This window comes from Phytoactinopolyspora alkaliphila, assembly GCF_010550695.1.
Lineage (GTDB): Bacteria > Actinomycetota > Actinomycetes > Jiangellales > Jiangellaceae > Phytoactinopolyspora > Phytoactinopolyspora alkaliphila.
In genome coordinates this window covers 345114-402784 of sequence record NZ_JAAGOB010000001.1, presented here as the reverse complement: position 1 = coordinate 402784, position 57671 = coordinate 345114, and the positions used below count along the sequence as shown (strand labels likewise).

Below are 57671 nucleotides of genomic sequence, written 5' to 3'. Positions count from 1 at the left end.
CCTCGTCGCCGTCTTCAGTCCCGTCTTCGGTCCCGTCCTCGGTGCCGTCCTCGTCGCCGTCTTCAGTCCCGTCCTCGGTCCCGTCCTCGGTGCCGTCCTCGGTCCCGTCCTCGTCGCCGTCTTCAGTCCCGTCCTCGGTCCCGTCCTCGTCGCCGTCTTCGGTGCCGTCCTCGTCGCCGTCTTCAGTCCCGTCTTCGGTGCCGTCCTCGGTCCCGTCCTCGTCGCCGTCTTCAGTCCCGTCTTCGGTCCCGTCCTCGTCGCCGTCTGGAGGCTCGCAGTCGCCGTGGGTGATGGTGTTGGTGTCGAGGGTGACAGCAGCGGTCTGAGCCAGCGCCCGTCCCTCCAGGGTGGCATCGGTCTGCATCGTGATCGAGGCCATGGCCATGATCGTGCCGATGAACGTGGTATCGGTGCCGATAGTCGCCGAACTGCCGATCTGCCAAAACACGTTGCACGGCGACGCCCCGTTCACCAGGACCACACTGCTGTTCGATGCCGTGATCAGCGTGCTGTCGACCTGGAAGATGAACACTGCCTCAGGATCACCCTGGGCGTCGAGAGTCAACTGCCCAGTAACCTGTGCGGCCGAAATCCGGTAGACACCGGCTGTGAGAGTCGTGCCACCGAGCTCCGCCGGCAGATTGGTGAAAGGTGTCCGACCGGCCGCGTCATTGTAAGCGGTGGTCAGGTCGTCCTTCGCCTGCAAAGCCACCGCGTCGCCCAGATGCATCTCCCCTTCGACGGTTCCCGGCGGGAACCCCGGCGCAGTATTGCCCGGATGCACTCCGAGATTCTGCTCCATGTAAGTCGAACCGGTATTGGTGACGGTGGCACCGGCCAGAACCGAGAAGTCGCCGGCGGTGCCCAACCCCACCGGAGCTTCAGCCGCGCTCGCGACATTCTGGGTGAAGATCAATGGGAGCGCGATAAGACTCACAACTCCGAGCGCCGCCAATCCCGCCCGCGCCCCGAGCCGAGCCCGACGAGTCGATGTATCGGCCATAGAAATGGCCCCTTTCTTTGAGATTCCCCCATGGCTCACGTCTTGGCGAAGAACGCCGGGCGTAAAGCATGCTTAAATGAACTAAATCAGAGCCCTGCGCAAAGGCAACCCTTAGAGGCGTAAAAATCTGAGAAAGATGGAAGTTTCCTCCTGAGAATGCGCACAAACCTCGCATAATGGTGGTCCATCATTGTGACTGGAGGTGCCCCTTCGCTATGCAATTCTGCGCACCTCCACACCTCCGCGGTGAACGGGCGCCACGGTCAAGCCCTGTTAGCGGCGAACCCGATAACTCAGGTGCAGCACTCGGTTGCCGCGAATGACGACGTCAGGGTCCTCAAGCAGGTGCTGGCCTTCGACAGGCCCGAAGTACCGCTTCCCGGAGCCGAACACCACCGGCACAACATCCATCGCCACCTCGTCGACCAGGCCCAGATCGAGAGCCTGCCCGCCGGCGTCGCCAGCCGCCACCGCCACATTGCGGTCGCCCGCAAGCTCCTTCGCCTTCGCCACCGCCACTGCTACGTCGTCGACGAAGTGGTACGACGCTTCTGGGTGCCATCCGTCCGGCTTGGGCCGGTGCGACACCACGACAACGTGCTCGCCGGCCGGTGGCTTTCCCTCCCAGCCGTTCGTGATGTCGAACAGGCGCCGCCCGATCACCATCGAGCCGATGCCGTCCCATATGGCTCGGACGTAGTCAGCCGATACCTGAGACACCTTGAACGGGCCACCGTCGACCAGGTCGGCGTCGCCGTTGAAGTACCACTCGAACAGCGGACCGACGTCGTCATTGTCATCGGCGATAAATCCGTCCACTGATACCACGTTGTGCATCACGACAGCGCTCACGATGTTCTCTCCTCCGCCCAGCTATGCAGCGTTGTCTTCGCTGCTTCATCACAAGGGCAGACAAGCGGGACAGCGAAAACTCACCGCCCGGATGCCATCATCGGTGGGTTCGGGCGATTCCACGTAGGAGCATGTCGACGGCCTTGTCTGTGGTACGCGTATTGATCGGTCCTCCGGTGACGAGCTTACGGATGAAGATGGCCAGGTCGGCATGCGCGTCGCGTGGCCGGCCCCCTTGGCGACTCCCCCGTCCGACATGCCGGGCTTCCTTGGCCTCGGTGTTCGCTGCCCTCGGCCGCGAGTCATGTGTGGGATCTGTGGTGGGATCATTTCGTTGCCGGCTGGATCGCCTTCCCATCCTCTGACCGTGAGGTTCACCCCAATGCCCAACGACCGTCCATGGTGGCTCGACGCCGTCGGCTACGAGGTGTACGTCCCGTCGTTCCAGGACAGCGACGGGGACGGCTGGGGCGACTTGCCCGGTCTTCATCAGCGTCTGGACTACCTGCATGACCTCGGGGTTTCCGTGCTCTGGATCAGTGCATTCTTCCCGTCGCCGATGCGCGGCCACGGCAACGACGTCGCCGACTACCGCGACGTGGACGCGCGCTACGGCACCCTCGCAGACGTCGACGCACTTCTGGACGCGGCGCACACTCGCGGGATGCACGTCGTCGCCGACCTCGTCGTCACTCACACCAGCAACGAGCACCCGTGGTTCGCCAATGCCCGCGATGCACGCTATCGCGACTACTACATCTGGCACGATCCCGCGCCCGACGGCGGACCGCCCAACAACTGGCTCTCCCACACCGGCGGGCCAGCCTGGACACTCGACCGCGGCACCGGACAGTACTACCTGCACCTCAACACCCCCCATCAACCTGACCTGAACTGGGCAAACCCAGCCGTCGCCGAGGAGTTCGACCAGATTCTCCGGTTCTGGCTAGACCGCGGTCTTGACGGCTTCCGCATCGACGCCGCGCATTTCACCACCAAGCACGCCGACCTGCCCGGCGACCCTCTACTCGACGCCGACCAAGTGCCAGAGACTGCGGCCATCCATCGCCGGTGGCGCCGGATCGCCGATGCTTACGACGCGCTGCTGGTGGGCGAGATGGGCGTCCTCGAACTCGACCGTTTGACCACGTACATGCACGACGGCGGCCTTCACAGCGCGTTCTGGTTCGGGTTGGCGGAAGCCGACGGCGAACCGTCACTCGTCGCCGACATGCTACGAGCCGCGTCCACGGCATCCCCCCACCTGTCGTGGACGCAGAGCCGCCACGGTCGACCACGTGCCGTCAGCCGGTACACCGCCGCAATCACCACGAGTGACACCGGCGCGCCTGCCCGCGAGGACACAGCCGAGGGACGACGACGCGTTTTGGCGATCGCGACGCTGACCATGGGGCTGCCGGGCATCCCATCCCTTTACTACGGCGAAGAGCTCGGCCTCACCGACGCCGTCATCCCGGCGAGCAAGCATCACGATTCACTGGCACGCACCACCGGCGGTGCCATGAGCCGCGAGGGTGCACGCACACCCATGCCCTGGGAACCATCAGCAACGTTGGGCTTCACCACCGCGGAGCGCGCGCGGTTGCCTTTCGGTTCCCGCGATCCGTCCGACACGGTTGCCGCCCAACGCCTCGACCCGGCGTCGTGCTGGTCCGTCACCCGTCGCCTGCTGCACGCGCGACGACGCCTGGCCCAGCTGAGAGACCACAGCGTCGAATGGTTCGAGACGACCAACGAGATGATCGCCTATCGCTCCGGCCGGATCGCCGTCATTGCCAACCTCTCCGGCCACGCCCAACCGCCCCCGTTCGACACATCCGCCTGGACCTGCGTCTTCGACACCGACCAGCCACCCGTGCTCGACTCCCCCGCACCGCTCAGCCCGTTGCACAAGCTCAGCGCCGGTCAAGCTGTGATTCTCAGCAAGTAAAGAGTCGATTCGACTGATGAGCTTCTCGGAACCGCGCTGAAGGATTCCTCACTCGCATTCATCGAGCAATACGACGACGCGGTCCACCAGCCGGACCAGCATTGGCAAGACCGGGTAGAGCGAGCCGCACAAGGCAACTCGATGAGCACCTTCGTCCTCTCCCCCACTACCCACAGCTAGTCTGCAGCCTCGACCTCATCAGCAGCGCGAAAACGCTCCAAAAGGGCACGGTGTGCTCGCCTAATCGTAGGCGAGATATCGGCCGGGCTTGCCGGGTTCCTCAATCTCGAAACGCAGCTGAAGGTCGGTGTCTTGGATCATGCTGACCTGCTGAGTGAACTGTTCGTTGGTGACGATGAGATGGCCCCCGAGGTTCCAGTCCCGCCCAAACCACACGCGCAGTGCGTCAAGCAGCACACGATCCATCGCCGTCTCCAGCCGAGACTTGCGAACCCAGAAGTAGACCGCAGCTTTGTAATCATCCCAACGACGGTTCGCCACCGCAGTGATGCGCGCCTGGGCGAACATCGGCGAATCGGACGACATGACATAGACGCAGCCGAGACATTCCGTGCCAGCCGGATTCATCATCGTGTAGGTGAACGCCTGGCGGTTTGCGTGCCGGTGCTCGAGCTTCTCCAAGTCTTCCCGGTTGGCGGCCACGGTGAAGTCGTCTTCGGGCCAACTCGACTGCTCCCACGTTCGCAGGTAATCCTTGCTCTCCATCACCGCCGCGTAGTCCAGCTCGGCATCAGCGGCCACGATCGGCCGGAGAATGAAGTCCTCAGCAGTCAGGCCTTCGGGGACATCGAACTCCAGGTTCGCGAAAGGCACGTCGTCACTCCTGCGCGTCGGTCGACTGTCGGTAGAGATGAGGTCGCCACGAGCCGCACGGGGGCGGCTGGGGTTAGAGCGTATCCGCCGGTCCTCGATGATCCCACCGGTTTTTGACCGCTCAGAACGCCGGTCGAGAGTCGACCCTGCCGCCACCGTGGCTTGATCCCCATCCGTTCTATGGTCAGACCCGGACGTCGTGGGCTACCCACCAGGGACACCCTGTTCTGGGGCAGCGCTGGCGGCTCGAGCGCAAGACCTGGCGTTCCACGCTGCCGGCTACGGCGAGCTGCTGGATGCGATGCGCACAGTTGAGAGCTAGGTCTGTACCGCGCTAGCCACCTCGTTTGCCCTCAATCGCAGTTGAGCTGGTGGGCTCTTGGATGACACGTCTCCTGCACGAAGGCGAAGAGCATGGACACCACAACATCCGAGTCCTCACCTATCTCGGCAGCGCCGGCGACAGCAGCGGATCGATCCTCCCCGTTGACGCTTTCGGTGGTCCTCGTCGGAGTGGTTCTGGTCGCGATGTCGATCTCGGGCACCGCGGTCGGACTGCCGAGCATCGGACGCGACCTGGACACATCCGGGTCACCGTTGCACTGGGTCGTCGCCGGCTACAACCTCGCCTTCGCGGCCATGACGCTCGTCGCGGGCTCGACCGCTGATCGGGTCGGGCGACGTCGAGTGTTCATCGTCGCCGCACTGGTCTTCGCAGTCGGATTCCTCACGGCGGCGGTGAGCCCATCGATCGTGTTCCTCGATATCGCCCGGATCGTGTCCGGTGCCGGGGGTGCCGGAATCATGGCGGCCGGCGGTGCCCTGCTCGCCTCCTGCTACGACGGTGAGGCGCGCAACCGAGTGTTCGCCCTGATGGGCACGATGGCAGGGATTGGCATAGCGGTCGGCCCGACGATGTCAGGCGTCCTGATCAGCGCCACCGGGTGGCGGGGCAGCTTCGCGGTGTTCACGGTCGTCGGTCTTCTCATCGCACTCGGCGCGACCCGTGCCCGCGAGTCGCGCGCGATCGGCGCCGGTCGCACCGATTGGGTAGGGAGCCTGCTGTTCGTCGCTGCGCTCACCCTGCTGATGTTCGCTCTTCTGGAGGCCAGCGCGCTGGGCTGGACTCATCCGATCATCGTGATCGCCGCAGTCGCCGGCCTGATCGCCTTGGTTCTCTTCAGTGCCGCGCAACGCCGCAGCGCCTCCCCCGTGCTCGCGCCTTCTCTGGTCGCCAATCGCGGATTCACCGGGTGGTGCCTGGCGACACTGACCACATCGATCGGCTTCCTCGGCGTCCTGGTGTTCCTTCCCACCTACCTGCAGACCGCTGCCGGTCTATCGCCGGCAGTCACCGGCGCGACGATGCTGCTGCTGACCGCACCCGTGCTGGTCATGCCCATGATCGCCGTAACCCTGGTGAACAGGGGCGCACCGGCCCGCCTGTTGATCCTTATCGCCTTGGCGCTCGTCGTGGTTGGGAACCTGTGGCTGATGGCGCTCAGCGCCGAGCACACCGTCGCCATCGTCGCCGGCCCGCTGCTGATGATCGGTACCGGCATGGGCACCTCGTTCGGGATCACAGATGGGCAGGCCATGAGCCTCGTTCCTGCCGACTCCGTCGGCATGGCGGCCGGGTTCCTCAACACACTGCGAGGCGCGGCAGAAGCCCTCGTGATCGCCGCATTCAGCGCCACCCTGATCGGCCTCCTCGCCGCCAAGCTCGGCGACACGACCCACGCCGCGGCCGTAAGTGCAGGCGAGGTCAGCAGTGATGCAACCGCAGAACTGGCCGCGTTTACGTGGTCCTGGCACATGACCCAGCTCGGCGTCGGCGGGCTGTGCCTCGTGCTCTCGATCATCGTGGCTCGACTGATCTTCACCCGACGCTCGGCTGCCCTCCACGCCGGCTGACGTTCGTTCCAGAACTTGCATCGCCGCGCTTGACCTCGACCATAGTTGAGCTCGTATCGTCGCGGCGACCGTCAAGACGACACCACGCGTCCGTCTAAAGCTGATTCAACGAGGATGACATGCACGCCAGTCCGGACGACCACCTCACGATCGGAGAAGTCATCCGCCGGACCGGCGTGTCTGCCTCCGCATTGCACTTCTACGAGCGCAAAGGCCTGATCTACGCCGAGCGCAACGGCTGCGACCAGCGCATCTTCGCACGGCACATGATCCGGCGCATCTCGCTGATCATCATGGCCAAGCGACTCGGTATCCCACTCTCGGATGTCGCCAAGGTCTTCGCGACCCTTCCATTCGACCATGCTCCCACCCATGCGGACTGGCAACGAGTCTCCCGCGCCTGGAAGAAGGAGCTCGAGGAACGCCGGCGCGCGATCGAGAATCTTGAGAACGAGCTGACCGGGTGCATCGGCTGTGGGTGCCTGTCCATGAAGGCCTGCCTGTTGCTCAATCCCGACGACACGCTCCAGGGCCGCGGTCCCGGACCGGTACGGCTACAGGAGTTCAGCGACTCTCGCAGCCGGCGAACTCGAGGATGACGGTGTTCGTGAGGAAATGTTTCCCGCGGACGTATGCACAACTACTCCTCACGTGCTCCCCGGGGCGGTACAAACGTTTGCAAGAACCCGGTCTTAGCATGCTGCCGGTCCAACTGCCGCCTGTCAACCCTTAGACGCCGCTGAGCCTGTCGCAGTGCTTGTAGGTGCCATTGACACGCCCGGAATGCGTCGTGCATTCTGTGCAAACGCTCGCATAGCTGACGGGTTCTGGGTATATCCGACGACCGAAGGGCGGCTCCACATGGACGGTGGCGAGGAAACGAAGCATGGCCATACCCCGGCGACCTCCGCTTACCAACGTGTCACCACAGAAGGCACCAGTCTCGCTCGGTTGTCCCGGCGGCACCTCATTCTGGGCACCGGCGCCATCGCTGCCGGAATGGCCGTCGCGCCGGGCGGTCTCCTCGCGCCGGCCACCGCCCGGGCCGCGACGGATGACCAATACGACTCGCTGCGTGCCACCTGGGTCACGCTGCTCACTGGCGGTGACTTCGACGGCTCCGACCCGGACTTCGAAGCCGCCGTGGACCGCATCGACGACGACGTAGCGTCCTCCATCGAGCTGATCGACCGATCCGCAGACCGGCCCGGCGTCTTCGTGGATATGCCGTTCATCGAGGAGGACAGCTACGACGCGTCGGCGCGTATACCGCTCACGCTTGTCCGGCTCCAGCGGATGGCCGCCGCCTTCCGGACGCCGGGGTCACGCTTCGAAGGTGACTCCAACGTGCTCTCCGAGGTCCTGACCGGAATGGAGACGACCAACCAGCGGATCTTCTACGCCGGGCGGTCCGAGTTCGGCAACTGGTACCACTGGGAGATCAGCGGCCCGAACGCGCTGATGAACACCTGTGCACTGATGTACGAACACGTCCCCGCGGAGGCGTTGCGGCGCTATATCGACACCGTGGATCACTTCATCCCGGACCCGCATTATCAGTACATCGACGAGCGCAAGAAGCTGTCCACCGGATCCAATCGCATGTTGCTGTGCGAAGCAGTGGCGATCCGCGGCATCGTCGGGCGCGACGAGGAGCGCATCACTCGCGCGCGCGATGGACTCACCGACATCTTCGTCTACGTGAGCGACGGCGACGGCTTCTACCGCGACGGTTCGTACCTTTACCACACGCGCATTCCGTATACCGGCAGCTACGGCGTGACCTTCGTCGATCGCTTCGCCAATCAGCTGGTGCTGTACGCGGGCTCCCCGTGGGACATCGGCAACGCGGAGCGGGAATTCGCGTTCAGCACCGTCGATCTCATGCTGGCACCGGTGGTCTACGACAACCAGTTGCTCGACTGCATCCGGGGCCGGTCGATCTCTCGTGCCACGGGCGATCACGGCGGCGGCCACCACGTGTCGGAGATCGTCCTCCGGCTGGCGCAGGCGGCCGACGAGGAGACCGAGGCACGCTGGCGGGCCATGGTCAAGGGCTGGATCGAGCGCGACACCTACGACGACCCGCTCAGCGAAGCGTCGGTCCCGCGGCTGGCCCTGTTCAAGGATCTGCTGGATGACGAGTCCGCGCAGCCTGCACCGGACCCGGTGAACCACAAGCTGTTCGCCCAGATGGCCCGCGCCATCCACCGCCGGCCCGGCTGGGCCTACGCGATCGCGATGTGCAGCGCGCGGGTCGGCCGCTACGAGGTCGTCAACGGCGAGAACCTCAAAGCCTGGCACACCGCCGACGGCATGACGTACCTGTACAACGCAGACAACGGCCACTTCATGGACGGCTTCTGGCCGACGGTCGACCCGAACCGGCTGCCCGGCATCACCGTCGACACGCGACAGCTGAACGAGAGTGCCGGAAGCGGATCGCGGCCGGACACCCGGTGGGTGGGCGGTTCCGTACTCGGGAACGAGTTCGCCGCGGTTGGCATGGAGCTCAACGCTATGGAGTCGGCGCTGCGGGCGAAGAAGTCCTGGTTCTGCCTGGACGACCGCGTCGTCGCCCTCGGTGCGGGCATCACCGGCGGCGGTGGCCACTACGCCGAGGCCATCGCCGACGCCCACGTCAACGCGGGCAGCAAGGCCGACGACAACTTCGGCTCCGACAGGCAATTGCTCGTGAAGAAGGGCAGCCCGAACGAAACCAGCGAAGCCTACTTCGCCTTCAACCTGTCCGACCTGCCCGCTGAGGTCGTCTCGGCAAGTCTCCACGTCTACGCGCGAGTGCAGGACTCCGGCGGCAACGAAGCCGGCATCGACGCGCACGGCGTCGCTGAAGCCTGGGACGAATCCACACTGACGTGGAACACCAAGCCGGCCACCGGCCCGCGACTCGGCTCCGCCCACGTGGACGAGCACCACCGGTGGCGGGTCATCGACGTCACGTCGCACGTACTCGAACAGCTCAGCGCCGGCAACGACCGGGTCAGCCTCGCCCTCAAACACGGCGCGCCGGACAGCGCCGGGCTCAGTGTCTCGATCACCAGCCGGGAGTTCAGCTCGTACTCGTACGACCCGTATCTCTACCTGACTCTCGCCGAGCCGACCGAAACGGTCGAGACCATCGTCGAGAACCGCAACCTGCACGCAGACGGCACCAACGTGCTGACTGTCGACGGCGAGCAGCAACCCACCACCCTGGGATGGAACGCCACCTTCGACGGGGCCCGCTGGGCGCATCTGGAAGGGGTCGGCGGCTACCTGTTCCCGGGCGGAGCGACGCTGCACGCGCTACGCGAGGAACGGACCGGCAGCTGGCGCGACGTGAATGTGGTGGAGTCCCCCGATCCCATCACCCGTCGCTACATCACGCTGTGGCTCGACCACGGCGCCGCTCCCGATGCAGCGGCGTACGCATACGTCGTCCTCCCCGGGATCTCAGCGGAACGCACGGCAGAGATCGCAGCCGATCCGGGAATCGAGATCGTCGCCAATACAGGAGACGCACAGACCGTTCGGGTGCCGCGTGTGGGAATCGTGGCCACGAATTTCTGGAGTGCCGGTTCGGCTCACAACGTCACTGTCGACCAGCCCTGTTCGATCATGATCCGAGAGAGAGCCGGCACACTCACGGTCGCGGTCTCCGACCCCACCCACCTACAGGAGTCACTGTCCGTGGAACTGCGCCGCGCCGGCTATCGGAGCTGGACAGCCGATGAAACGGTTACCGTGGAGGACACAGATCGCGCGATCAGATTCCGCGTGGACACGAGCGGCGCGGACGGTTCCACACATCAGGTGACGTTCCACCGCTCCCGACTCTCATAACTGACGGCGCGACGGCTGCTGTCGCCTGGGCGCGCTGTTCCGCGTGCTCGTGCCGGTGATGACGCCGGGCATCATCGCGGCGTTCATCGTCAACTGGGGGTCGATGTCAGCGGCCGCCGTACTCACGGTCCTGCCCACGATGGTGCTGTTCGCACTGGCGAGCAAGTGGATCGTGCAGGGCCTGACCTCGGGTGCGGTGAAGGAGTAATACTCGGCACGGACGCGCCCCGGAGCAATCAGTATCCTTTATGTGCTTGTCGGTTGGCTTCGTCATCTAGGTGGTCAACCAGTCTGCCGAGTCGAGCGAGCGAGCGGCGACAACAGCCCATTAGACAAACGATCATCGGCTCGAACGACACGCCCAAGGGTTCAGTACTGGTTGCGTTTGGGCAGCCCAAGCTCGTCACGGAAGGCATTCTCGGTGAAGTCGAAGTCGTAGTCGGGATCGATCTCCTCCGCGGTGGTCCCGTCCCAGTCGGCGTCCCACGGCAGACCGACGTTCTGCCGCTCGATGAGAGGGGTCCCGTCGGAGTACCGGGCTCTGCCATCGGGGTCGGACGAGTCACGGAACTGCTTGTGCTCGCCGGTGCGGTACTGGTTGATGTGCCCGAGTTCGTGGAAGAAGAAGACGACGGGCGGGGTGATGTCGTAGTTCTCGGTGTAACCCATGTCGTAGCCGGGGGAAAGATGGTTGACGTCGAGCTCCACCCGGTAGTCGTCACCCGACCTGGATGCGCTGTTGTTGCCACCGGGGTGCTCGGCGATGGTGACCTTGTCCTTGCCGAAACCGAGGAAGCCCGAGTTGTCGTAGTGCTCGCCCTGGCGCTCTAGCATCTTCTGCCCCGTGGGGCTGGATGCCATCATGTGCAGATCGGCGAGCACCCGGTCCCTGAACTCCTGCGAGCCACCCACCTCGAACTCCAGCCAGCGAAGGTACTCCTCCTCGGACGGGATCTCGACGATGACGACGCTCTCGCCTCCAGGGGCGATATCGCCCGCTTCCATGTAGATCTCGTCCCGGCCGCCCTGGCCGTCGATGGTGTCCGTGCCGCCGCCCGCATAGATCGTGTCGTTGCCTTGGCCGCCGAAGATGCGGTCGTCGCCGAAGCCGCCGGATATGGTGTCCTGGCCGTCGCCGCCGAAGATGCGGTCGTCTCCAGACGCACCCTCCAGGTAGTCGCGTCCGGCGCCGCCGAGAATCACGTCGTCCCCGTCCATGCCGTAGATGACATCGTCACCGAGCCGGCCGGCGAGGACGTCGTTGCCGGCGCCGCCGTCGATGTAGTCGTCGCCACGGCCACCACTGACGAAGTCATTACCGATACCGGTCTCGATGCTGTCCAGTCCGTCGCCGCCGAACGCTTCCAGGTTTCCCTCGGAGCCTTGGGCGGAGATGGTGTCGTCACCGGCACCGGTGGCGAACCTGACGTGCACGGCAGTACCGGGTGGCACGAAAATCTCGTCATTGCCGCGGCCGGTGTTGATGACCACGTCCTCGCCTGCGGCGATCCGCTCCGTGGTCACATTTCCGGACGCATCGGTGATGGTCACCACGGTCTCGCCGGTATCCGGGTCGACGGTCACCTCCACGTGGTCCGCGCCGTCACCCGTGGTAATCACGGTTGTGCCGTCGAGGGAGGTCACCTGAACGCCATGGGTGTAGCCGGTGGGCACGTCCCAGCCTGGGTCCGTGCCGTCCGCAGCTTCGCCCCAGTCTCGCGTCAGTGCGAAGATATCCCTGCCCAGCTCTAAGAGCTTCTCGTCACGGCTTCTGACCAGCTCGATCGCATCGTCCACGATGCCCTGAGCGGTCTTGAACTCAGCATCGACATGGCTCAGGTCGTCATCGTCGTTCCACGGCGTGAATGTGACCATCCCATCGGTACGTACCGCGGATTTAGTGCCGGCCGCAGCCCGGGCGAAGCTGGTGTCGAGGTCCTCCTGTGCGTCGCGTACATCGGTCTTGAGCTGGCCGAACAGGTCCGCGATCTCGCCGTAGATGTCAGAAGCGTCACCAAGGACGGCAGCTACTCGTTCGGCGTGCTCGAAATAGCTGTCGGCCATGGCGCATTCCCAGTTGAGCCGCAGTTCGGCCTCACGGTTGCGCTGATTCGTCGCCTCTTCGCCAAAATCGGTAGCCAGGGTCTGCCATGCGTGCTTAGCGGTGTCGAGATAGCTGGTCTCGGCCTGCAGATCCCACACGTCAGGGAGCGTCACGGACATGGTGTGCCTCCGGTCATCGCGACCCGCCGGTGAGTGCGCCCGGGGGTAGGTCGGTACCCGCCGAACAGAGGAGCTGACGGTCAGGGGTGTGGTCGGCCATGGTCGGCGCGCCGCTTTCGCCGGGGTCCGGCGCCACCTGTACACAGAACGACCACGACGTCGCCTGAGTCGGCAGGGTGCTCGGCCCCGGCACATCGAAGACGTCGGCATCGGGCGCTATCCGGCGCAACGGGGTGAGGGCGAAGGCGCGGCCGGTGACGCTCTCACCGGGTTCCAGCCGCACGGCGGGCGCCCGATAGGCGGTACCGGTGTTGCTGTCGGTCCCGCTCCTGCGGCTGGTGGGGAAGATCTCTTTGGTGACGAGGACGGTCCCGGCCTCGTCACTGTAGACCCAGCTGGATTCCTCGGTGTCCGGAAGGGGGACATCGACCGTGGGTGTGATCTGCGCTGGCCGGCGTTCTACGACGAGCACGGCGACATCGGCGTTGTTGGTGACGGTGTACTCGGCGACCAGGCCGGACGTGTCCGGCGGATAGTCGGGTCCGGTGGGAGCACCGACACCGAGTTCCGCGTCGAGGACGACGTCGAGCTCGACGGGCGCCGTCGTATCGTCGCCGTCGGGATCCTCGCCGGACTCGCCTCCGCCGCAGCCCATAAGTGCGATCATGGCGACCACCGCCGAGAGCGCTCGACCCAGGTGCATCGCCGGTCCTCTCGCTGGCGCATAGTGGATGTCCCTTCGACGCGTCACGGCTCGGTACGGTTCATGACCTCGTCGATGTCACGGGAGGCGCGCTGGAGGTGCTCGCCGTCGGACTCGAGGACTGCGCAGAGGTTCTCCACCAGTCGGGCGCAGGAGTACACAGCGACATCGTAGCTTTCGTGGATCATCACTCCGACGGTCGCCTGGCCAAGAGACGCGCGGTCGAAGGTGCCTTGCTCGCCCACGGCAGCACCGGAGCCAGTGAGGTCGCGCGAGGAGGTGAGCATCCGGTTACCCACGTCGTTGAGCGTCTCTGGGTTGCCCTTTACCTTGCTCATGCCCTCATCACCTGTGCCTCGTGCAGCCGTTTCTTGATCGTCTGAGCTGATAGTACTGCTTGCGTCTCCCCACCCGGAGAGGTCGGTGCCCTTCGGGACGTACTGGCGGAGCATGTCAAAACGCGCGTCAGCAGTTATGCGAACTACACCGGGTCCGCGCTGACGCGGCTCACCGACATCGCCCGGCGCAAAAGGCGAGAACAGCCGTGGTCCGCAGACAGGTCTGCTCAATGAGCCCGCACTATTGGCGATGACCGAACAACTGCTTCGGCGTGTCGCCCGCTGTGCTGGCTGTTCACGCAACCTGGACCAGATGCGCCACGATCCCCGTGGTCGGCGACATGGCCACGACCCGTGCCCCTGGCGAGTATTCGCTGGTGTACCTGGTCTACAACACGATCTCGAATCTACTGACGCAGGCCGAGCAGGTTGCATGCTTTCAGGCCGCGGCGCGGCACCTCACTCCCGGTGGCCGTTTCGTCATCGAGCTGGGCGTCCCGCACCTGCGTATCCTGTCGCCTGGGCAGCAGGCCACCGTATGGCACTACGAATCCGGCTACATCGGCTTGGACACCTACGACGTCTTTCAGCAGTATCTCGTCTCGCATCACTTCACCTTCGGCGACGGCAAGCAGGCGAGGCTCTCTCGCAGTCCGCACCGCTACATCTGGCCCGCAGAGCTCGACCTGATGGGGCAGCTCGCCGGATTCGAGCTGGGGAGCAGGCATGCGGACTGGTCAGGCGGCGAGTTCACCGCTGACTCCCGCTCGACGTGTCGGTGTACCGGCACGGTTGACATCGAGGCGCCGATGCGTCCGCACCGTTGACATGCCTCGGCTCCGGCAATAACGTCATGCATTACTCGCAATATGCGTTCGTCGTAATTCGCCCACTCGGAGAGCGAGGCAGCAGTGATGAGTCGCACGCGGTACTTGACCGGCGTTTTGGCCATTTCGGCCCTGACCGTAAGTTCAGTCGCAGCCCTGCACGAGCCGGCACAAGCACAACCGGATGTGCCGCCTCCTCCAGAACTTCACGACGGCGATCTCCTCCTGGAGAATCACGGATTCGAAGACGGTCTCTCAGGATGGACCGCGACGAACGGTCGCGGCGAGGAGCCACCCGGGCCGTGTACTGACTCGCTCAGCATCTCGACGGACTGGTCCAGCCAGGGCGACCAGTCCCTCCAGGTCAGCGGAGAACCGCCGTGCGTGAACATGGGCGCGGCCAGCACACCGGTGCAGATCGAAGCCGGGGAAACCTACGCGGCGTTCGCGCACGTCCGGACCGAAACTCAGGCCTCGGTCGGGTTCCAGTGGGTGGATGATGACGGCGCAGTGATCGACACCTCCTACGGCTCCAGAAAACACGGCTCGGGGATCGTCGAAGTACGTGACGAGGCACCGGCCGGCGCCACGCATGTAGCCGTAGAGGTGGGCGCACGAGGGCCTGCGGAATTCGACGACGTGGTGATCACAGCACCGTTCACCGTCCTGCCGCCGCAGATCACCAGGCAGGCGTCTTACCTGGGTATGGCCGCAGGCGTCGACGAGAACGGGCGTCACGTCACGTATGCGATGGCTACGGGCTCGGAACACGATCCGGCGATCTTGACCGTCACCGACATCATCACCGGCGAAGTCGTGAGAAACGTTCGGCTCCCTGGCGCGACCGGAGCCTGGGGAATCCGGCAGAATCCCGTTACCAAGACGGTCTACATCGGCACCTACGGCGCGCCCGACCTGTGGCTCTACACCCCGGGCGATGACGAAGCCACCAACGCCGGCCGGCCGCCGATCCAGTCGTGGGGCTTCATGTACGACATGGACTTCGATGATGACGGCATCGCTTACGGCGGCGGATGGGGTGAACCGACGGACGGATTCGCTGGCGCGGCGTTGTACAAGTTCTCCGAGGACGATGGCTACCTCGGCACGCTCGGCCCGAACCCGCTGGTGACGGACGCGAATTACAGCCGTGCGGTGGCTTACGAAGAACAGACCAAGACAATCTTCACCGGAACCGGAACCAACGCACACCTCATCGGCTGCTCCACCGAAGGCGAACCCAGATGCAAGGATCTGACCGGCCTATTCAGCCCGGAGCTGCAGGAAGCCACGTGGGTCTACGGCATCACGGCCGGGGACGGCTACGTGATGGCCTGGACCGGCGACAGCAGCAGCCTCGGCAACGACTCGCTCGTCGTCCTCGATGTAAGCCGGGACTCCGACGGTGAACTGCAGGCCGAGGTGATCGCCGAGATCGAGGCCGTGATCTACAACGGCTCCTCGCCGGTGGTGGACGGCAAGATCTACTACTCGAAGGCCAATGAACCAGGGCAACCGCTCTATGCGTTCGACGTCCACACCGGCGAAGAGGTCAGCGTGCCGGACTCGGACACAGGGATCTTCTCCCGGCGCTGGGAGGCCGTGGAACTGGACGATCCCGACTGGCCGGGGACCACGCTGGTCGGCTGGAACTCCGGCGGAATCCTGGTGAAATACAACATCGAGACAGGGACGCTCGAGCGGACCGTCGTCGACGGAATCCCCCACGTGTCGACCCGCATCAACAACGTCGCCGCGGGGCCCGAAGGCACTATCTGGTCGGCGGGATACCTCATCGGGGGTCTGGGCGGATACACGCCGATGCGAGACGACGAGCAGGTGACTTACACGCTCGGTGGCCAGGCGGAAGCCATGATCAGCCATGACGGCCGTGTCTACCAGGGACGGTATCCGTACGGTCACATCGAATCGTTCATCGCGGACGAGGTCGCTTCAGGTCAGGCACCGCGCGTCGATTGCGAGATCGGTTTCCAGCAGAACCGGCCGTACGGGCTACTGGGGCACGGCGACCGTGTCTACTACGGTTCCCAGGCGGAGTACGGCCACGACCGGGGCGCCTTCGGCTGGCTCGACACCGAGACGGGCGAATGCACCACGCTCGACGTCGTGGGGCATCAATCGATCAACACCATTGCGGCCAGCGGCAGCAAGGTGTTCGGCGGCGGCAACATCTTCTTCGGCTACGACGGCACCCCCATCGACGACCAAGCCGAACTCCTGATCTTCGACGAGGAGACCGAAGAAGCGCGGACCATCCAGTGGCCCATCGAGGGCACCCGATCCGTGAACGCCGCGGCGACGGCTCCGGACGGTACCGTCTGGTTCTATGCGGAGGGCTGGTTGCTCGCCATCGCCCCGGACACCGAGGAGTGGGTGCACAGCGAGCATGTCTTCCCCGACTGGAAACCCGGTGACCGCATCGCCGGCAACTACGGGGAGATGACGCTCAACGTCGACGGGAGGATCTACGGGAACGTGGGCGGACGCGTCTTCGGCTTCGATCCAGCGGAGACGCTCGCCGAGGGTACCGCAGACGGCAACCTCGAGATCCTGATGCAGGGACGGGTCGGGCCAGGTATCACCAGTGATGCCTACGGGCACCTTTACCTGTCCTACACCTCCACCAAACTGCTGCGGATCGATCCTGGTCTCGCCTGACAGCTCACACTGACCGAACGTCGCACGGCACGGGAGTGCCGTTGCTCAAACCACGTCCGACGGGTCGGTGTTCGCGTCGCACAGCACCACGGCGACGCGTTCACCGGCCGCCGGTCGATACGCCCCCGTCAGCAGCGCGGCCAATGCGGCCGCTGTCCGCCGCCCTGGCGCAGAAACGCGCCCAACGCTCTCTCGAACGCGACGAAGCCGCGGCAGAACTCCAACATCTCACGGCTCGGACTCGCCTCAGTGAACAACAGATCGAGAAACTGATTCAGGAAGTGGGCGGCGCAGTCCAGGCCCTGGCTAGCGCCACGATGGAAGAGCGAGCGGAACTCTACGATGCGCTCGCCATTCGTCTCACATTCACACCAACCCCGCGCCAGGTCAAAGTGGATATTGACCCCGCGTGGGGGGTTTGGGCGTGTCCGAGGGGGGACTTGACCAGGTACCACACGCAGACGGTGCTCGGCCTAACCGCCTGACCCGCAGCTTTGTCGCGTCTCCGTTGGACGACACGCCGCGGGGACTGCTGCACGATCTGGTGACAGGTCGGTCAGGCTGCCTGAGTGACAGGTGTGGTCATGATGGTCTCGTACTCGATGGGGGTCAACCGGCCGAGGGCTGCCTGCCTGCGGCGTCGGTGATAGGTCCGCTCGATCCAAGTCACTATCGCGATCCGTAGCTCTTGGCGGGTGGCCCACGTGCGGCGGTCCAGGACGTTGTTCTGCAGCAGGGCGAAGAAGCTCTCCATGGCAGCGTTGTCGCCGGCCGCGCCGACCTTGCCCATCGAGCCGACCATGTCGTGACGGTGCAGGGCACGGACGAATCTGCTGGACCGGAACTGCGATCCTCGGTCGGTGTGGACCACGCAGCCGGCCACCTCACCGCGGCGGGCGACGGCGCTAGCCAGGGCGTCGACGGCGAGACGGGACTTCATTCGGTCGCTGATGGAGTAGCCCACGATCCGGTTGGAGTAGACGTCCTTGATCGAACACAGGTAGAGCTTGCCCTCACCGGTCTTGTGTTCGGTGATGTCGGCCAACCACAACGCGTTTGGAGCGCCGGCGGTGAAGTTCCGCTGGACCAAGTCGTCGTGGACCGGCGGACCGGGCTTCTTGCCGTTCTTCCCGCGCTTCTTCCCGAACGCACTCCACCAGCCATTGCTCGAGCAGACCCGCCACATCGTCCGGTCACACGCCGAGTAGCCGGCGTGCTTGGCTTCGTCGGCGAGATAGCGGTAGCCGAACTCCGGGTCGTCGCGGTGGGCATCGAACAGTGCGTTGGCCAGGTATGCCTCGGTGAGCTCGGCGTCAGTGACCGGGTTGTCCAGCCAGCGGTAGTAGGGCTGGCGAGCGAGGTCGAGCACCCGGCACGTCACCGTCACAGGGATTCCGTCGGCGGCCAGCTCACGGACGAGCGGGTACATCATTTTCCCGGCAGGTTCGCCTGCGACAGGTATGCCGCTGCACGACGCAGGACCTCGTTCTCCTGCTCCAGCAACCGGATCCGCTTCTTGGCTTCCCGCAACTCGGCGTTCTCCGCGGCCGTGGTGCCGGGCTTGAGCCCGTCCTCGACGTCGGCCTGACGCATCCAGTTGCGTAGACAGGACTCGGCGATACCGAAGTCGGCCGCGATCTGCTTGATCGTCTGCCCCGGCTCACGGCGGCGAGCAACGTTCACGACGTCGTCGCGAAACTCCTTGGGATGAGGCTTAGGCACGGTACACATCCTTCCAGTGACGCCTCCCAGCGCCACAGATCAGATGTCACCTATCCGTGCAGCAGACCCGGCGAGGACGTCGTCCAGCTTGATCAGGCGCCGACGGGTCCCTGGAGTCTCCGCAGGCAACTCACCGTCATCAATAAGCTTCACCACAGTCGGCCGACTCACACCGAGCAGATCAGCAGCCTGCTGAGTGGTAAGGAGCTAGCTCTGCGGCGCGACCGTGACCGCCTTACCCGCCTCCAGAGCTTCGAGAACCTGCAGCAACACCCGGTACACGGTGGCAGGCAACTCGACCTGATCACCTTCGGCAGGACCGGCCAAAAAAATACCGCGGCTCCGGACGAGCACCTCGGGACTCCTCATGGGCCTTGATGAAACTCAACACGTCAGCGACGTCGTCATCAGAGCCAGGCAGATAAGTCTGCTGCTCCAGCGGCTGTATAGTCATGACACCTGTCTCCCTCGAAAGAAGTGTAACGGGTTTCGTTTCTTGCGAGGACCTCCCTCGTCCGGATGGCCTGAGAAGCCGGAGCGTGCTACAGGTGCTACGCTATTGGTATGGAGCCAACCGTCAGCCACCGAGACCTCCGCAACAACAGCGGCGCGGTACTGCAAGCCGTCGCGACCGGCGAGTCGTACACAATCACGAACCGGGGCAAGCCCGTCGCGCGGTTGGTGCCGATCACAGAGACGGCTCCGGACCTCCCGCTCCATCGAGCGGCGACTGCTCACGGTGGATTCCGTTCGTTGACTAGGCATCGTGTCTCAACGCCCAGCGCTGACACCTTGGATGACCTCCGGGGCGAACGTTGAGCCGGTACTACCTCGACACGTCGGCAGCAGCGAAGTTCCTGGTCGAGGAGTCCCAGAGTGCCCCACTCTCAGAATGGGCTGACTCTCCTGACACCTACCTCGTGGCCACCCACCTGTTGGAGACCGAACTGCGACGGTTCGCCACGCGCCATAACCTGCCTCAGGCCGATGTGTCCGCGATCCTTACGCGCGTCGACATCCACGATCTGCCGCCCAGCCTGTACCGAGAAGCGGGCCTCCTGCCCGGTGAGACCCTCCGCTCGCTCGACGCTCTCCACCTCGCGGCATCGATCCGGCTCGACGTCGACGCGCTGGTCACCTACGACGTCCGTTTGGCCGAGGCAGCCGGGAACGCCGGGCTACACGTACACGCTCCAGGAGTCTGACCGAGTCCTCAGAGATCAAGAGTTCTCTGTTCACCCGTTCGGCCAGTTCTCAAACTGGCCGGCATAGGGACGGGGCCAGCAGCGATCTCTGCGCAGCCTGTGCTCCAGACGTCACATCTCGGCCGGATGTTTCCGGAATGATTGGCGGTGGCTCTTGTCCAGGCACGGGGCGCCGATACCGATGTAAACCTGGCTCGCAGGCGGACTCCTGCAGACGCGTTGATGCCGCGAACACGCTGGACCCCTTCGCCATGTGACCGGCTTTCCCGGCCTCGGACTACTACGGGTCCTCCGCCCCACCGCGACGACGTCGGTCGGCGACGGACCTTCCCGCCGGGCAGCAGGCTGCTGACCGGGGAGGGGACCGTCACGGTGGTTCCCACGTTCACCGTCGAACCGCTCGACGGGGTCGGTGCCCAACTATGCCCCTGCAGCATCGCCGTGGCTACGCCGCAGACATTCACCACGGCCTCCCGGCCGGCGACATCACCCAGCCAAGGAGTTCCCCGCACGACGACGACCGAAGACGTCTCATGCGGGTGCGCGCTGCTAACCGGCCCAGATCCACCAGGTTCGAGCCGGAGGCTCTCTTGAGGGGCGTTCAGCCGTTGGTTCCTCACGTACGCCTTCCCGTCTTGCTAGCCGGGCCCAGACCATCTGGCAGTACTGGCCTGTCCCGTCGTTGTCAGGGCTGCTTCCGCCCTCGCCCCCGTCCCGGGGATCAGGCTGCCCTCAGCTTCACCTCGCCGCTGCGGCAGCGCGGCGGTGCAGGTCTTCCACCTCCACTCGGTTCAACAGCGCCTCGTGGCGCTCGATGTCCACAAGCCACAACTGGTTCAGCGCGTCCGCGGTGAACACGTGCCGCACTCTGCCGTCTTCGTCGACCACCGCACACAGGTCGTCGTGGACAGGCGGGCCGGGCCTGCGTCCCTTGCCACGCTTGGGCTTGCCGAATGCGCTGAACCAGCCGTTGGCCGATGCGATCCGCCACGCGGTGCGGTCCGCCATCGGCTGGCCGGCGTCGCGGGCCTCGTCGGCGAGGAGCCGGTGTCCGAACTCGGGGTCGTCCTTGTGGGCGTCGAATAGCGCATTCGCGCGATACGCCTGCACCACCTCACTCGTGGTGATGGGGTCCTTGAGCCACCGGTAGTACGGCTGGCGGGCGAGCTTGAGCACCCGGCACGTCACCATCAAAGGAACACCTGCTTCGGCGAGCTCGGTCACGAGCGGGTAGAGCCTTTTCCCGGCAGCCTCGCCTGCGACAGATACGCCGCCACCCGCCGCAGCACCTCGTTCTCCTGCTCCAGTAGCCGGATCCGCTTGCGCGCCTCCCGCAGCTCCGCAGACTCAGTGCGGGTCTGCCCGGGCTTGACGCCCTCGTCGATATCGGCGCGACGCATCCACTTCTGCAACGTCATTGGGTGGACCCCGAAGTCTTTAGCGATCTGCTCGATCGTCACTCCGGGCTCGCGATTCCGTGCGACGCGCACAACGTCGTCACGGAACTCGCTCGGATAGGGCTTGGGCACAGCAACATCCTTCCAGGCCCACCCCTCGGGCAAGCCAGATCAGATGTCACCTACTCGTGCGGCGGTCCCGAGATCGGCGATGCCGGGACCGTGGCAAACGGCCACGCCAGCTGGTGCTAACCGAATTGCGGCTGGACCGGCGACCTTGGTAGTTTGCAGTCGTGGCTTGATCATTGGTACCGCCTGACCTGTCTACCGCGCCGATGCTGCCGATGCAGCCCGGACTGCCCGAGCGCCGGACGCACGACTACAAGCGTCACGGCACCTCGACCTTGTTCGCCGCACTGGAGATCGCCACCGGCAAGGTCACCGCAACATGCAAGCCGCGTCACCGACATCAGGAGTTCCTCGCGTTTCTCAAGCAGGTCGCCCGCGCCTACCCCGGCGTGGCGCTGCACCTGGGTGATGGACAACTACGCCGCGCACAATAAGGCCGAAGTCCGCGCCCTGGCTGGAGGCGAAACCGCGGATCCACGTCCACTTCACGCCACCTCCGGGTCGTGGCTCAATCTCGTAGAGGTCTGATTCGGCATCATCGAGCGCCAGGCCATCTATCGCAGCTCCTTCGGCTCGGTCAAGGACCTCAACGCCAAAATCCGCACCTTCATCGATGGCTGGAACGACCGATGCCACCCACTCGTGTGAACCAAGACCGCAGATGAGATCCTCAAGGAAGCTAACCCGCCGCTTTCGTGGCTGATGCGTGGGTGTCGCGTGTCGATAACGTAGAAAGGGCCCCTGATCTGCAATGATGTGACTTATCTAAGGTCCACATCGTGCGGAGTCGAGGAGCACTTTCCAGTTGAAGACAACCGGGTTCTATCCGCGTGCTCGTGTTGATGTATCCGGAACAGGGATCATGTCGTCTGCTGGTGGGCTGCTGCTGGTCGACGCGGTGCGTGCCGTCGGTCTGGATCGTGCGTTGTCGCAGTCCTGGCGCCGTGGCGGAAACCGCTCGCGGTCCATGATCCGGCCAAGATTGTCTGTGATCTCGCGGTCAGTCTCGCACTCGGTGGGGACTGTCTGGCTGACATCGCCAAGGTCCGCCGCCAGCCGGGCGTGTAATGGTCCGGTGGCGTCGGATCCGACGGTGTCCCGGCTGATCGACACCCTCGCTGCGGACGCCGGCCGGGCGTTTGCCGCGATCGATCCCGCCCGGGCGTAGGCTCGGGCCCGGGTATGGGAGCACGCCGGCGACGACGCGCCCGACCATGACATCCACGCGGCTGATCCATTGATCATCGATGTGGACGCCACCCTGGTCACCGCGCACAGTGACAAGCAAGGCGCGGCGGCGACGTTCAAACCTGAGTTTGCTCATTTGCTTTGGTGCGTGACGATGGCGTCGATGATGGCTTGCTGATCGTCGGTCAGCTCGGGTGGGAAGGTCTGGATCGCGACGTTGATCGCGATGGTCGCTGAGCGCAGCGGTCGCAGGGTGCGTAGTACTCGGCGGAGCGTGAGGCCGGTCCGTCACTGGATGGTTCGCGAGACGGCCAGGGCGGCGAACACGATGGTCAGGTGGGCTTCAATTGCGTCGCGGTTGCGGGCGAACATGGGTTACGCCGATGTTCAGGTCATGCCGACCTGGCCGGTATCCGTGCTGGTCGCGAGGGCGGGCAGGTCCGGCGGGTCGGCATAGTTGATTGGCGGGATATGTCGCGCGTCAGACTGACCAGCACACACATGCCCTCATCCCGACGAACCCGCGCACCAACCCGGACCATGGAACCGGCGCCCACCCGAGACGACACCCGGGCACCCTGTCACACCCGCCTGCCAAAATTCACCCCAACGCCGCAGCTATCGCGCCGTGACGAGCGCCAACGCCCGGCTCACGAAAGATCTGGGCTCACCGTCAGCCACCTTCAAACACGGATCACTAGGGATCTTTACTCTACTCAAATTAATCTTGGGAAGTTCGTGCGCTATCTCGGTCGCGTTTCCTCTCTCGCGGTCCCGGCTCATCGCACTGCGGCGGATCTCCTTCTACCCTACATACAGGCTGGCGCCAAAGAATGACAGGATATCACTCATTCTAGCGAACCTTCCTGCGCTCGTGGAGTTTATTCCGAGCGCCGTTTTCGGGGATGTCCCTCTGAAGATGGGAGAACCACTGTCCCCTCCCTGGGAAGAAATGCTTGTATCGGCACCGCGCTGAGTGCACTGGCATGCCGTCCCTGTCCAAGTCGTGTAGCTATCAGTGACAGTCCCGGTCGCAGTCGAGGCACTCCGACCCTTACTCATCCTCACTACCTCGCCTTGCCTGGGAATACCCACCGACGTCACCGGCCCCGACAGCCCGTAAATAACCCTGGATACTTGAGAACTCGGCATACTGACACGCATCGCGTCAATGCCCGAGCCGTATGCGGATCCTTGGAGGGATCCCACATGCCCGTACCCTCTGATACCACAAGGTCGAATTGTTGTAGCTGCAATGACCAGCTGATACGAATTGACGGACACCATTTCGGACGATGTGAAACCCCATGGTGCATCTCGAGCCGTCTGTCGATCCTCGGCGGATAACATTTCCAGCTTTCATGGGAGAAGTACAATACTCGCGAGATGTGCACGCGACCTCAATCGACGGTTCGCCACGCTCGACGCGGAATGGAACCTCTCTCTTGTCGATCGGCACAGCACCTGACTTAGCCATGGCTAGACTCATTTGCTCGACCCGAATGCCGACGACCAATTCAGACTGCGAGGTATCCACAGATACCGAATACACTTCAACGTCACCAATGTAGTCGGCGTAGTTCGCGAAGAGTTTATCGGCTGCAGTTTCGAGATCACGTTCCGTGAAGTCGGTTTGTCGAACTATAAAATCGTCCACAAGTCGCGGTTCGGCGCGTTCAAGAACAGTCTTCATTTCATCGACACTTCCAGTCGTCAGCACAACCGGAATACCGTGCAACGAGTGATCGAAATAGATTCCAGCAAAGCTTTTCTCCGCCCGCGCTGCGGGCTCAAACCGATCCTCCGTCAACGACTGCAGATCAACGCGCCGCTCAAATTCTGCGAACTCGTCTTGCGTCATAGGTAGGCCGTATTCAGCAGTCCCAACATCTGTGGTGCTTCCATGGAGCTCTCGTATGTAATCCGCATCTGAGCGAAATCCGAGAGCGTTTCTTGTCTCTATGGCATCGTCGAGGTCTAGCGTGGAATCCTCAATAGTGTCTAGATTGGCGGCATCAGCAATAGTACCACCGCTCAGCGCTACTGCGATGACCAGAAAAGGCGTAACCGCTGGTGCTACCGAACTTGAATGAATTCTGAATACAGTCCTTCGAAACCCCATGCCTACCCCAACCCGATGCTACAGCCCGAAGACGAACTAACATTACGCGATCCGCCCCTAAACACAAACCCCCTACTGGCTTAGTCGTCACGAGCTTAACAGCGCGTACTCCCAAGAGTGGAAATGTCAACGCTTGAAGATGATTGGCAACGATCCGCCCGTTGCCAGTCACACGTTTGTGGCAGCCGCTGTTTCGGATGCATGTGTCGTGTGGATGGCATCGATCCTATGCGGTCGGGGGACAGCCGGGCGCTCGAAAGGCACGAACACGTGGCAGCGAAAACGGTGGTGGTACTGGTGGCGTGCGGCGACACGCCGACGTCGTGTGGCCGCTCTACAGCAGGCTCACTGACACCATACGGACAACTACCGTGACGTGTCAGAGAAGCACGACCAGTACCCCTGCGCCCAAATGGGTCCCGTTGCCTTGGTCGCGGCGGCGATGGGTTCCTTCCCGGGCGCGACGCTCTATCGCTGTAGGCGTACCCGTCCGTAAGCGAAGCTGGGTTCTTCTATTGATGTACGATGACGTCAAGTTCGTCGGGATCGAACCCATGTGCTATCTTGAAACCAACTGCCTCGTCAAACTCCATAGACTCGCACGTACCTTCACTCGCGGCGCGAGGAGTTACCTCAATCACTGGCCGGTCATTGCTTGCGACGTCTACCGAGGGTAGGAGCCCGCAGTATGGGCCGGTGCGGTAGACGACTACGACGTCGAATCCTCGTATGCCTTCATGGCTCAGAACAGAATCGCCCGACGCGAGACGCTCCATCTGTTCGTGGGACAGCTCATCAGAGTCCGACGGATGAAAGGCTACTGCACGATCGATGATGCCGGAATCGCCGGAAACAGTAAGATCGATGCCGTCGGCAAAGTCCGCAGCGCCATAGCCGGGAGTGTGGGAATCGTCCGACGACGTGGGCACAGGGTCGTTAGCTCCCTCGTTCTCTTCGGCGCATCCAACTACGGTGAGAAGAAAGACGCTGACATATACGCTCGCGAGTCGCACGCGCATCAGTCATGGCCTCCTAGGCAGAACGGGACGACCGCACTGGGGAGCCCGGTTGCTGCTCGTAATGGATATTGTTCATTTCAGCCGCCCGATGCCACGATCTTCTCACATCGATGCTTCCGTGTCTCCATTCCACGCTGGGCCCCGGCAAAGTAGCTAGTGCCTCTCCCAGAAGGTTGCCGCTGTAATCGTGTCGACTTGATCCACCACATGGAGGCCGGAAGGCTGTCGCCGGAGGTGGTGCTGATGGCTCGACAGCCTGAGGTGTTCGTCCGCGAGTTGCAGCCCGAGGAAGCCCAACGACTGGTGAAGATCACTCGGACGACGAAGGACCGGATCCGGCTGCGCCGGGCGGGGATCGTGCAGGCGTCGTTTCAAGGACGCAGCACGACCGACACCGCAGCGATGTTTGCCGCGTCTCCGCAGTATGTGCGGGAGGTGATCCACGCGTTCAACGAGCACGGGTTCGCAGCACTGGACCCAAATGGAGCAGGGCCGTCCGCCTACGTTCGGCCCCGTGGTGCGAAAGCTCATTTGCCGGGTGGCCAAGACCCCGCCGCAACAACTCGACCGCCCGTTCACGACGTGGAGCTTGTCCAAGCTGCTGGAGTACTTGACCGAGGTCCACCAAGTCACGATCAGCACCGAGACGGTGCGATCGATCCTGCGCAAGGCAGGCATCAGAGACCTGCGGAGTGTCCGAGGGGGGACTTGAACCCCCACCCCCTTTACGGGGACTAGCACCTCAAGCTAGCGCGTCTGCCTATTCCGCCACCCGGACAGGTGTCGGCGCCTTTCATAGCGCCGCGGCGGGCCTAACTGTACCAAACACTGGAGGGCATCTGTCCAACCACCAGGCTCGGTCGATCACTCAGGGATTCGGACGCCGGCGACGTCGGCGACACCGGCAGCCTGCCTGAGTTCAAGATAGCGCGCACGGGCCTCGAAAACCTCACTCATCTCGGCTGTCACGCCCTCAAGGAACTCCTCCCGGTACGTCGCGTCGGTGAGGATGGAGATTGCGTAGTACAGACCGGTGATGGCTGCCATGCCGGCCGCTACGCGCAGCAACGCCTCCGTGATCAATATCTCGTTGCCCAGCAGCTCAAGCCGGTAGGACCACATCCCATCGGTGACGTCCCACGCGGCCCGGACTTCACCGCCGACGGCCAGCGCGCCGAACGCCACGAAGAACAGCCCGATGCCCACACTGACGACGAATACCTGCAGCGCCTGGCTGATCACCAGCGTCAGGCCCACATTGGCCCGTTGCCGGCGGCTCAGCGGCGGAGTGTCACCACGGACGTCGTCCTCCAGATGGCGCACCTGGCCGGGGATCCGCAGGATCAGGAAGAGTCCGCCGAGACCGACGAAGAGCCCGCCGACGAGCCACACGAAAGCGCGCGGCATCGTGGAGAAGACCTGCCACATCTCCGCGTTGAGGAACAGCACAAGTGAGAACACCAGCAGCAGAGGTAGCGCTCGGACCAGGCGCACCAGCGAGTCCGCCAGCTCGTCGGCCACTCGCGTCAGTGACCAGAACACCGTGGCCAGCAGGCCGTAGCCCACCACCAGGTAGACCAGGCCGAGGAGAAGCGCGTTCCCGGCGATCACGAGGAGAACCTGGCGGAGCTGACCACCGAAGATCAACGGCAGCAAGGCGGGAATGAACACGAACGCCGCGAGCTCCGGAGGCCCGATCCGTTGTGGCAGTGTCCAGAATTCACGGCCGAGAAGCCGATTGAACAAGCCGAACGCCATTATCAGCACCGCAAGTCCGCCGACGGCGGCGATCACATTGACCAGGACCGGCCAGTCCAGATCGATCGCGCCGAGCATCTCCGCGATGAACACCAGCGCCAGGAACGGCGCGGCACGGGTGAAGACGTCGCTGCTGGCGGAGTAGTCCTCGATGAACAACGGCAGCCCGCTGCGCCGGAACGTCCGTTCATAGTCCGCCAGCTCCATGGGTGCCGGTTCCCTCAGTCTCGCCACGAGCTGGACACTATCGGTACGCCGACGCCGGACGTGCGCACCCGGCCACGCGGCCGGGTGTCACCGGGTGGCCGAAATCCCCCACGTACCCTCGAACGCGCCGCCGGGTTCGAGGACGATGAGATGATCGCCGCTGTTGAACGCATCCGCGGGAGCCGTCATCGGCTCGACCGCCAGAGACCGCCGGACGCCCTCCTCAGGCCGGACGTTGTCCGCTGTGTATAAGAGCACGAACGGCCATGCCTCGTCCTGCCAGAGGGTGATCCGCCAGCCGTCCGGACGTTCGGCGACCGTGCGGGCGTGGCCCGAGTCGTCCCGGGCGAGGTCGGTGTACAGGCCGAGCTGGCTGCTGCCCACCTCACGCCCAACGCGGAAGTCGGTCTCCGCGTCCACGGGCCGGCGTTCGGTCAGCACGCTGTGCTCACCGTGCAGCGCAGTGGAACCTGGCACCGTCACGACGACGTCGTCGACCAGAGCGTCGCCGACATGCAGGTACGGGTGGGTGCCTGCCGCGAAAGGGGCGTCGTCGGCGCTCATGTTCATCACGGAGATCTCTGAGGTGAGCCCGGTGTCGTCGAGTGACCAGCGAGTCCACATGCGAAGTGTCCACGGATAGCCCGGGCGGGCCGGCAGCACGGCACCCAGTTCGACCGAAGTCTCGTCCCGTGCGAGCAGCTGGAACGGAAGCCACCGGACAAGGCCGTGAATGGCGGTCGGCGTTCCTGGGTCGACGGGCGTGCGGTACTCCTCGCCTTGGAAGGTGTACCGGCCTTCCCGGAGCCGGTTCGGCCACGGCATGAGCCACTGCCCGCGCGCGCTCGAGCACACCGTCCCGGCCGGGTAGCCCGCCACCACGTCCACACCCGCCACGGAGTAGGTACGCAACCCGCCTCCCGCCTCCACGACGACAGCTGTCTGGTCACCATGCCGGAGCGTGTGCTCGGCGGCACCGCCCACCTCATTGAGACTGATCACGGCGCTCACCCTACGCTGGGTGTCGATGAGTCCTCTCAGGCACCGCACCGACGGCGACGGCTGGATCGAGTGTTCTTGCGGGCACCGGCACTGGGGCCTGTTCGGCTCTGCCGGCCTCCTGCTCGTCGATCCCGCGCGCGGCGTCCTGTTGCAACATCGAGCCGAGTGGAGTCACCACGGCGGAACGTGGGGGGTGCCGGGAGGTGCGAGAGCGTCCGGTGAAGCGGCGCTCGATGCGGCCGTCCGCGAAGCCCACGAGGAGGCGGCCGTGCCGCCGGAGCTCGTGCGACCCAGCCACGCCTGGATCGAAGACCACGGCACCTGGTCCTACACGACTGTCGTGGCCGCCGCCTCCACGCCGTTCGACGCCTACGCCAGCGATCCGGAGAGCCTGGCGATCACCTGGATACCCGTCGACCAGGTAGACGCGCTCCCCCTGCACCCGTCCTTCGGTGCCCTGTGGCCCTCCATCCGGGATCAACTGCCACGTCGGCTGGTCCTGGTGGTCGACGGTGCCAACGTCGTCGGGTCGCGCCCCGACGGGTGGTGGCGAGACCGGGCCGGCGCGGCGGCCAGGCTACGGGATCAACTGGCACTGTCCCCTCCCCTGCCCGCCTCCGACCTCGGGCTGCCGGCCACGCTCTGGTGGCCGGACGTGCATCTGGTGGTCGAAGGCGCCGCCCGCGGCCTCGACGCGCCGGACGGCGGGGCGGACTCCGACGGAGATCGCGGTGTCCCCGTCTCGGTCTCCGTGAAACGCGCACCCGGACACGGGGACGACACGGTCGTCGAAGTCGCCGCGGCCGCCGTGACCGCTCGTCCGCAGGACCACGTCGTCGTCGTCACCGCCGACCGGGAGCTTCGCAGCCGAGCGGAACGGGCCGGCGCGGCGACCATCGGCCCGGGGACACTCACTCGACTCTTTCCGTGATCCACCCGCCACTGCGTCCTGCAGAGTGTGGCCCGTGGCGCTCAAGCTGCAGGACGCAACGCAGCACTCAAGCGGACTTCTTGCTCTTCGCCGACGTCTTCTTCGCCGCCGCCTTTTTCGCCGGCGCGTCCTTGGCCGACGCCTTCTTCGAGTCCTTGGCCTGCTCGACGCTGCGCCGCAGCGCCTCCATGAGGTCGACCACCTTGTCCTCGGTTGGCTCCTCGGCGGGCTGCGCCGGCTCGACGCCTGCACTGCGCGCGGCCACCAGTTCGAGCACCGCCTCGCGGTACTCGTCGGTGTACTCGTCCGGATCGAAGTCGCCGGCCAGTGTCTCGATGTAGGACTCGGCCATGGCCATCTCCTGTTTGCGCACCTGCACATCCTCGGAGAGGAAGCCGAACTCGGCACGGCGGATCTCGTCCGGCCACAGCATGGTCTGCACCACCAGCACGCCCTCGTGTGAGCGGAGCACGGCGAGGCGCTCCCGGTTGCGCAATGCCACCTTGACGACGCCTACCCGGCCAGACTCCTCGAGCGCGTCACGCAGCAGGACATACGGCTTGGTGTCTCCGGTGGGCTCGACGTAGTAGGCCCGTGACAGCGCCGTCGGGTCGATCTGTGAGAACGGCACGAAGCCGAGCACGTCCACGGCCCGGCTCGAAGCCACGGGGAGGTCCGCTAGGTCGTCGCTGGTCAGCACCACCATCTCGCCGTCGGGCAGCTCGTATCCCTTCGCGATGTCGGCGTAGGCGACCTCGTCGCCGTCCTTCTCGCAGAACCGGCGATAGCGGATCCGCCCGCCGTCGGTGGCATGCACCTGCCGGAAGCTGACGTCTTTCTCCTCCGTGGCGGACACCAGCCGTACCGGGATCGACACCAGCCCGAAGGAGATCGAGCCTCGCCATACCGTTTGCATCCGTCTCCCCGTTCTCATCGATCCGTACCGCTGATGATGCCGCGATTATTCTCGCCCTGCCAGTATGACCCGCGCCGTGCCCAGAACTCATCGGCGCGCCTTCCACTGATCTGCCCAGCCAGATGCCACTGTGGAGATGAAGAACTCCGGAAGGAGGATGCGCCAATGAGTACTGTGATCAGCTGGTGCATGGACTGTGGCCACGACACCGCACTCGACTCGGTCCCGCAGGCCATGCCTACCGAGTACATCTGCCGCGACTGCACCGCCGCCTATATCGTCGAACCGAGCCCAGTCGCGGACTCCGCCCAGCTGCACGCCGTCGCCTGATTGCCCGGCTTCTGCCTGCTTGACGATGACCAGTATGATCCCCTGGGCCTGTGTCGGGCGAAGGAGAAGGGCGGGCAATGATCCCCACAGATGTACTGCTCGCGTTCATCGCGACGACCTGCGGCTTCATGCTCATCCCAGGCCCTGCAATGCTCTACTCGACAACCGTCGGTGTTGAGCGCGGCAGGAACGCGGGTCTCTCAGCAGCAGGAGGGCTGGCCATCGGATGCCTACTGTTGGCTACAGGCGCAGCCATGGGTCTGACAGCCGTGCTTGCGGCATCGGAGACACTCTTCGTCGTGTTCAAGATCTGTGGTGTCGCTTACCTCGTCTACCTTGGCAGCCGTCGCCTGCTGACACCCATGACTGATCTCGCCACTAACGAACAACACGCGCAGCCACCATCAGACGGAGCGCGGCGGAAACCCGGGGCCGGTGTGTTCGGTGAGGTCGGACGCGGCACGCTGGTAAGCATTTCCAACCCAAAGGACGCGCTCTTCTTTTTTGCGTTTCTACCGCAGTTCACCAGTAGCGCTCATGGAAGCATCCAACTACAGATGCTTCTGCTTGGAGGCATATTCGCACTTATCGCGCTGGTGTTCGATGGCTGCTACGGCCTTCTCGGGGCGCGCCTTCGCCGCTTGTTCATGATGCGACCGGGCGTTTGGCGCAGCCAACGCTGGGTAGCAGGATTCGCTTACTTGTTCATGGCCGCATTGGCAGCGTTCTCTTCCAATCGCGCTCGTACCGCCTGACGGGCGCGCGGCTGGACGCGCCGAACACCTGCCAGGGGCGATTCCTGATACAGCCCCTATCTCGTCGCGTAGAACGTCACCGCAGTCGCTGCCGCGACGTTCAGCGAGTCAACGCCGGCCTCCATCGGGATCCTGACACGAAGGTCCACCTGCCTCGCCGTCCGAGGGTCCACTCCTGCCCCTTCGGTACCGAGCACGAGAGCAAGGGCCGGCAAGTCTCGCCCGACGAGCTCGTCGAGGGTGATCGAGTCCTCCGAGAGCGTGAGAGCGACCGTTGTGTAGCCGTGAGCCCGGAGCAGGTCGAGCGTCTCAGGCATCTTGCCAGTGCGTGTCCAGGGGACGTTAAAGACGTTCCCCATGCTCGTCTTGACCGCCCGGCGATAGAGCGGGTCGGCACACGCTGGCGTCACGAGGACCGCGTCAACACCCAGAGCCGCAGCATTCCGGAACGCGCTGCCCACGTTCGCGTGGTCCACCAAATTCTCGAGCACAGCGATCCGTGATCGCCGCGGCTTGCTCGCAGGCGGAGAGTCGCCGCGCATGCTGGGATACTCCACGTTGGTGTGATCCACGAGGTCCTCGAGAACGACGACGCGCCGGGCCGCGTCGACCACGTGTTCCACCGGCGGCAATGGCAGCCGATGCAGTGACGCGAGCGCACCCCGGTGCACATGGAAGCCGGTGATCTGTTCGATCAGCGGCTCGGGGGCGACGAAGCACGGCACGTCGTCGCCCACCGAGGCGAGCACGTCAGAGAGGGCATCGACCCAGCGGGGCGCCATCAGCAAAGATCGCACCGCGAACCCGGCGGCCACGGCGCGCCGGATCACTTTCTCGCCCTCGGCGAGGAACAGGCCGTGTCGGCTCTCCAGCGAAGTCCGCAACTGCACGTCGCGTAGCGATACGTAGTCGGCAAGCCGGGGGTCGCCCGCCTCGTGAACCTCATGCAGGCGCACTGTCGGCCTCCGCCGACTCCGCGACAACCAGCCGCCCGTCGTGCAGCTCCAGTACCCGGTCCGCAAGGTCAACCAGCGCCGGATCGTGCGTCGCCACGATCACGGTCAGGCCCTGCCGGTTCACCAGGCCGCGAATCAGTTCCATGATCGAACGTGCGGTGTTCGAGTCGAGCTGGCCCGTAGGCTCGTCGGCGATCAGCAGTTCCGGCTGACCCGCCAGTGCCCGTGCGATCGCTACTCGCTGCTGCTGCCCTCCGGAAAGCTCGTGCGGACGCTGGTTGGCATGTTCGGCAAGGCCGACCCGATCCAGAAGGTCGCTGACCCGTTCGCGTCGCCGCTTGGCGGCATACCCGAGCAGGCGCAACGGAACTTCGATGTTCTCCGCGGCGGACAGGATCGACACGAGCCCGAACGACTGAAAGATGTAGCCGATCTGCCGTCTGCGGATGCTCACCAGTTGGCTCTCAGACATCGCCGAGAGCTCGTTGCCGCCCAGGAACACGGCGCCGGACGTGGGCTTGTCCAAACCCCCGAGCACATTGAGCAGGGTGGTCTTGCCGGAGCCGGAAGGCCCCTTGACCGCCACCAGCTCGCCGGCCATGATATCGAAACTCACGTCCTGGCACGCGCGTACCTCGGTCGCGCCTGCCCCGTACGTCCGGTGCACGCGGCGCGCTTGCAGCAGCGGCTCAGCCGTCATCGCCGTTCCTCCTCGAGCCGTCGGGCCAGATCCCGACGTGGTCCTGTTCGAGCCGCAGCCGGACCCGCTCCCGCAGATCGAGAGCACGGACGAAGTCGTCCGGCAATTGCAGACGCCCTACCCGGTCCAGGACCGCGAACTCCTCGACATGATGCTGTTCGGCACCGTGCTCGTCGACCTCGGAACGGCGCACCACCTCAGTCGATGTGCGGCCGTCCCGGATCTGCACGGTACGGCGAACATGCTCCGAGACCAGCGGGTCATGGGTGACCACCACGACGGTGACACCCAGTTCGACGTTGACGTGCCGGATCGCCTCGAACACGTTGCCCGAGGTCTGCTCGTCCAGCTCACCGGTCGGCTCGTCCGCGAGAATCACCTCAGGCTCGTTGGCCAACGCGACCGCGATGGAGATCCGCTGCTGCTCGCCTCCGGAGAGCTCGGCCGGCCGGCGGTCTTTCGTGTGACTCACGCCCAGCACGTCGAGCAAGTGGTCAACACGCTCCGACCGGCCTGACCGGCGGGCGATCACCATTGGCAAGGCGACGTTCTCAGCCGCCGTCAGGTACGGCAGAAGATTCCGGGCCGTCTGCTGCCAGACAAAGCCCACCACGTGCCGCTGGTAGCGCGCCCTCTCTCGCCGGCGCATCGACAGCAGGTCGTGTCCCGCGACCCGTGCCGATCCCGCCGACGGCGTGTCCAATCCGGAGAGAATATTCAGCAGCGTCGACTTGCCTGAGCCTGAGGCACCCACGATGGCCACCAAGTCTGAACGATCCACCCGCAAGTTGAGACCTTGCAGCGCCTGAACCTCCACACCCTTGGCAGTGAAAATCCGGACGAGATCCTCACATTCGATGTGTGCGCGCTCACCGGTCACGGTCATGCTCCATCCTCCCCCACCCGTAGGACCTCACCCAGCCGGAGCCGGCCGCTGATAGTCGCCGCGACGCCGACGACTACGGCCACCAGCACGATGAACGCACCAACAGCGGCTGCCACCAGTCCGTAATCGAACTCGACCCCTGGCTGCTCCCTCCCGCCCGTGAACGGACGCAGGTCCACACCCGAGAGCACCAGACCCGGAACCGCCGCCCCGAGGCCGACGCCGAAGAGCAAAGCCAGGAGGGCTACCGGACCCATCTCCCAGGCCACCAGGCCTTGCGCCTGCCTGCCGGTGATGCCGAGGGTCCTCAGGACGGAGAGCAACCGGCCACGGGCCGGCGCGCCAAGGATCAGCGTCAGGGTGATCGATGCGGCCGCAAGCAGACCCGCGAACGCCACTGAGACCATGAACGCCACCCTTATATCACCCGCGAGACCACTATTTTGAAACCGCTCCACGTGCTCCGGCGGCGAGACGAGCGGCCCGTTGGTGTTCAGGGTGGCCGCGAGCGCCGCCTGGTCGACCTCACCGCTGGTCCGCATGAGGACGATCCTCGGCCGCTCCAGCGAGATGCCGGTATTCTCCCAGGCCGAGACGTCGACCAGCAGCCACGGCTCGCCCTGGGACAGGCCCGGGAGGCCGGACGCCCGTTGCACAACCGTCACCGGCACGCGCTCGTCGTGCCGGCCTGCTACCACCTCTCCGACTATGCCGACGGCCCCGACTCCTCCCGCCACTGCCGGGACCACACCGTCGCGGAGTTCGCTCAGGTCCGCCGGCAACGGCGGCGCGCCAGGCACGTCGGCCTGCACCGATGCCAGAGCGGACGTGTCGGCGGCGAGCACGCGCACCTTCGTGGTGGTGGTGCCGTGGAAGAGATCGGTGGTGCCCGCGTCCGTGACCGCCACGGCGTCGTCCACGCCGGCGAAGCCCAGAGCGCTCTCCACGGCGTCGTCCGCGAACCCCCGGGCGCTGGACGCGCGCACATCGGCGCCGACGTCGGCCCACGCCGCTGACTCCGCGCCCCGCTCAATGGTGGTCAGGAGCACGGAGGTGAACACGGCGATTGCCAAGCCGGCCACAAGGGCGAGCACCGGGACCGCGGCAACCCGCTCCCGGCCGGACCGGACCGATCCGACGAACGTCACCGTGCCTGCGGAAGGCTCGAGGCTGCGAGCGAGCACACGCAACGCCAACGGATAGACCCGCAGCACCACGATGCACGCGGCCACCATGACCAGAAGAGGTGTCGCTACGAGCAGGGGGTCGACGTCGGTGCCCGAATCGAGGCCCCGTCGCCTCAGCAGTATGACCGCCACCGCAGCGCAACCGACGACCAGCACGTCCGTCGTCCGGCGGACCCAGCCCCGCAGCCGGGCTGCCGCGGCAAAGCGCCGGGCAGTTGTTCCAGCAGGCCGTACCGCCCCCACGAACATTGCTATCGGCACCAGGCCCACGGCGATCGGCACCAGCCACCATCCCCTCCCGACCGGCTCGTCCACCAGTCTCGCCGCCGCGACCGTCGCTGCAACTGTCGGCACCAGGCCGAGCAGGACGCCTTCTACCGCCAGCACAGCGCGAAGCTGCCCGGCGGATGCACCACGAGCGGACATCGTGGCGATCATCCGACGTCGACGCCCGACAACCAGTTTCGACGCGAGCGCGAGGACCGCCAGCCCCACGGCGGCCGGACCGACGACCACCATCGCCGTCAAGGCGACAGCGGAGTCCCGCTCAGCGCGGACGTTCTCGAGGATGTCGATGCTGCCGGTGGCGAACCTGGACGCCGGAACGCTGACGTGATTCGCCTCCAGAAGCATGGGATGTGCTGCCGCGTTGAATGCGCGGAGCTCGGCGATCAGTGCCGGGACCTCGTTGGCGTGCAGTGTCGATGCGTCGATCGGGAACCAGACCCGGGTCACTTGCGTCGATCCGCCGCCCAGGATCCACCACACAGTCCCAATCGCCTCCGGGGAGATGAACCCGTGAGCGTCGGCCACCAGACCGGGATCGGTGAGCGCGACGAGCGGCTCGAGAGCCGAGGAGACATGCAGCCAGTAGCCGTCGTCCGGGTCCACAGCCTCGAATACGCCGGTGAGCTCCAAGTGCACCTCAGCCTGAGGCGTGTAGACCGTGCGTGCCTCCCCGATCTGCCACGCATAGCGTTGCGCCACGCCGGCCGAAAGCGCGATCTCGACTGTGACGTCGAGCTTCGTGACAGAGCCGTGTTCGTCAGGCTCGGCTTGTGCGGTGGTCTCAGGGAAGCCCGGTGCCGTGCCCTCCACGAACGACACCGATTCGGCGTAATCCGGATCCGCCAGAAGATGGGTGTTCATCTCGACGAACTCTGGATGAGGTTGCTCGGACGGTGTGGTCACCGGATCCAGTGCGGCGACCATCCGCGGTCCGCCCGTCACCCTGCGCAGTAGGCCCGGCATGTCCTGCTGGGCCTCCAGCACGGATTCCTGACTCGCCCCCCACACATCGTCGACGGTCAATGCCGGACGCTCCGAGTCGAATACGGCTTCGATCGCCTGCTCTCCGACGGGCGGCCCACCGGCCGCTACCATCACCAGGTCGCGCATCATCGCGGAACTCTGGGCCATGGCGTCGCGCGCGTTTTCGGTGAACAGCCGCTCTTCCACCCGGGGCCACAGCGCGAACATCCCTGCCACCAGTAAGGCGGTGAGAATAACCACCAGCCCGGCTCCGCGACTCGCGACTGCCTGCCGGATGAGGATCCGGGCAGCGCCGTGTCGTTTCGTCAGTTGCATTTTCATTCGGCCCGCTCCGGCGGACGCCGGGCCTCACTGGCCACTCCCGCACCGTGCCGAACCGCGACCACGGCAAGTATCACCGTGAGCGTCGTCAGGTATCCGAGTAGAGGCGCCCAGGCCACGTCGACCGCCATCTCCAGGCCGTCCGGCCACCGGGGCGTCGTGGCACCCGCCATCGGAGCGACCACCAAGCCCGCCACTATCCGGCCGGCCGCCGCACCCACCGCCATCGCGGCGAAGATCACGCACAGCTGTTCGGCCACCGTCGACCACCCTTGCGCTCGCGGGCTCATGCCGAGAGCTCGCAGCGCGGTGACATCAGCGTGGCGTTGTCTCCTCGCCACCGTCCACGCCGCAGCGCAGCCGAGCGCCATCAGCGCCGTCATCGCGAGCGCAGCAATCCCAAAGACACCGGCGCCGCTCATGCCGGTCCGGTACGGCATGAGGGTCTCGGACGCGTCCCGAGCTGTCACCAGGGCGTCCGTCCCGGCTACGGCTGCCACCGCCGTGGTCACCATGCCCGGCTCGCTGTCCGGGGCCAGGCCGATCCACACCTGCGACGCCGACGGCACGTGGTTAGTTTCCCGCAACAGGGCCGCCATCATCGATGGCAGGTCGACGACGGCCGCCATGGACGCGAGCGTGCCGGGCACCGCCGACGTCGTACCGGCCACTCGGGTGCCGACGTCGACGCCGGCGATGCGCAACGCGAGATCGGCGCCAGCGCTCAGGCCGAGAACCCGGCTGGCCTCCGCGGACAAGACGACAGGTATCGGCTCGTCCTGCCCCGCCGGCATCAGCCGGACGGTCGTCCGTTCCCTGGTCTCCACCGGTCCGGTGGAAACGCCGATGCCCGGGCTACCGCTTCGTGACAGCGCTGCTGGAACGGCCGAGTTGACCGGCAGCTCCGCACCCCAGTCCGCCACGTCCACTAGCGACATGACAGTAGCCGAACCATCGGCTCCGGTAGCTCGGATACCGGCGACCGCCACGTCGTATCCGTACGCGAAGCGCTGCATCCCAGAGGCCGGGGACAAGGTCAGATCCATCGCGGCAAGTGTCCATGGCCGCACGCCGGAGGGCATGGTGACGCGCACGACCTGGTGGATGCCAGCCTCGTCGTCGAACGGCACACCGACGGTTTCCGTCGCCACCGATGTCACCGCGCCGTCGCGGTCGATGAGCCACAGTCTCAGCTCCACCTGGCCCTCGCCGGGATCAGATGATTCATCCAGGTACTCGTCGGCCACGTCTGGTGCCCGCCGAACTGCCGCGTCCAGCGTGAGTTCGAGCACGTCGGCGTCCTCTGGCACCGTCAATCCAGGAGGATGGGATGTTCGCGCGCCCAGCGTCGAAGCGATCCAACTCGCGTCCGCGACATTCTCCGAGGCTGCACTGACCTCAGCGAAGCTCGCTGCGGGCGCCGATATGACCGTCAGACCCTCATCGCGCACCGCCACGTCACCCGCCCAGACCGGCGCAACGGCCGCGACACCGGCCAGATCGCGATACGGCTGCGCTGTCCATCGGCCCGCCGCGTCGTCGTCCAGACGTCCTCCCCGCGCCGGCACGTCGACACGGACATCCGCGCCCGCCTCGATGCCGCCCAGGTCGCGCTGCAGACGCTCCCATGTGGTGGTGTAGGCGATGCCGAGCGTTCCCGCTCCGGCCGCAACGGCCACCAGCAACACGGGGGCTATGTAGCTCTGCATTCGCCGGCTCACCTGCCACGCCGGCCACACCCAACCCAGCCCCCGCCCCAACGCCACCAGGCGCTCGACTATCCGGCTGATCAACGGCAACAGCGCCAGAGCCACCATGCCGCCCGCGACCAACGCCAGCGCGGGTGCGAGAACCACAAGCGGGTCGACGGCGGACTGTCCGCGCGCGTCGGTGATGATCGGGGAACGGTACCGGCGCAGCTGCCAGACGGCGACGGCCGCGGCCACTACCGCGAGCGCGCCGGTCCCCGCGCCGATCCACCGGCCGGAAGACCCGGCGGTTCGCGCTCCCACCGAGTCCCGGAGCGACCTCGCCGCCGTCCGTACGGCCAGACCGGTCATCACCGCAGCGACGCCGAACGCCACTGCGAGGGCTGCTACCGCGGCCAGGTTCCACGGCTGAGCCGACCACGTGTGCGGCTTCGGCTCGGAACCCAGCAAGATCAACACACCGATCGACACCGGCATCGCGACCACCGCGGCGGGCACGGAGACCATCAGCGCCTCGATCCCCGCCCAGCCGCCGATCTGACGAACGGTCGCGCCGCGTGCCCGCAGGAGCACTGTGCTCGACGAACGGCTGGTGATCAACAAGGCCGCCACCAGCCAGGTGGCCGTGAAGCTCATCGCCACCAGCAGTGCCGTCGCTGACGCCGACACCGCTCTGGCAGCCATGAGCTGGGTTTCGAACTCGTCGATGACGTCAGGCAGCTCTCCATCGACGGTGACGAAGGTCGAGGTGATCCTCTCGTCGGAGCCCAGTCTGGGCCGCACGGCCCGGAGTCCGGCTCCTAGCACAGCCACGTCCTCGATCGAGGTCGCCGCCGGATCGAGCACCATCCGCCAACGCGCTGTCGACCGGGTGACGACGGTGGGGAAATCCTGTTCCGCGATGAGCACCGGCCCGAGCACCGCGTCCTCGCTCCCGCTTCGCTCAAGCTCGTCGCGCCAGAAACCGGAGCTCGGGTCATCAGGCAACCAGGTGCCGACAACCTCCAGGCGCGCACCCGTGTCCTCGTCACCGATTGTGATCGCCGACCCCGGTTCAAGGTCCAGCTCGGCCGCCGCGGTCGCGTGCACGAGCGCCGCGATGGTCCCGTCCTGGCGTGACGAATCGGCGAACACGGCTCCGTCCACCACACGCACGTGCCGCTCCACGTCGTCGTAGGCGCTCAGCATCACGCGCGGCGGACGCTCGTGCTCCATGCCACGGGAGATCGGCGCCGGCTGTTGCGCGATGTAGCTGCGATAGACCTCGAAGCCGACGCCGGGGAGCAATGCCCTCAGCTGTTCCTTCACCGCGGTGTCCTGCACGGCCGCGTCCTGAGCCCGTTGAGCGGAGATCTGCAACATCGGCGCGGGAGTCTCGTCGGCCGTCAGAACCTCGCGTAGGCTCTCCGTCGCTTCCGAGCGTGTCTGGCCGAGCAACACAGTGACACTTACGGAGACAGTGAGAGTTACCACGAACACTAGGGCGAGCACGGGTCGTTGCGCGCGCCGGTATCGCCGGCTCAGCCATCCCGCCCGCACGGACACTCCCGATGTTCGTACCGTCAACCGTCGCGCGTGGCCGTGCTGAACGCACCCCTCGCCGTGGGACCCCAGTGGCGGAGCGACCTTCCCGGCCACGAGGCCGGGAAGGTCAGTCTCTCAACAAAGGCAGAAGGCGTGCCTCACGATACGGTAACAACGAGACCAATGGGCCAAGAAGTCACTCGTCCGGCGACGTCATTCGTTCGGCGGAGGAGGCACCGGCGGAGCCGCCGGAGCTGCGCCGGCACCGGCCTCGCCACCGGCCAGGCTGACGGACTCGGGACCGCTCTGGCTTCCCGCCCGGCCTCCGGCGGGCGACGGGCCACCCTGGGATGCCGCCTCGGCGGCCTCAAGAGCCTGGCGCACCTCGTCCTGGGCGCGCGAGACCGCGGCCTCGCCCTCGGCGGCCGCGACGTCGGCGGCGTCGGACACCTCGTCGGCGACCCCAGCGGACGGCACGCCCTCGGCGTCCTCACCGTCGTCGCTGCCGTTCGCGGCTCCTGGGCCGCCGGGCAGCGCGTTGCCGAACTTGCCAACGGCCGTGCCCAGCCCTTCCAGCGCCGCCCCGATCTCGCTGGGGACGATCCAGACCTTGTTGGCGTCGCCCTTCGCGATCTCGGGCAGCATCTGCAGGTACTGGTAAGACAGCAGTTTCTGGTCCGGGCGGCCCTTGTGGATGGCGTTGAAGACCGCTCCGATGGCCTTGGCCTCACCGTCGGCGCGCAAGATCTGGGCCTGCTTGTCCGCCTCGGCCCGCAGGATCTGCGAGGTCTTGTCACCTTCAGCGGACAGGATCGCGGCCTGCTTCTGTCCCTCGGCGGTGAGGATCTGCGACTGCCGGACACCCTCGGCGTTCAGGATCGCCGCGCGCTTGTCACGGTCGGCGCGCATCTGCTTCTCCATGGAGTCCTGGATGGACGGCGGCGGGTCGATCGCCTTGAGCTCCACTCGGTTGACCCGGATGCCCCACTTGCCCGTGGCCTCGTCCAGCACCCCGCGCAGCGCGCTGTTGATCTCTTCACGGCTGGTCAGCGTCCGCTCAAGGTCCATGCCGCCGATGACGTTTCGCAGCGTGGTGACGGCGAGCTGCTCGATACCCTGGATGTAGTTCGCGATCTCATAGGTGGCGGCCTTCGGATCGTTCACCTGGTAGTAGATGACGGTGTCGATGGAGACCACCAGGTTGTCCTGGGTGATCACCGGCTGCGGCGGGAACGAGACCACTTGCTCACGCAGGTCGATCAGCGGGAGGACCCGGTCGATGAACGGCACCACGATGGTGAGGCCCGGATTTAACGTGCGCTGATAGCGTCCCAGCCGCTCGACGATGCCGGCTCGCGCCTGCGGCACGATACGCACCGATTTGGCGAGCGCGACCAGGACGAAGACAGCCAGCAAGAAGATGACAAAGAGAAGAAACGCCTGTCCGGCTTCCATGGGTGACCTTTCATGTCTGCGTCGAAAGATGCCGTCCAGCGCGCAGCCACGCCGCGCGGGGTGTGGCCAAACCTACACGGGTTCGTCACCCGGGAACACCAGGGCCGTCGCGCCGTCGATCTCGGCGATGTCGACGGGCCGGCCCGCCTCGATGACGGTGCGTCCGTCGTAGCTGCGAGCCGTCCACACCTCACCCGCGAGCTTGATCCGGCCGCCGTCGCCGTCGACTCGCTCCAGCACCACGCCGCTCTGGCCGATCAGCGCCGCCGCGCCGGTCCGCACGCCCGACGGCACACGCATGTGCCGCTTGGCGATGGGCCGCACCACGCCGATGAGCGCCGCACTCACCGTGATCGCGATCAGCAGCTGCGCGACGAACGGCAGGCCGACGATCGACGCCACCGCTCCGCTGGCGGCACCGGCCGCCAGCATCAGAAAAACGAGGTCGAGAGTGGTGGTTTCAACGATCCCGAAGACGAAGGCCAGCCCGAGCCAGGCCGACCACTCGTTGTCCCCCAGCCAGTCCCAGAACCCCTGCATGATCCCCACCCTACGCGGTGTGGGCGGCCGTGTCCTGCCTCAGGCGCCCCGCGCGTTCCACCTGCCGTTCTGGTAGCTGACCTGTAGAGACAGCCCGAAGCAGGCGCTGAGGTTCTCAGCCGTCAGGGTCTCCCCGAGCGGACCGGCCGCCACCGCCTTGCCGGAGCGCAACAGCAACACGTGCGTGAACGACGCCGGGATCTCCTCCACATGATGGGTCACCAGCACCGTGGCCGGAGACGCCGGATCAGCGGCGATCTGACCGAGTGTGGCGACGAGGCTCTCCCGGCCGCCGAGGTCCAGTCCGGCCGTCGGTTCGTCGAGCAGCAGCAGCTCGGGGTCGCTCATCATCGCCCGGGCGATCTGGGTGCGCTTGCGTTCTCCCTCGGACAGCGTGCCGAACGTGCGCCCCGCGAGGTGTGAGATGCCGAGCCGGTACAGAAGCTCCAGTGCCCGCGAGTCGTCCAGGTCGTCGTACGCCTCCCGCCACCGGCCCAGGACGCCGTAGGCCGCCGTGCGCACAACGTCCAGAACCCACTCGTCGCCCCTGATCCGCTCGGCCAGGGCAGCGCTGGTCAGCCCGATTCGCGGGCGTAGCTCGAAGACGTCGACCGCTCCCAGCTGCTCGCCGAGCACCCAGACCTTGCCGCTGGTGGGGTGCATGTTGGTGGCCGCGATCTGCAGCAGTGTCGTCTTCCCGGCGCCGTTGGGCCCCAGCACCACCCACCTCTCGTCCTCCGCTACGTTCCAGGTGAGGCTGTCCAGGAGACGGCTACCCGATCGGACGAGCGTCACATCGGCGAACTCGAGCACATCGGACATGGCAGGGCGCGCTCCTTCAGCTCAATAGGGTCCGCCTCCGCACCTTACCCGGCGCTGCGCCAGGGCCGACCTTTAGGCTTGGGCCATGGTCACCATGCCGCGTTCTGCCCGTCTTGCCGCGTGGGCGAACGCGTGGCTGCGCTCCGAGTCCTCCATGGACGACGTCCTCACTCGGGTGTGCGGCGACGACGAGCCGCACGACGTCGCCGGGCTGCCCGGAGACGCCACCACGAGCAGCCTGGTCACCGCGTTGTCCAAGCTGCGGGACCGCGGCGCCGGTTCCTTCCGGGTAGTGCTGCCGGTGCCCGGCGATCCAGCCGGTCTGGGCGGTCCCAGACAGCTCACCGAAGCGGCGATCGACGCCGGCGAGGCTGTGCTCGCCCACGGCGCCGGCCTGGCGCTCGTGCCCGAGATCCAGGCGTTCGGTCCGCCGGGCGACGAAGGCCACCTGGTGACCTGGCGGTGCTACGAGGCCGAGATTCCTCCGCTCGGTGCCACCCTCGCGGAAGCCGAGCAACAGCTGGCCAGCACGCTGATCGACGCGGGATCGTCGCTCGCGGCGCTCGATGTGGCCTCGTGGCGCCCGGAGGTGGCCACGCTGCTCAACGACGTCCGCAAGTCGCAGATCGCCGAACCGTTGCCCCGCACATATCCGCCCCGGGCCCAGATGGTGGCCGCGCGCAGCATCCGGTTGCTCGCCGTTGCCGGCTTCGCTCTCGACGACGACGGCGGAGCGGTCAGCGCGGCCGCCGCCCAGTCTCGCCGCGACGTGCTCGCGCCCCTGGAACGAGCCGCCCGGCACGCCCTCGTGGCCGCGTGCAACTCACTCGACCAGTAAGGTGAGCGGCGTTATGGTCTTTTCGTCGTCACCCCAGGCTCCCACCCTGCTCGTCACCTTCACCGGCCGTGACCGCCCCGGCCTGACCGCGAAGATCTTCGCGGCTTTGACCGGGCATCCGGTCCACGTCCTCGACATCGAACAGGTGACAGCCCGTGGCAAGCTCGTGCTGGCGCTGGTGATCACCCAGCCTCCGGACGCTCACGTGCGCGCTGCCCTCGAAGAGGTCGCAGCCGCACTCGACCTTGACGCGGAAGTCAGCGCGGGACGGGGCGACGCGGCCGAGCCTTCCCAGCGCGCCCACGTCACCGTGCTCGGTTCCCCCTTGCGGCCGGACGCCATCGAGATGCTGTCCAGCCGGATCGCCCACGCCGGCGCGAACATCGACCGCATCATGCGGCTGGCGTCCTATCCCATCACCTCCATCGAACTCGAGGTGTCCGGCGCCGATCCGGAACGGCTCAAGGCTGAGCTCACCGCCGAGGCGCTCAGCATCGGCGTCGACGTCGCGGTTCAGCCGTCCGGGCTGATCCGCCGGTCCAAGCGACTGGTGGTCATGGACGTCGACTCCACCCTCGTGCAGGGCGAAGTCGTGGAGATGCTGGCCGTCCGGGCAGGCGTTCTGGAGCAGGTGGCCAAGGTCACCGACGCCGCCATGCGCGGCGAGATCGACTTCGCCGAGTCGCTGCGGGCTCGAGTAAGACTCCTCGCCGGGCTGCCCGAGTCGGTGCTGCCAGAAGTCCGGGACGAGGTGCGGCTGACCCCGGGAGCCAGGACGCTGGTACGGACACTCAAACGGCTCGGTTACCGCTGCGGCATCGTCAGTGGCGGGTTCAGCCAGATCACCGATGCTCTCGCGGCCGATCTCGGCTTGGACTTCGCCGCGGCCAACACGCTGGAGGTGGTCGACGGCCGGCTCACCGGAGAGCTGGTCGGTCCCATCCTGGACCGCGCGGGCAAGGCAGCGGCATTGCGGCGCTTCGCCGAGGCCGAGAACATCCCCCTGACACAGACCATCGCGATCGGCGACGGTGCCAACGACCTCGACATGATCGCCGCCGCAGGCCTCGGGGTGGCGTTCAACGCCAAGCCGGTGGTCCAGGATGCGGCGGACACCGCAGTCAACGTCCCGTATCTCGACGCCGTGCTGTACCTGCTGGGCATCAGCCGCAGCGACGTGGAAGCAGCCGACGCCGCCGACGGCCTCACCACGCCCGCTCCGCCGGTCACGCTTCCGGGATCGTGAACGTCACCAGCCGGGCCCGGCCCGGGTCAAGCTCGCTCCAGCCACAGTAGACGTCGAACACAGCGCACGCCGAGGTCCGGTAGTCCATGCGCATCTGGAAACGCTCGGGCACATCGGACGTCTCGTCGTCGATCAGGCTCGCCAAGGTCCCGATGCCCGGGTTGTGCGCGATCACCAGTAGCTGAGACACGTCGTCGGGCGTCTCGCGGACGAGGTCGAGAAGATCGCCGGCCCCCGCGGCGTATGCGTCGTCGCTCACGTGGAGCTCCGGCGGCGGCTCCAGCTCGGCGGCCACCCGGTCGAAGGTCGCGCGGGTGCGCTGGGCGCTGGAGACGAGCGCCCGCTGGGGCTTGAGGCCGCGATCGCGCAACCAGCGCCCGATGCTCGCGGCATCCCGCTCGCCGCGCTTGTTGAGTGGTCTCTCGTGGTCGGATACATCGTCGGGCCAGGCTGACTTGGCGTGCCGCAGCAACACGAGCGTTCTCGACATAGTGATCAAGACTAGGACCTCCGCGGCGGCTCGCCCATACCGCCCGGGAGTGGGTCGTCGTCGTGCGGCACATGCACCCGTCGTACGTTTCGTCCCGTTGAGGGCGTATGCGGTAGTGACTATGCGCCCGCCGTCTGATAAGCATTCCGAGTGGAGATCAAGCTCGCAGACGACCAGGCGCCGCCGCCCCCGCCCCGGCCCGGCACCGAGATCCTTCCGGTACGTGACATCGCACCCCGGGCGGATGCTGCCGGCCCGCCCATCGTCAGCTCCCGAGCCGACCTGAGACACCGGCTGAACACCGCGACGGCGGGGGCCGACGTCCCGCTCGCCGCCGTCGATATGGACGCCTGGGACGCCAACGCCACCGACCTGGTCCAGCGGGCCCACGGCAAGCCGATCCGGGTCGTCACCGCTGCCCTTCGCAACCGCTCCCTCATCCGTGATCTGCTCGGCCGGGACGGCTACGAGGGCGTGCTGACGTTCACGCTCGCCGAGGCCATCTGGCTGGCGGGCACGGGCATCTGCGACGATGCGGTCGTGGCGTATCCGAGCGCCGATCGCCGGGCGCTGGCCCGCCTCGTCGGGGACGAGCACCTCGCCGGGCGCATCACGCTGATGGTCGACGACATCGCGCAGCTCGATCTTGTCGACGCCGTGGCGGCACCCGAGGCCCGCGCCGAGCTACGGGTCTGTCTCGACCTCGATTGCTCGTGGCAGGGCTTGGGCGGCCGGCTCCGGTTCGGGCCGCGTCGCTCGTCGCTGCGCCAGCCCGCCGACGTGGCCAGGCTCGCCCGGGTCGTCGTCTCGCGGCCGGGATTCCGGCTCGTCGGGCTGCAGGCCTACGAGGCGCAGCTGGCCGACGCCCACAGCCAGCCGCGCCGGGGCCGCCTGCGGACCGCCGTACACCGGCGGCTGCGCGAGCGTTCGGCACGTGACGTCGCCCGTCGCCGCACCGCGGTGGTCGAAGCGGTGCGTGATGTCGCCGAGCTGGAGTTCGTCAGTGGTGGCGGCACCGGGTCGATCAGCCGGACCGCCGCCGACTCGCCGGTCACCGAGCTCGCCGCCGGATCCGGTCTGCTAGGCCCGGTACTGACGGACACCGCCGCCGACTTCACTCCACGGCCAGCGGCGTTCTTCGCCCTGCCGGTGGTCCGCCGTCCCGGGCCCCGGGTGGTGACCGTCGCGGGTGGCGGCTATGTCGCCAGCGGCCCCGCGCACGGCGACCGGCTGCCTACGCCGTGGCTGCCTGAAGGGCTGCGGCTGGACCGCGGCGAGGGCGTGGGCCAGACGCAGACGCCATTGATCGGTGCCACGGCGGACAGCCTGGCCTTGGGTGACCTGGTCTGGTTCCGGCACGCCAAGGCGGGTGAGCTTGCCGAACGCTTCGACCGGTACTACTTGGTGCGTGGCGAGCGGCTCGTCGACACCGCGGCCACATACCGGGGCGACGGCAAGGCCTTCCTCTGACCCGCGTTCACCCCATCGCAGCTCGCCCCAAATGATCATGTAAACCATGTTTTCTCGTGCTTCACCAGGCCTGCAGGCACGGTGTCGCACGAGAAGACATGGTTTACATGATCATTAGGGCGGGGCTCAGATGCGGCAGGCCAGGATATCGGTCACCAGGATGGCGCGGGCACCGATCTCCCACAGCTCGTCCATCACCCGCTGTGCTTGGTCTCGCGGCACCATGGCGCGCACCGCCACCCAGCCTTCGCGGTGCAGCGGCGAGACCGTGGGCGATTCCAGTCCCGGTGTGAGTGCGCTGGCCTCTTCGACCCGCTCGGCGCGGATGTCGTAGTCCATCATCACGTAACGCCGCGCGACGAGAACACCTTGCAGGCGCCTGAGCAGCTGCTCGGCTCCCGGCGCCGGCTGGCCGTCCTGACGGGTGATCAGCACAGCCTCGGAGATCAGAATCGGGTCGCCGACGATCTCCAATCCGGCTTGGCGCAGCGTCGTCCCGGTCTCCACCACGTCCGCGATCACATCCGCCACGCCCAGCTGCACCGCCGTCTCCACCGCGCCGTCAAGCTTGATCACCTCGGCGTCGATTCCACGTTCGGCCAGATAGGTCCGCAGCAGGCCCGAGTACGACGTCGCGACCCGCAACCCGTCGAAACCCTTGAGGTCGTCGGCGGTGCCGGGCGTCGCTGCGAAGCGGAAGGTGGAACGCGCGAAGCCGAGCGGCAGCAGTTCCCGCACCGGTGCTCCTGAGTCGAGGAGCATGTCCCGCCCGGTGATGCCGACATCCAGGGTTCCCGCGCCGACATAGACCGCGATGTCCCGCGGGCGCAGGAAGAAGAACTCGACATTGTTCTCAGGGTCTCGAAGCACCAGATCCCGCGCACCGTCGGAGCGCTGGCGGTAGCCGGCCTCACGCAGCATCTCGGCCGCGGGGTCGGCCAGCGCGCCCTTGTTCGGCACGGCGATGCGTAATATGTCATTCATCGTGGCTGTGACCTCTCAAAGCTTCGCGTAGACGTCGTCGAGGCTGATGCCGCGGGCGAGCATCAGCACCTGCACGTGATACAGCAGCTGGGAGATCTCTTCGGCGGCTCGCTCGGCGCTCTCGTGTTCAGCGGCCATCCATGCTTCGGCCGCCTCTTCCACCACTTTTTTGCCGACATGATGGACCCCGCGGTTCACCGCCTGGACCGTGCCCGAATCGGGCGCTTCGGACTCCACCTTCGCGGTCAGCTCGGCCCACAGGCCTTCGAAGCTCTTCACGTGGCCACATCGTACGGGACGGTCGAGTCGTCGCCGACCATCACCCGGCTGGTGAGACAAGCAGCGGAGGCGGCTCAGCCGAGGCCGGCGAGAGTCCGCGCCGTCGCCACGGCAGCCTCCGCCGCCTCCCGGCCCTTGTCCTCACGGGACCCTTCCAAGCCGGCCCGGTCCAGCGCCTGCTCCTCGTTGTCGCAAGTGAGCACGCCGAATCCCACCGGAACGCCGGTGTCCACCGACACCCGGGTGAGCCCGTCGGTGGCGGCCTGGCAGACATAGTCGAAATGCGGAGTGCCGCCGCGAATCACGACGCCCAGCGCGATCACGGCGTCGTATCCGGACTTCGCCAGCCGCGCCGCCGCCACCGGGAGCTCGAACGAGCCCGGGACCCGCAGGACGAGCGGCTCGTCCACCCCGGCCTCCTTGAGCGCCGCCAGCGAGCCGTTCACCAAGCCGTCCATCACGGTCTGGTGCCACTGGGCGGCCACCACGGCCACCCGCAGCCCTCGTCCGTCCACCTGGATCCGTGGTGCGCCTTCTCCACTCACGTGGTCATCCCTTCAGCGTCGTCGAGCCCGGGCAGCATGTGGCCCAGGCGGTCACGTTTGGTCCGCAGGTACCGCACGTTCTCCGGATGTGACATCACCGGCAACGGCACCTGCCGGGCCACGGTCACCCCGTAACCCTCGATCCCAGTCAGCTTCGCCGGGTTGTTGGTCATCAGCGCGATGGACTCGACCCCGAGGTCGGCGAGGATCTGTGCCCCGGTGCCGTAGTCGCGCGCATCGGCGGGCAGTCCGAGCTCGATGTTGGCGTCCACCGTGTCATGCCCGTTGTCCTGCAGCTCGTACGCCTGCAGCTTGTGCGCGAGCCCGATGCCCCGGCCCTCGTGGCCGCGCATGTAGACGATGACTCCACGACCCGCCTGGCTCACCGTGGCCATCGCCGCCTGCAGCTGCGGCCCGCAGTCACAGCGCAGCGAGCCGAACGCATCGCCAGTGAGACACTCCGAATGCAGCCGCGCGAGCACCGGCGCCTCGCCGGACAGGTCCCCCATCACCAGGGCAACGTGCTCGTTGTCGGCGACCAGGTCACGGTATCCGTGCGCGGTGAAGACGCCGTGCTCGGTGGGTAGCCGCGTGGTGGCAACGCGCTCGACCTGGCGACCGGTACGGCGGCGGTACCGGATCAGGTCGGCGATGGAGATCATCGCCAGTCCGTGCTCGTCGGCGAACTCGCGCAGCGCCGGCGCGCGCATCATCGATCCGTCGTCGTGGACGAGCTCGCAGAGAACCCCCGCCGGCGACAGTCCTGCCAGCTCGGCGAGGTCGACGGCCGCCTCGGTATGGCCGGGACGGCGCAGAACGCCGCCCTCCATCGCGCGCAGCGGGAAGATGTGCCCCGGGCGGGTCAGCTCGTACGCCTCGGTGGCGGAGTCGGCCAGCACCCGTACCGTATGCGCCCGATCCGCGGCCGAGATCCCGGTGGTGACCCCGTCCCGGGCATCCACGGAGATCGCGAAGGCGGTGCGCTTGCGGTCCTCGTTCACCGCGGTCATCGGTGGGAGCTTCAACCGGTCCAGTTCGGCACCGGGCATCGGCACGCAGATGACCCCGGACGTGTGCCGGATGGTGAAGCCCATCAGCTCGGGAGTGGCCCGCGACGCCGCGAAGATCAGGTCGCCCTCGTTCTCACGGTCCTCGTCATCGACGACGACGACGGCCCGCCCGGCGGCGATCTCCTTGATCGCCCGCTCGACGGTGTCCAGCTGGACGTTGGTCATACCCGCGCTCCCGTGAGTCGTTCGACGTATTTGGCCACGACATCGACCTCGAGGTTGACTTCGTCGCCGGCCTTGCGGCGGCCGAGCGTGGTGAGCTCGAGCGTCGTCGGGATCAGGCTCACCTCGAACCAGTCGTCGCCGACCTTGGAGACGGTAAGCGATACGCCGTCCACCGCGATCGATCCCTTCTCGACGACGTACCGGCTCACGGCCGGCGGCAGGCTGATCCGCACGACGTCCCACCGGTCGCCGGATTCACGACTCAGCACCACGCCCACGGCGTCGACGTGGCCCTGAACGATGTGGCCGCCCAGCCGGTCGGATACCTTGACCGCCCGCTCCAGGTTGACCGGGTCCTGGGGGTCGAGGTGCGCGAGCGCCGAGCGGTCGAGGGTCTCCCGCATGACGTCGACGGTGAACGTGCCGGCGTCGACCTCGACCACGGTCAGGCACACCCCATTGACCGCGATGGACGCGCCGTGCACGGCGTCGGAGGTGACCAGAGGCCCGCGCAGGGTCAGCTGGGCCGACTCCTCGGTGGCCTCCAGCTTCACGACCCTGCCGAGTTCCTCGACGATTCCGGTGAACATGGGCTCAGACCTTCTTTCTCGGTACAGCGGTGATGCGGATGTCGTCGCCGACTGTGGCGACGTCGGTGACGTCCAAGCGGATGGCAGCCGCGATGGCGCCGACGCCCGCTTCGCCGAGGGCATGCGGACCGGCGCCCAGAAGCGCCGGAGCGACGTAGCCGACTACCCGATCGACGAGGCCGGCCTGCCAGAAGGCGCCAGCCAGCACGGGCCCGCCTTCCAGCAGGACGTATCGGCGTCCCTGCTCGTAGAGGGCCGTGAGGAGCTTCGCCAGGTCCACCTTGCCGTCCGGGTCCGCGCCGACCTCGTCGGCGGTAGCGATCCACGTGGGTGCCGAAGCGTCGCGCACCCGCGCTCCGGCCGGGGTGCGCTCGGTGGAGTCGACGACGACGCGCAGGGGTTGCGTCTGGTACGGCAGAGTCTCGCCGTCGCTGCGTGCCGCCAGGTGAGGATCGTCGGCGACCACCGTGCCGGCGCCGACGACGACGGTGTCGACAGCGGCGCGCAGCCGGTGCACTTCGGCCCGGGATTCGGGGCCGGTGATCCATCGACTGGAACCGTCCCGGGCGGCGCTGCGCCCGTCGAGGGTGGCCGCGTACTTCCACGTGACGAACGGGCGGCCGGTGCGGAAAGGGGTCAGCCAGCGTGCGTTGACAGCCGCTGCGTCATCCGCCAGGAGCCCTGCCTCGACGTCGACGCCGTGAGCGCGCAACACGCCTGCGCCACCCGCCGCCACCGGGTTCGGGTCGGCCACGGCGTACACGACGCGGGCGATGCCGGCGTCGGCCAGCGCCGACGTGCAGGGCCCCGTGCGTCCCGCATGGCTGCACGGTTCCAAGGTGACCAGGGCCGTTCCGCCTCTCGCCCGGGAACCGGCGGCGCGGAGGGCGACGACCTCCGCGTGCGGGCCGCCGGGACGCTCGTGCCAGCCCTCACCGGCGACGGTCCCGTCCGGGCCGAGGATCACGCAGCCGACATCGGGATTGGGAGGCGTGGTGTCGAGGGCACGGGCCGAGAGCTCGACGGCGCGGCGCATTGCCACATGTTCGGCCTGGCTGGCCACCGGAGCGCCTCCTCGACTCGTCGTCACGAGCGCTCCGGGGCGTTGGTCGCCTAGGCGACTCGAGCGTCGCCGCTCACGACGGCGCGCTCATGGCGCGCCGGGATGCGGCGATACCCGTGTGTGCTGCCTCCCATCCGGACTTTCACCGTCGGTACCGGAATTCCACCGGTTCAACCGGCCACCTCGTCTTGACGGCAGCCGGGTCGCGGACTGTCACCGCCGGCTCGGAATTTCACCGACCCCGGAGCACACGTTGTTCTATTGGGAGTGTAACTCCACCGCGCCCGAACTTCTTCCCACCGTGGACGTGAGACATCGCATACGCGCTTCCGCACCGAGACGCGGGAGTGGACGTAATCAACTCCCGGGGTCCGCCGCCTCGCTAGCCAGGCGGCGCAGCTCTTCCACGGCGGCAGCGGCGTCGTCGGCGCCGTAGACAGCCGAACCGGCGACGAAGACGTCCGCACCGGCGTCTGCGCAGCGCTCGATCGTGTCTTTCGACACTCCCCCGTCGATCTGGATCCACACATCCAGACCGGACTTCGACACCATCTCCCGCGCGCGCCGGATCTTGGGCAGGCAGATGTCGAGGAACCGCTGTCCGCCGAAGCCCGGCTCCACCGTCATGACCAGCAACATGTCGATCTCGGCGAGCAGATCCTCGAACGGCTCTACCGGAGTGGCCGGCTTCAGACCCACCCCGGCACGCGCGCCTTGACCCCGGATCTCCCGGGCCAGCCGGATCGGCGCCGCTGCCGCCTCGGCGTGGAACGTGACGTTGTGCGCGCCGGCTTCCGCGTAGGCGGGCGCCCAGCGATCCGGATCCTCGATCATCAGGTGGCAGTCCACCGGCAGCTCGGTGCGCTGAAGGATGGCCTCCACCACCGGCAGCCCCAGGGTCAGGTTCGGCACGAAGTGGTTGTCCATGACGTCAACGTGCACCAGATCGGCACCGTGGATCCGCTGGATCTCCGACTCCAGGTTGGCGAAGTCGGCGGAAAGGATGCTCGGTGCGATCTGGATGCCCACGAGCACCCAGCGTAGAGGTTGCGCGTGGCAACCCGCAGCGCGGATCCGGTTCCGCTCAGCGGCGGCGCAGAAGAGCCAGGTACATCGCATCGGTCCCGTGCACGTGCGGCCAGAACTGGACGTCCGGGCCGTCGCCCAGATCCGGTACGCCGGACAGGTAGGGCCGGGCGTCGATCCGCTCGAGCTCGCCGCTCTTGCGTATCACGTCATCGACCACGGTCGCGGTCTCGGCCAGGTGCGGCGTGCAGGTGACGTAGGCGACCAGCCCGCCCGGACGCACCGACCGGACCGCGGCGCGCAGAAGCTCGGTCTGCAGGGGACGCAGCTCCGCGATGTCCGACGGCTGCCGACGCCAGCGGGCTTCGGGCCGCCGCCGCAGGGCGCCGAGCCCAGAACACGGCGCGTCGAGCAGTACCCGGTCGAAGTCGGCCTCCGGCCACGGCCCGTCCGTCGCGTCCGCGACGAGGACCTCGTGTTCGCCGGAATCACCCCGCAGCGCCTGTTCCACCAGCCGGGCACGATGCTCGTGCTGGTCCACCGCGAGCAGCCGGGCGTCGCGCTCCGTTGCCAGGCCCGCGAGGAGGGCCGCTTTGCCGCCCGGCCCGGCGCACATGTCGAGCCACCGCTCGTCCGGCCCGTCGAGTGGAGCATCGGCAAGCGCTAAGGCCACCAGCTGGCTGCCTTCGTCCTGCACCCCGGCGCGACCGGCGCGCACAGCGGCGATCCGTCCAGGATCACCCGACGGCAGAATGGCGCCGTATCGCGACCACCGGGCAGGCTGTGCACCGGCTTCGACGAGCTCCTCGACCTCACCGCGGCCGGGCCGGACCGCCAGCGCCACCGGCGCCGGCTCGTTGTCGGCGGCCAGGCATGCCTCCAGGGCGTCGTCGCCGCCGCCGGGCAGCGCGTCCCTGAGTGCCCGCACGATCCACGGCGGGTGGCCGTGCCGGAACGCGAGGTGACCGACCACATCCTTCTCCCGTGAGGGAGCGAGCTCGGCCGTCCAAGCGTCCAGGTCGCGCTCACCGACTCTGCGCATGACCGCGTTGGCGAACCGGGCGGCGCCCTCGCCGATCTGCCCACGGACAAGATCGACTGTGGTGGACACAGCGGCATGCGGGGGCACCCGCATCGACAGCGTCTGGTGCGCTCCCAGCCGCAGGGCGTCCAGAACGGGTGGGTCCAGCTCGCCCAGAGGGCGGTCCACATTGGCACCGATGATCACGTCGTACGTGCCGGTGAACCGCAGCGTTCCGTAGGTGAGCTCGGTGGCGAAGGCGGCGTCACGCGCGTTCAGCCTCCGGCTCTGCAGCAGCTCGGGGAGCACCAGGTTCGCGTAGGCGTCCTCCCCGCTCACCGCGCGCACGGCGTCGAACGCCGCCACCCGGGCGGGATCGGCCGTGGGCCGGCTGGCGGGTTCACGGCTACGCCGCTGGCCGCCGCTTTGGTGCCGCCTGCGGGAAGGCTTCTCCGGCGGTGTCATGCGCTCGACCACCGGTGCTGGCGGTGCCCACTCATCCGGCATCCTCCTCTGCACCTACGCGCTCGCCGGGTTCCGGACGGACACCTCGGGCCCAGTCGGTGGCCGGCATGGCGCGCTTGCCCTGCGGCTTGACCTCGCCCAGCACCACGGCGAAGCTCCCGGTGCCTACGCGCACGCCTGACTTCTCGACCACGATCTCGCCCGGCGTGATACTGTCCCGGCCGCGCTCCAGCCGCACCGGGCCGACCTTCAGCCGCTCACCGCGGAACGTCGTCCACGCTCCCGGCGCGGGGGTGCAGGCCCGCACCAGGCGGTCCACCCGCAGCGCCGGTGCATGCCAGTTCACCCGGGCGTCCTCCACGGTCAGCTTGGGGGCCAGCGACACACCCTCTGCCGGCTGCGGCTCCGCTCGAAGGGAACCGTCCTCGATGCCGTCGAGGGTGCGCACCATCAGCTTCGCACCCGACTCCGCCAGGCGGGCCAGCAGATCCCCGCTGGTGTCGGTGGGCCGGATCTCCTCGGTCACGAGGCCGAAGACGGGCCCGGTGTCGAGCCCCTCCTCCAGCCGGAAGGTGCAGGCACCCGTGACGTCGTCGCCGGCCATCACCGCGTGCTGGACCGGGGCTGCGCCCCGCCAGGAGGGAAGGAGGGAGAAGTGCAGGTTGACCCAGCCGTGCTCGGGGATGTCCAGGGCGGCGCGCGGAATCAGGCCCCCGTATGCCACGATCGGCGCGCAGTCCGGCGCGAGCTCCGCCAGCCGGTCCAGGAAATCAGCGTCGCGTGGTTTGGCCGGCTTCAGCACCTCGATGCCTGCGTCCTGCGCCAGGGCCGCCACCGGGCTGGGGGTCAGCTTCCGGCCGCGGCCCGCGGGTGCGTCGGGCCTAGTGAGGACGGCGACGACCTCGTGATGCGACGCAAGAACAGCACGCAGCACCGGTACGGCAACCTCCGGCGTACCGGCGAAGAGAACACGCATTCAGTCCAGCCTCAGATCGACAGTGGTGACGCGGAGCATTCGAGCGGACCGCAGAGCCCACGATATCCGGCCGCCGGAACCTGGTGTCACGCACCGGGACATGGACGGTGCGGCATCGGGTAACGGGCGGGAATGGTACAGATCGGCTACACCACCATGTGTGAGCAGATACCCGCGAAGCAGCTGGTCGACGACGCGCTCTCGGCCGAGCGAGCCGGTTTCGACTACTCCGTGATCTCCGACCATTACTTCCCGTGGCTAGAGGAGCAGGGTCACTCCCCGTACACATGGTCGGTCCTCGGAGCCATCGCCTACGTGACCGAGCGCATCCCGCTGATGACCTACGTGACGTGTCCCATCATGCGGTATCACCCGGCGGTGGTGGCACAGAAGGCCGCCACCGTGGGCGTTCTGAGCGACGGGCGATTCACACTCGGGCTCGGCGCCGGGGAAAACCTCAACGAGCACGTGATTGGCCAAGGCTGGCCGCCCGCGGACACCCGCCACCGGATGTTCGACGAGGCTCTGGAGATCATCAGTCTCCTGCTGCAGGGCGAATACCTCACGTATCACGGCGAGTTCTTCAACGTGGACTCCGCGAAGCTCTACGACATGCCGGAGAGCACGGTGCCGATCGGCGTGGCGGCCTCCGGTCCCCGCTCCGCCGAGATCGCGGCCGAGTACGGCGACGCGCTTGTGATCAACGAGCCGCAGCCGGACGTGGTGAACGCGTTCGTGGCCGCCGGCGGCGAGGGCCGGCCCGTCTACGGGCAGCTGCCGGTCTCCTTCGACCGCGACGCGGACGCCGCCAAGGAGCGCGCGCACCGGCTGATGCGCTGGGCTGTCGGCGGCTGGAAGGTGATGGCCGAACTGCCGGGGCCGGTCAACTTCGCGGCACACACCGATCACGTCCGTCCGGACGACGTGGCGGAGATGGTGCCGTGCGGCCCGGACGTCGAGCCCGTCGTGGAGGCGGTCAAGGCCTATACCGAGGCGGGCTTCACCCACGTGGCGCTGGTGCAGGTGGGCCACGAAGAGCAGCAGCCCTTCCTCGACTGGGCCGAGAAGGAGCTGCTCCCCGAGCTGCGCCGTCTGTGACTCTTTCCGAATGATCATGTAAACCATGTTTGTTCGTGCTTCACCAGGCCTGCAGGCCTGGTGAAGCACGAACAAATATGGTTTACATGATCATTTAGGAGGGGTTCAGGGGCGGTAGTCGTAGCCCGTGGGGTCTGGACCGAGATCCACGATGGCCGCCACCGGCCCGCCACCGTCAGGTCCCTGGTGCGCCGCTGACACCGAGACGAACACGGCCGGATCACCGGTGACCGCGGAGGCCACACCCCCGACGGCCGCCTTGATCTGCCGGTGCCAGTGCACGTCGGAGTCGTCGAGCATGGCGTTGCGCCGCCCGCGCACGACGCCGTCCTGACTCACCTCGCACTTGAGGAAGACGTTGACCAGCCGGCCCCCGAGATCGCCCGGGTTCGGACGCTCGGGAAGCTCGAGGCCTGCCTCCCGGATCGCTGCCCAGATGCCGTCCGCGTCGAGCGCGTCGTTCATCACCGCGTGCCCGATCCGGTACCGGCCACCGACGCCGCGAGCGTTGCCGACCACCACCACCTGCGCCTGGTCCAGTTCAACCCCGGACGAGCAGGACGCGACGGCCGAGTACAGGCTTCGGTCGTGCATGACGTCGGCGTCCTCGGGCATCTCGATTTCGCCTAGCGCCACCGCGATGCCCAGGGCTGTGCAGCCGTTGGACAGATCCATCGACTCATGGGTGTGTTCGGTCCAGACCGTCTTGCCGCGCGCCTTCGCGTCTCGGATGGTGTGGATGGTCAGCAGCGGTGTCTTGGTCTGGACGTAGTGCACGTCGGCAGGATCGGAGATGCCCGCCCGGTCCATGGCGACCTTGACCGCGGCGGCCACCTTCTCGATCATGCCGCGGCGGCCGATCTCTTCCGGCAGCAGCACGTCGCTCATAGCGAACCCCACCGTGAGCCGCGGTTCGTCGGTCTGCTCGGCCCGCTCGGGCGGGACGGTGGCGAAGACGGTGGCGTGCGGGCTGATCACGCCGTCGGTGCCGCCGGACCAGACGATGGGAACCTGCTTGACCTCGTCGGCGGTCCGGGTTCCCTTGTCCATCAGCACCTCCCGGAACGCACGGTCCGCGATGATCCGGGTGTAGTCGTTCACCCCGCCGTTGCCCTCCGTCTTGCC

At 66.6% G+C, this 57671-nt stretch carries 48 protein-coding genes, 1 tRNA gene, 7 pseudogenes and 1 riboswitch (2 of these 57 cut by a window edge); of the genes and pseudogenes, 20 read left to right on the top strand and 36 right to left on the bottom strand.

Annotation, left to right across the window (positions count from 1 at the left end):
* Positions 1-1003: the 5' portion of an ice-binding family protein gene (locus G1H11_RS01700; protein WP_163815405.1), read on the bottom strand. Its footprint begins 248 nt before the window's first position; the window shows 1003 of its 1251 coding nt (coding positions 1-1003); it begins with the start codon at positions 1001-1003; the stop codon falls past the left edge of the window.
* A 273-nt stretch (positions 1004-1276) separates the two neighbouring features.
* Positions 1277-1855 (bottom strand): dihydrofolate reductase family protein, encoded by a 579-nt coding sequence (locus tag G1H11_RS01695; RefSeq protein WP_163815403.1) that lies wholly within the window; start codon positions 1853-1855, stop codon positions 1277-1279.
* 382 nt (positions 1856-2237) lie between these two features.
* Here G1H11_RS01695 and G1H11_RS01690 point away from each other — a divergent pair, with 382 nt between their 5' ends.
* Positions 2238-3806, top strand: a complete 1569-nt coding sequence (locus G1H11_RS01690) for an alpha-amylase family glycosyl hydrolase (RefSeq protein WP_163815401.1) — start codon at positions 2238-2240, stop codon at positions 3804-3806.
* Between the two features lie 240 nt (positions 3807-4046).
* On the opposite strand, the gene G1H11_RS01685 is transcribed toward G1H11_RS01690, so the two are convergent.
* Entirely contained in the window at positions 4047-4640 is a 594-nt protein-coding gene (locus G1H11_RS01685; protein WP_163815399.1) for an N-acetyltransferase, read from the bottom strand.
* 414 nt (positions 4641-5054) lie between these two features.
* Between G1H11_RS01685 and G1H11_RS01680 the strand changes: the two genes are divergently transcribed.
* The 4 genes and pseudogenes from G1H11_RS01680 to G1H11_RS01665 form a co-directional block, all read left to right on the top strand.
* Complete coding sequence (locus G1H11_RS01680) at positions 5055-6554, top strand: MFS transporter (protein ID WP_216843335.1); 1500 nt, start codon at positions 5055-5057, stop codon at positions 6552-6554.
* Between the two features lie 119 nt (positions 6555-6673).
* Entirely contained in the window at positions 6674-7153 is a 480-nt protein-coding gene (soxR, locus tag G1H11_RS01675) for a redox-sensitive transcriptional activator SoxR (RefSeq protein ID WP_163815397.1), read from the top strand.
* 352 nt (positions 7154-7505) lie between these two features.
* Positions 7506-10397, top strand: coding sequence for a polysaccharide lyase family 8 super-sandwich domain-containing protein (locus tag G1H11_RS01670; protein WP_163815395.1), 2892 nt, complete (start codon positions 7506-7508; stop codon positions 10395-10397).
* 10 nt (positions 10398-10407) lie between these two features.
* Positions 10408-10605: pseudogene (locus G1H11_RS01665) on the top strand (carbohydrate ABC transporter permease); the annotation flags it as partial.
* 161 nt (positions 10606-10766) lie between these two features.
* Here the strand turns inward: G1H11_RS01665 and G1H11_RS01660 are convergent.
* The 3 genes from G1H11_RS01660 to G1H11_RS01650 are packed head-to-tail and all read right to left on the bottom strand — an operon-like array spanning position 10767 to position 13661.
* The gene (locus G1H11_RS01660; protein ID WP_163815394.1) at positions 10767-12620 is read right to left on the bottom strand and encodes a M91 family zinc metallopeptidase; all 1854 of its coding nucleotides are present in this window, start codon (positions 12618-12620) and stop codon (positions 10767-10769) included.
* 13 nt (positions 12621-12633) lie between these two features.
* On the bottom strand, positions 12634-13323 hold the full coding sequence (locus tag G1H11_RS01655; protein WP_163815392.1) for a hypothetical protein: 690 nt from the start codon (positions 13321-13323) through the stop codon (positions 12634-12636).
* Between the two features lie 44 nt (positions 13324-13367).
* Positions 13368-13661 (bottom strand): hypothetical protein, encoded by a 294-nt coding sequence (locus G1H11_RS01650; RefSeq protein WP_163815390.1) that lies wholly within the window; start codon positions 13659-13661, stop codon positions 13368-13370.
* A gap of 272 nt (positions 13662-13933) precedes the next feature.
* Here G1H11_RS01650 and G1H11_RS01645 point away from each other — a divergent pair.
* Positions 13934-14457 (top strand): annotated as a pseudogene (locus G1H11_RS01645) (class I SAM-dependent methyltransferase).
* A gap of 118 nt (positions 14458-14575) precedes the next feature.
* Positions 14576-17167 (top strand): NHL repeat-containing protein, encoded by a 2592-nt coding sequence (locus tag G1H11_RS01640; RefSeq protein ID WP_163815388.1) that lies wholly within the window; start codon positions 14576-14578, stop codon positions 17165-17167.
* Positions 17168-17723: 556 nt separating this feature from the next.
* Here G1H11_RS01640 and G1H11_RS01635 read toward each other — a convergent pair.
* Positions 17724-18889 (bottom strand): IS3 family transposase gene (locus G1H11_RS01635; protein ID WP_163815387.1). Its coding sequence is split into 2 segments (ribosomal slippage): positions 17724-18602 and positions 18605-18889, totalling 1164 coding nucleotides; the frame shifts between segments, so codons are not numbered across the junction.
* Between the two features lie 69 nt (positions 18890-18958).
* Positions 18959-19343 (bottom strand): annotated as a pseudogene (locus G1H11_RS27360) (helix-turn-helix domain-containing protein); the annotation flags it as partial.
* Between the two features lie 110 nt (positions 19344-19453).
* On the opposite strand from G1H11_RS27360, the gene G1H11_RS26760 reads away from it, so the two are divergent.
* Together G1H11_RS26760 and G1H11_RS01620 are read left to right on the top strand one after the other, a co-directional pair.
* Positions 19454-19708: a type II toxin-antitoxin system prevent-host-death family antitoxin gene (locus G1H11_RS26760; protein WP_163815385.1), complete on the top strand. Its 255-nt coding sequence runs from the start codon at positions 19454-19456 to the stop codon at positions 19706-19708.
* Positions 19705-20094 carry a type II toxin-antitoxin system VapC family toxin gene (locus G1H11_RS01620; protein ID WP_163815384.1) on the top strand — a complete coding sequence of 130 codons (390 nt, stop codon included), beginning with the start codon at positions 19705-19707 and terminating at the stop codon, positions 20092-20094. Before G1H11_RS26760 ends, G1H11_RS01620 begins: the two co-directional genes overlap by 4 nt.
* Positions 20095-20832: 738 nt before the next feature.
* Here G1H11_RS01620 and G1H11_RS25075 read toward each other — a convergent pair.
* Both G1H11_RS25075 and G1H11_RS25070 read right to left on the bottom strand, forming a co-directional pair.
* Complete coding sequence (locus tag G1H11_RS25075; RefSeq protein ID WP_216843330.1) at positions 20833-21318, bottom strand: hypothetical protein; 486 nt, start codon at positions 21316-21318, stop codon at positions 20833-20835.
* Positions 21315-21623, bottom strand: coding sequence for a transposase (locus tag G1H11_RS25070; protein ID WP_216843329.1), 309 nt, complete (start codon positions 21621-21623; stop codon positions 21315-21317). The genes G1H11_RS25075 and G1H11_RS25070 overlap by 4 nt, the downstream gene beginning before the upstream one ends.
* Before the next feature lie 194 nt (positions 21624-21817).
* Here G1H11_RS25070 and G1H11_RS25455 point away from each other — a divergent pair.
* Both G1H11_RS25455 and G1H11_RS01600 read left to right on the top strand, forming a co-directional pair.
* Positions 21818-22268, top strand: a pseudogene (locus tag G1H11_RS25455) (IS630 family transposase); the annotation flags it as partial.
* Between the two features lie 214 nt (positions 22269-22482).
* Positions 22483-22953 (top strand): annotated as a pseudogene (locus G1H11_RS01600) (transposase); the annotation flags it as partial.
* On the opposite strand, the pseudogene G1H11_RS25450 reads toward G1H11_RS01600, so the two are convergent.
* From G1H11_RS25450 to G1H11_RS01590, 3 genes and pseudogenes are all read right to left on the bottom strand, one after another.
* A pseudogene (locus tag G1H11_RS25450) lies at positions 22941-23183 on the bottom strand (IS1634 family transposase); the annotation flags it as partial. The pseudogenes G1H11_RS01600 and G1H11_RS25450 overlap by 13 nt on opposite strands.
* A 793-nt stretch (positions 23184-23976) precedes the next feature.
* Positions 23977-24669, bottom strand: coding sequence for a chymotrypsin family serine protease (locus G1H11_RS01595; RefSeq protein ID WP_163815379.1), 693 nt, complete (start codon positions 24667-24669; stop codon positions 23977-23979).
* 773 nt (positions 24670-25442) lie between these two features.
* Positions 25443-25949, bottom strand: coding sequence for a hypothetical protein (locus G1H11_RS01590; RefSeq protein WP_163815378.1), 507 nt, complete (start codon positions 25947-25949; stop codon positions 25443-25445).
* A 207-nt stretch (positions 25950-26156) separates the two neighbouring features.
* On the opposite strand from G1H11_RS01590, the pseudogene G1H11_RS26755 reads away from it, so the two are divergent.
* Both G1H11_RS26755 and G1H11_RS25055 read left to right on the top strand, forming a co-directional pair.
* Positions 26157-26381, top strand: a pseudogene (locus G1H11_RS26755) (hypothetical protein); the annotation flags it as partial.
* Positions 26382-26463: 82 nt separating this feature from the next.
* A complete protein-coding gene (locus G1H11_RS25055; protein ID WP_216843327.1) occupies positions 26464-26661 on the top strand; it encodes a hypothetical protein in 198 nt (65 codons plus the stop codon).
* Here G1H11_RS25055 and G1H11_RS01580 read toward each other — a convergent pair.
* The 3 genes from G1H11_RS01580 to G1H11_RS01570 all read right to left on the bottom strand — a co-directional run bounded on the left by G1H11_RS01580 (position 26643) and on the right by G1H11_RS01570 (position 28916).
* Positions 26643-26727 (bottom strand) — tRNA-Leu (locus G1H11_RS01580). The two genes, G1H11_RS25055 and G1H11_RS01580, sit on opposite strands and share 19 nt — an antisense overlap.
* A gap of 86 nt (positions 26728-26813) precedes the next feature.
* Entirely contained in the window at positions 26814-27941 is a 1128-nt protein-coding gene (locus G1H11_RS01575; RefSeq protein WP_216843326.1) for a hypothetical protein, read from the bottom strand.
* Between the two features lie 60 nt (positions 27942-28001).
* Positions 28002-28916 carry an aldose epimerase family protein gene (locus G1H11_RS01570; protein ID WP_163815376.1) on the bottom strand — a complete coding sequence of 305 codons (915 nt, stop codon included), beginning with the start codon at positions 28914-28916 and terminating at the stop codon, positions 28002-28004.
* A gap of 25 nt (positions 28917-28941) precedes the next feature.
* On the opposite strand from G1H11_RS01570, the gene G1H11_RS01565 reads away from it, so the two are divergent.
* The gene (locus G1H11_RS01565) at positions 28942-29847 is read left to right on the top strand and encodes an NUDIX hydrolase (protein WP_163815374.1); all 906 of its coding nucleotides are present in this window, start codon (positions 28942-28944) and stop codon (positions 29845-29847) included.
* Positions 29848-29914: 67 nt separating this feature from the next.
* On the opposite strand, the gene ku is transcribed toward G1H11_RS01565, so the two are convergent.
* Positions 29915-30763, bottom strand: coding sequence for a non-homologous end joining protein Ku (gene ku, locus G1H11_RS01560; protein WP_163815372.1), 849 nt, complete (start codon positions 30761-30763; stop codon positions 29915-29917).
* A gap of 165 nt (positions 30764-30928) precedes the next feature.
* Here ku and G1H11_RS01555 point away from each other — a divergent pair, with 165 nt between their 5' ends.
* Positions 30929-31093, top strand: coding sequence for a hypothetical protein (locus G1H11_RS01555; RefSeq protein ID WP_163815370.1), 165 nt, complete (start codon positions 30929-30931; stop codon positions 31091-31093).
* Positions 31094-31170: 77 nt separating this feature from the next.
* Positions 31171-31848 (top strand): LysE family translocator, encoded by a 678-nt coding sequence (locus tag G1H11_RS01550; protein ID WP_163815369.1) that lies wholly within the window; start codon positions 31171-31173, stop codon positions 31846-31848.
* A gap of 56 nt (positions 31849-31904) precedes the next feature.
* On the opposite strand, the gene G1H11_RS01545 is transcribed toward G1H11_RS01550, so the two are convergent.
* From G1H11_RS01545 to G1H11_RS01510, 8 genes are all read right to left on the bottom strand, one after another.
* A complete protein-coding gene (locus G1H11_RS01545; protein ID WP_163815367.1) occupies positions 31905-32804 on the bottom strand; it encodes a TrmH family RNA methyltransferase in 900 nt (299 codons plus the stop codon).
* Positions 32791-33504: an ABC transporter ATP-binding protein gene (locus G1H11_RS01540; protein WP_163815365.1), complete on the bottom strand. Its 714-nt coding sequence runs from the start codon at positions 33502-33504 to the stop codon at positions 32791-32793. Before G1H11_RS01540 ends, G1H11_RS01545 begins: the two co-directional genes overlap by 14 nt.
* The gene (locus tag G1H11_RS01535; protein ID WP_163815363.1) at positions 33494-34390 is read right to left on the bottom strand and encodes an ABC transporter ATP-binding protein; all 897 of its coding nucleotides are present in this window, start codon (positions 34388-34390) and stop codon (positions 33494-33496) included. Before G1H11_RS01535 ends, G1H11_RS01540 begins: the two co-directional genes overlap by 11 nt.
* Positions 34387-37170, bottom strand: a complete 2784-nt coding sequence (locus G1H11_RS01530; protein WP_163815361.1) for an FtsX-like permease family protein — start codon at positions 37168-37170, stop codon at positions 34387-34389. Before G1H11_RS01530 ends, G1H11_RS01535 begins: the two co-directional genes overlap by 4 nt.
* Positions 37167-40418 carry an FtsX-like permease family protein gene (locus tag G1H11_RS01525; protein ID WP_163815359.1) on the bottom strand — a complete coding sequence of 1084 codons (3252 nt, stop codon included), beginning with the start codon at positions 40416-40418 and terminating at the stop codon, positions 37167-37169. The genes G1H11_RS01530 and G1H11_RS01525 overlap by 4 nt, the downstream gene beginning before the upstream one ends.
* A 198-nt stretch (positions 40419-40616) precedes the next feature.
* Positions 40617-41858 (bottom strand): SPFH domain-containing protein, encoded by a 1242-nt coding sequence (locus G1H11_RS01520; protein ID WP_163815357.1) that lies wholly within the window; start codon positions 41856-41858, stop codon positions 40617-40619.
* Between the two features lie 72 nt (positions 41859-41930).
* A complete protein-coding gene (locus G1H11_RS01515; RefSeq protein WP_163815355.1) occupies positions 41931-42398 on the bottom strand; it encodes an NfeD family protein in 468 nt (155 codons plus the stop codon).
* Between the two features lie 39 nt (positions 42399-42437).
* Positions 42438-43220, bottom strand: a complete 783-nt coding sequence (locus G1H11_RS01510) for an ABC transporter ATP-binding protein (RefSeq protein WP_163815353.1) — start codon at positions 43218-43220, stop codon at positions 42438-42440.
* Positions 43221-43305: 85 nt separating this feature from the next.
* Between G1H11_RS01510 and G1H11_RS01505 the strand changes: the two genes are divergently transcribed.
* Positions 43306-44058, top strand: a complete 753-nt coding sequence (locus G1H11_RS01505; protein ID WP_163815351.1) for a hypothetical protein — start codon at positions 43306-43308, stop codon at positions 44056-44058.
* A 13-nt stretch (positions 44059-44071) separates the two neighbouring features.
* Positions 44072-45304: a phosphoserine phosphatase SerB gene (gene serB / locus G1H11_RS01500; RefSeq protein ID WP_163815349.1), complete on the top strand. Its 1233-nt coding sequence runs from the start codon at positions 44072-44074 to the stop codon at positions 45302-45304.
* Here serB and G1H11_RS01495 read toward each other — a convergent pair.
* Positions 45285-45794 (bottom strand): SixA phosphatase family protein, encoded by a 510-nt coding sequence (locus G1H11_RS01495; RefSeq protein ID WP_163815347.1) that lies wholly within the window; start codon positions 45792-45794, stop codon positions 45285-45287. The genes serB and G1H11_RS01495 overlap by 20 nt on opposite strands.
* A gap of 261 nt (positions 45795-46055) precedes the next feature.
* Between G1H11_RS01495 and G1H11_RS01490 the strand changes: the two genes are divergently transcribed.
* Positions 46056-47264: a type III PLP-dependent enzyme domain-containing protein gene (locus G1H11_RS01490; protein ID WP_163815909.1), complete on the top strand. Its 1209-nt coding sequence runs from the start codon at positions 46056-46058 to the stop codon at positions 47262-47264.
* 126 nt (positions 47265-47390) lie between these two features.
* Here G1H11_RS01490 and hisG read toward each other — a convergent pair whose 3' ends face one another.
* The 9 genes from hisG to fmt form a co-directional block, all read right to left on the bottom strand.
* On the bottom strand, positions 47391-48248 hold the full coding sequence (gene hisG / locus G1H11_RS01485; protein ID WP_163815345.1) for an ATP phosphoribosyltransferase: 858 nt from the start codon (positions 48246-48248) through the stop codon (positions 47391-47393).
* Between the two features lie 15 nt (positions 48249-48263).
* Positions 48264-48527, bottom strand: coding sequence for a phosphoribosyl-ATP diphosphatase (locus tag G1H11_RS01480; protein WP_163815343.1), 264 nt, complete (start codon positions 48525-48527; stop codon positions 48264-48266).
* A 74-nt stretch (positions 48528-48601) separates the two neighbouring features.
* Positions 48602-49072 (bottom strand): 6,7-dimethyl-8-ribityllumazine synthase, encoded by a 471-nt coding sequence (gene ribH / locus G1H11_RS01475; protein WP_163815341.1) that lies wholly within the window; start codon positions 49070-49072, stop codon positions 48602-48604.
* The gene (locus G1H11_RS01470) at positions 49069-50307 is read right to left on the bottom strand and encodes a bifunctional 3,4-dihydroxy-2-butanone-4-phosphate synthase/GTP cyclohydrolase II (RefSeq protein WP_163815339.1); all 1239 of its coding nucleotides are present in this window, start codon (positions 50305-50307) and stop codon (positions 49069-49071) included. The genes ribH and G1H11_RS01470 overlap by 4 nt, the downstream gene beginning before the upstream one ends.
* The gene (locus G1H11_RS01465) at positions 50304-50897 is read right to left on the bottom strand and encodes a riboflavin synthase (protein WP_163815337.1); all 594 of its coding nucleotides are present in this window, start codon (positions 50895-50897) and stop codon (positions 50304-50306) included. The genes G1H11_RS01470 and G1H11_RS01465 overlap by 4 nt, the downstream gene beginning before the upstream one ends.
* A gap of 4 nt (positions 50898-50901) precedes the next feature.
* Positions 50902-51960: a bifunctional diaminohydroxyphosphoribosylaminopyrimidine deaminase/5-amino-6-(5-phosphoribosylamino)uracil reductase RibD gene (gene ribD / locus G1H11_RS01460; protein ID WP_163815907.1), complete on the bottom strand. Its 1059-nt coding sequence runs from the start codon at positions 51958-51960 to the stop codon at positions 50902-50904.
* Between the two features lie 116 nt (positions 51961-52076).
* A riboswitch (FMN riboswitch) is annotated at positions 52077-52214 on the bottom strand.
* A gap of 103 nt (positions 52215-52317) precedes the next feature.
* On the bottom strand, positions 52318-52989 hold the full coding sequence (gene rpe / locus G1H11_RS01455; RefSeq protein ID WP_163815335.1) for a ribulose-phosphate 3-epimerase: 672 nt from the start codon (positions 52987-52989) through the stop codon (positions 52318-52320).
* Between the two features lie 55 nt (positions 52990-53044).
* Positions 53045-54472 (bottom strand): transcription antitermination factor NusB, encoded by a 1428-nt coding sequence (locus G1H11_RS01450; protein ID WP_163815904.1) that lies wholly within the window; start codon positions 54470-54472, stop codon positions 53045-53047.
* Between the two features lie 31 nt (positions 54473-54503).
* The gene (gene fmt, locus G1H11_RS01445; RefSeq protein WP_163815334.1) at positions 54504-55448 is read right to left on the bottom strand and encodes a methionyl-tRNA formyltransferase; all 945 of its coding nucleotides are present in this window, start codon (positions 55446-55448) and stop codon (positions 54504-54506) included.
* Positions 55449-55580: 132 nt separating this feature from the next.
* Between fmt and G1H11_RS01440 the strand changes: the two genes are divergently transcribed.
* On the top strand, positions 55581-56546 hold the full coding sequence (locus G1H11_RS01440; RefSeq protein WP_163815332.1) for a TIGR03557 family F420-dependent LLM class oxidoreductase: 966 nt from the start codon (positions 55581-55583) through the stop codon (positions 56544-56546).
* Between the two features lie 105 nt (positions 56547-56651).
* Here the strand turns inward: G1H11_RS01440 and bar are convergent, their stop codons facing one another.
* Positions 56652-57671, bottom strand: the 3' portion of a protein-coding gene (gene bar, locus G1H11_RS01435; RefSeq protein ID WP_163815330.1) for a barbiturase. 117 nt of this gene lie beyond the right edge of the window; 1020 of the gene's 1137 nt are visible here — the last part of the coding sequence; its start codon lies beyond the right edge, outside the window; its stop codon occupies positions 56652-56654.

What these genes read in the sequence shown, in the direction of transcription:
- G1H11_RS01660 (WP_163815394.1), bottom strand. Translation starts at nt 12,620, where the DNA reads ATGTCCGTGACGCTCCCTGACGTGTGGGATCTGCAGGCCGAGACCAGC.
- hisG (WP_163815345.1), bottom strand. Translation starts at nt 48,248, where the DNA reads ATGAATGACATATTACGCATCGCCGTGCCGAACAAGGGCGCGCTGGCC.
- G1H11_RS01555 (WP_163815370.1), top strand. Translation starts at nt 30,929, where the DNA reads ATGAGTACTGTGATCAGCTGGTGCATGGACTGTGGCCACGACACCGCA.
- G1H11_RS01640 (WP_163815388.1), top strand. Translation starts at nt 14,576, where the DNA reads ATGAGTCGCACGCGGTACTTGACCGGCGTTTTGGCCATTTCGGCCCTG.
- G1H11_RS01470 (WP_163815339.1), bottom strand. Translation starts at nt 50,307, where the DNA reads ATGACCAACGTCCAGCTGGACACCGTCGAGCGGGCGATCAAGGAGATC.
- G1H11_RS01495 (WP_163815347.1), bottom strand. Translation starts at nt 45,794, where the DNA reads ATGTCGAGAACGCTCGTGTTGCTGCGGCACGCCAAGTCAGCCTGGCCC.
- G1H11_RS01690 (WP_163815401.1), top strand. Translation starts at nt 2,238, where the DNA reads ATGCCCAACGACCGTCCATGGTGGCTCGACGCCGTCGGCTACGAGGTG.
- G1H11_RS01550 (WP_163815369.1), top strand. Translation starts at nt 31,171, where the DNA reads ATGATCCCCACAGATGTACTGCTCGCGTTCATCGCGACGACCTGCGGC.
- G1H11_RS01680 (WP_216843335.1), top strand. Translation starts at nt 5,055, where the DNA reads ATGGACACCACAACATCCGAGTCCTCACCTATCTCGGCAGCGCCGGCG.
- G1H11_RS01510 (WP_163815353.1), bottom strand. Translation starts at nt 43,220, where the DNA reads ATGTCCGATGTGCTCGAGTTCGCCGATGTGACGCTCGTCCGATCGGGT.
- G1H11_RS01565 (WP_163815374.1), top strand. Translation starts at nt 28,942, where the DNA reads ATGAGTCCTCTCAGGCACCGCACCGACGGCGACGGCTGGATCGAGTGT.
- G1H11_RS01590 (WP_163815378.1), bottom strand. Translation starts at nt 25,949, where the DNA reads ATGCGCGTGCGACTCGCGAGCGTATATGTCAGCGTCTTTCTTCTCACC.
- G1H11_RS01595 (WP_163815379.1), bottom strand. Translation starts at nt 24,669, where the DNA reads ATGACGCAAGACGAGTTCGCAGAATTTGAGCGGCGCGTTGATCTGCAG.
- G1H11_RS01520 (WP_163815357.1), bottom strand. Translation starts at nt 41,858, where the DNA reads ATGGAAGCCGGACAGGCGTTTCTTCTCTTTGTCATCTTCTTGCTGGCT.
- G1H11_RS01450 (WP_163815904.1), bottom strand. Translation starts at nt 54,472, where the DNA reads ATGACACCGCCGGAGAAGCCTTCCCGCAGGCGGCACCAAAGCGGCGGC.
- G1H11_RS26760 (WP_163815385.1), top strand. Translation starts at nt 19,454, where the DNA reads ATGGAGCCAACCGTCAGCCACCGAGACCTCCGCAACAACAGCGGCGCG.
- ku (WP_163815372.1), bottom strand. Translation starts at nt 30,763, where the DNA reads ATGCAAACGGTATGGCGAGGCTCGATCTCCTTCGGGCTGGTGTCGATC.
- G1H11_RS01650 (WP_163815390.1), bottom strand. Translation starts at nt 13,661, where the DNA reads ATGAGCAAGGTAAAGGGCAACCCAGAGACGCTCAACGACGTGGGTAAC.
- G1H11_RS01530 (WP_163815361.1), bottom strand. Translation starts at nt 37,170, where the DNA reads ATGAAAATGCAACTGACGAAACGACACGGCGCTGCCCGGATCCTCATC.
- serB (WP_163815349.1), top strand. Translation starts at nt 44,072, where the DNA reads ATGGTCTTTTCGTCGTCACCCCAGGCTCCCACCCTGCTCGTCACCTTC.
- G1H11_RS01540 (WP_163815365.1), bottom strand. Translation starts at nt 33,504, where the DNA reads ATGACGGCTGAGCCGCTGCTGCAAGCGCGCCGCGTGCACCGGACGTAC.
- G1H11_RS01655 (WP_163815392.1), bottom strand. Translation starts at nt 13,323, where the DNA reads ATGCACCTGGGTCGAGCGCTCTCGGCGGTGGTCGCCATGATCGCACTT.
- G1H11_RS01440 (WP_163815332.1), top strand. Translation starts at nt 55,581, where the DNA reads ATGGTACAGATCGGCTACACCACCATGTGTGAGCAGATACCCGCGAAG.
- G1H11_RS01535 (WP_163815363.1), bottom strand. Translation starts at nt 34,390, where the DNA reads ATGACCGTGACCGGTGAGCGCGCACACATCGAATGTGAGGATCTCGTC.
- G1H11_RS01465 (WP_163815337.1), bottom strand. Translation starts at nt 50,897, where the DNA reads ATGTTCACCGGAATCGTCGAGGAACTCGGCAGGGTCGTGAAGCTGGAG.
- G1H11_RS01505 (WP_163815351.1), top strand. Translation starts at nt 43,306, where the DNA reads ATGGTCACCATGCCGCGTTCTGCCCGTCTTGCCGCGTGGGCGAACGCG.
- G1H11_RS01515 (WP_163815355.1), bottom strand. Translation starts at nt 42,398, where the DNA reads ATGCAGGGGTTCTGGGACTGGCTGGGGGACAACGAGTGGTCGGCCTGG.
- fmt (WP_163815334.1), bottom strand. Translation starts at nt 55,448, where the DNA reads ATGCGTGTTCTCTTCGCCGGTACGCCGGAGGTTGCCGTACCGGTGCTG.
- soxR (WP_163815397.1), top strand. Translation starts at nt 6,674, where the DNA reads ATGCACGCCAGTCCGGACGACCACCTCACGATCGGAGAAGTCATCCGC.